This window comes from Rhodococcus zopfii NBRC 100606 = JCM 9919 (assembly GCF_001895025.1).
Lineage (GTDB): Bacteria > Actinomycetota > Actinomycetes > Mycobacteriales > Mycobacteriaceae > Rhodococcus > Rhodococcus zopfii.
This window is the reverse complement of the sequence record NZ_BCXI01000023.1, coordinates 1-57,671: the sequence shown is the minus strand read 5'-3', so window position 1 is coordinate 57,671 and position 57,671 is coordinate 1. Positions and strand designations below refer to the sequence as shown.

General features: G+C 68.7%; 49 protein-coding genes, 4 tRNA genes and 1 pseudogene (1 of these 54 running past the window's edge). 26 read left to right on the top strand and 28 right to left on the bottom strand.

Annotated elements, in window-relative coordinates:
* Positions 1-722 carry the start of a bifunctional copper resistance protein CopD/cytochrome c oxidase assembly protein gene (locus RZ1_RS15905; protein WP_072813353.1) on the bottom strand. 1,309 nt of this gene lie to the left of the window's left edge, so only the first 722 of its 2,031 coding nucleotides appear in the window; it begins with the start codon at positions 720-722; its stop codon lies beyond the left edge, outside the window.
* Positions 723-786: 64 nt separating this feature from the next.
* Positions 787-1,428 (bottom strand): TetR/AcrR family transcriptional regulator, encoded by a 642-nt coding sequence (locus RZ1_RS15900; protein WP_072813351.1) that lies wholly within the window; start codon positions 1,426-1,428, stop codon positions 787-789.
* A gap of 141 nt (positions 1,429-1,569) precedes the next feature.
* Here RZ1_RS15900 and RZ1_RS15895 point away from each other — a divergent pair, with 141 nt between their 5' ends.
* From RZ1_RS15895 to RZ1_RS15885, 3 genes are all read left to right on the top strand, one after another.
* Positions 1,570-1,776 (top strand): ferredoxin, encoded by a 207-nt coding sequence (locus RZ1_RS15895; protein ID WP_280522828.1) that lies wholly within the window; start codon positions 1,570-1,572, stop codon positions 1,774-1,776.
* Positions 1,777-1,804: 28 nt separating this feature from the next.
* A complete protein-coding gene (locus RZ1_RS15890; RefSeq protein WP_072813349.1) occupies positions 1,805-3,085 on the top strand; it encodes a cytochrome P450 in 1,281 nt (426 codons plus the stop codon).
* Between the two features lie 108 nt (positions 3,086-3,193).
* Positions 3,194-4,033 (top strand): mycofactocin-coupled SDR family oxidoreductase, encoded by an 840-nt coding sequence (locus tag RZ1_RS15885; protein WP_072813348.1) that lies wholly within the window; start codon positions 3,194-3,196, stop codon positions 4,031-4,033.
* An 82-nt stretch (positions 4,034-4,115) separates the two neighbouring features.
* On the opposite strand, the gene RZ1_RS15880 is transcribed toward RZ1_RS15885, so the two are convergent.
* The 7 genes from RZ1_RS15880 to RZ1_RS15850 all read right to left on the bottom strand — a co-directional run bounded on the left by RZ1_RS15880 (position 4,116) and on the right by RZ1_RS15850 (position 12,346).
* Complete coding sequence (locus tag RZ1_RS15880) at positions 4,116-5,456, bottom strand: wax ester/triacylglycerol synthase domain-containing protein (RefSeq protein WP_072813437.1); 1,341 nt, start codon at positions 5,454-5,456, stop codon at positions 4,116-4,118.
* A gap of 109 nt (positions 5,457-5,565) precedes the next feature.
* Positions 5,566-6,771 (bottom strand): vWA domain-containing protein, encoded by a 1,206-nt coding sequence (locus RZ1_RS15875; protein WP_072813346.1) that lies wholly within the window; start codon positions 6,769-6,771, stop codon positions 5,566-5,568.
* Positions 6,771-7,655, bottom strand: coding sequence for an AAA family ATPase (locus RZ1_RS15870; protein WP_072813435.1), 885 nt, complete (start codon positions 7,653-7,655; stop codon positions 6,771-6,773). Before RZ1_RS15870 ends, RZ1_RS15875 begins: the two co-directional genes overlap by 1 nt.
* Positions 7,656-7,657: 2 nt before the next feature.
* On the bottom strand, positions 7,658-8,533 hold the full coding sequence (locus RZ1_RS15865) for an XdhC family protein (protein WP_072813344.1): 876 nt from the start codon (positions 8,531-8,533) through the stop codon (positions 7,658-7,660).
* Between the two features lie 21 nt (positions 8,534-8,554).
* Positions 8,555-10,966: an aerobic carbon-monoxide dehydrogenase large subunit gene (locus RZ1_RS15860; protein WP_072813342.1), complete on the bottom strand. Its 2,412-nt coding sequence runs from the start codon at positions 10,964-10,966 to the stop codon at positions 8,555-8,557.
* Entirely contained in the window at positions 10,963-11,460 is a 498-nt protein-coding gene (locus RZ1_RS15855) for a (2Fe-2S)-binding protein (protein ID WP_072813340.1), read from the bottom strand. The genes RZ1_RS15860 and RZ1_RS15855 overlap by 4 nt, the downstream gene beginning before the upstream one ends.
* Positions 11,461-11,464: 4 nt before the next feature.
* Positions 11,465-12,346: an FAD binding domain-containing protein gene (locus RZ1_RS15850; protein ID WP_072813338.1), complete on the bottom strand. Its 882-nt coding sequence runs from the start codon at positions 12,344-12,346 to the stop codon at positions 11,465-11,467.
* A 167-nt stretch (positions 12,347-12,513) separates the two neighbouring features.
* Here RZ1_RS15850 and RZ1_RS15845 point away from each other — a divergent pair.
* A tRNA-Arg gene (locus RZ1_RS15845) sits at positions 12,514-12,590 on the top strand.
* A 252-nt stretch (positions 12,591-12,842) separates the two neighbouring features.
* A complete protein-coding gene (locus RZ1_RS15840) occupies positions 12,843-13,442 on the top strand; it encodes a DUF2510 domain-containing protein (protein ID WP_083583730.1) in 600 nt (199 codons plus the stop codon).
* Between the two features lie 96 nt (positions 13,443-13,538).
* On the opposite strand, the gene RZ1_RS15835 is transcribed toward RZ1_RS15840, so the two are convergent.
* Positions 13,539-14,408, bottom strand: coding sequence for an SDR family NAD(P)-dependent oxidoreductase (locus RZ1_RS15835; RefSeq protein ID WP_072813334.1), 870 nt, complete (start codon positions 14,406-14,408; stop codon positions 13,539-13,541).
* 91 nt (positions 14,409-14,499) lie between these two features.
* On the opposite strand from RZ1_RS15835, the gene RZ1_RS30560 reads away from it, so the two are divergent.
* A complete protein-coding gene (locus RZ1_RS30560; protein WP_169917976.1) occupies positions 14,500-14,667 on the top strand; it encodes a hypothetical protein in 168 nt (55 codons plus the stop codon).
* A 63-nt stretch (positions 14,668-14,730) separates the two neighbouring features.
* Here RZ1_RS30560 and RZ1_RS15830 read toward each other — a convergent pair whose 3' ends face one another.
* The gene (locus tag RZ1_RS15830) at positions 14,731-15,393 is read right to left on the bottom strand and encodes a PaaI family thioesterase (RefSeq protein WP_072813333.1); all 663 of its coding nucleotides are present in this window, start codon (positions 15,391-15,393) and stop codon (positions 14,731-14,733) included.
* A 250-nt stretch (positions 15,394-15,643) separates the two neighbouring features.
* Here RZ1_RS15830 and RZ1_RS15825 point away from each other — a divergent pair, with 250 nt between their 5' ends.
* Complete coding sequence (locus RZ1_RS15825) at positions 15,644-16,402, top strand: Mut7-C RNAse domain-containing protein (RefSeq protein WP_072813331.1); 759 nt, start codon at positions 15,644-15,646, stop codon at positions 16,400-16,402.
* Here RZ1_RS15825 and RZ1_RS15820 read toward each other — a convergent pair.
* Together RZ1_RS15820 and RZ1_RS15815 are read right to left on the bottom strand one after the other, a co-directional pair.
* Positions 16,399-16,803, bottom strand: a complete 405-nt coding sequence (locus RZ1_RS15820; RefSeq protein WP_072813329.1) for a DUF1304 domain-containing protein — start codon at positions 16,801-16,803, stop codon at positions 16,399-16,401. The two genes, RZ1_RS15825 and RZ1_RS15820, sit on opposite strands and share 4 nt — an antisense overlap.
* The gene (locus tag RZ1_RS15815; protein WP_072813327.1) at positions 16,800-17,261 is read right to left on the bottom strand and encodes a cupin domain-containing protein; all 462 of its coding nucleotides are present in this window, start codon (positions 17,259-17,261) and stop codon (positions 16,800-16,802) included. The genes RZ1_RS15820 and RZ1_RS15815 overlap by 4 nt, the downstream gene beginning before the upstream one ends.
* 88 nt (positions 17,262-17,349) lie before the next feature.
* On the opposite strand from RZ1_RS15815, the gene RZ1_RS15810 reads away from it, so the two are divergent.
* Positions 17,350-18,387 carry a helix-turn-helix transcriptional regulator gene (locus tag RZ1_RS15810; RefSeq protein WP_072813325.1) on the top strand — a complete coding sequence of 346 codons (1,038 nt, stop codon included), beginning with the start codon at positions 17,350-17,352 and terminating at the stop codon, positions 18,385-18,387.
* 301 nt (positions 18,388-18,688) lie between these two features.
* Positions 18,689-20,032: an NADP-specific glutamate dehydrogenase gene (gene gdhA / locus RZ1_RS15805; protein WP_072813433.1), complete on the top strand. Its 1,344-nt coding sequence runs from the start codon at positions 18,689-18,691 to the stop codon at positions 20,030-20,032.
* A gap of 60 nt (positions 20,033-20,092) precedes the next feature.
* Here the strand turns inward: gdhA and RZ1_RS15800 are convergent, their stop codons facing one another.
* From RZ1_RS15800 to RZ1_RS15790, 3 genes are read right to left on the bottom strand one after another with little or no spacing between them, the layout of a single operon-like run.
* Positions 20,093-20,296, bottom strand: a complete 204-nt coding sequence (locus RZ1_RS15800; RefSeq protein ID WP_072813324.1) for a hypothetical protein — start codon at positions 20,294-20,296, stop codon at positions 20,093-20,095.
* A gap of 10 nt (positions 20,297-20,306) precedes the next feature.
* Positions 20,307-21,563 carry a fatty acid desaturase family protein gene (locus RZ1_RS15795; RefSeq protein ID WP_072813432.1) on the bottom strand — a complete coding sequence of 419 codons (1,257 nt, stop codon included), beginning with the start codon at positions 21,561-21,563 and terminating at the stop codon, positions 20,307-20,309.
* 27 nt (positions 21,564-21,590) lie between these two features.
* Positions 21,591-22,691, bottom strand: coding sequence for a ferredoxin reductase (locus RZ1_RS15790; protein ID WP_072813322.1), 1,101 nt, complete (start codon positions 22,689-22,691; stop codon positions 21,591-21,593).
* A 148-nt stretch (positions 22,692-22,839) separates the two neighbouring features.
* Between RZ1_RS15790 and RZ1_RS15785 the strand changes: the two genes are divergently transcribed.
* Both RZ1_RS15785 and RZ1_RS15780 read left to right on the top strand, forming a co-directional pair.
* The gene (locus RZ1_RS15785; protein WP_238071771.1) at positions 22,840-23,490 is read left to right on the top strand and encodes a TetR family transcriptional regulator; all 651 of its coding nucleotides are present in this window, start codon (positions 22,840-22,842) and stop codon (positions 23,488-23,490) included.
* Positions 23,491-23,513: 23 nt separating this feature from the next.
* Complete coding sequence (locus RZ1_RS15780; RefSeq protein WP_072813428.1) at positions 23,514-24,347, top strand: alpha/beta fold hydrolase; 834 nt, start codon at positions 23,514-23,516, stop codon at positions 24,345-24,347.
* Positions 24,348-24,360: 13 nt separating this feature from the next.
* Here RZ1_RS15780 and RZ1_RS15775 read toward each other — a convergent pair whose 3' ends face one another.
* Positions 24,361-24,954, bottom strand: a complete 594-nt coding sequence (locus tag RZ1_RS15775; protein ID WP_072813320.1) for a TetR/AcrR family transcriptional regulator — start codon at positions 24,952-24,954, stop codon at positions 24,361-24,363.
* Between the two features lie 92 nt (positions 24,955-25,046).
* Between RZ1_RS15775 and RZ1_RS15770 the strand changes: the two are divergent.
* Positions 25,047-25,895, top strand: a pseudogene (locus RZ1_RS15770) (acyl-CoA thioesterase).
* Here the strand turns inward: RZ1_RS15770 and RZ1_RS15765 are convergent.
* A complete protein-coding gene (locus tag RZ1_RS15765; RefSeq protein WP_072813318.1) occupies positions 25,885-27,219 on the bottom strand; it encodes an MFS transporter in 1,335 nt (444 codons plus the stop codon). The pseudogene RZ1_RS15770 and the gene RZ1_RS15765 sit on opposite strands and share 11 nt — an antisense overlap.
* 231 nt (positions 27,220-27,450) lie before the next feature.
* Here RZ1_RS15765 and RZ1_RS15755 point away from each other — a divergent pair, with 231 nt between their 5' ends.
* Positions 27,451-28,005: a PadR family transcriptional regulator gene (locus tag RZ1_RS15755; protein WP_072813316.1), complete on the top strand. Its 555-nt coding sequence runs from the start codon at positions 27,451-27,453 to the stop codon at positions 28,003-28,005.
* Positions 28,002-30,026, top strand: coding sequence for an NADPH-dependent 2,4-dienoyl-CoA reductase (locus tag RZ1_RS15750; protein WP_072813315.1), 2,025 nt, complete (start codon positions 28,002-28,004; stop codon positions 30,024-30,026). Before RZ1_RS15755 ends, RZ1_RS15750 begins: the two co-directional genes overlap by 4 nt.
* Before the next feature lie 7 nt (positions 30,027-30,033).
* Here RZ1_RS15750 and RZ1_RS15745 read toward each other — a convergent pair whose 3' ends face one another.
* Complete coding sequence (locus RZ1_RS15745) at positions 30,034-30,633, bottom strand: TetR family transcriptional regulator (RefSeq protein WP_072813313.1); 600 nt, start codon at positions 30,631-30,633, stop codon at positions 30,034-30,036.
* A 154-nt stretch (positions 30,634-30,787) separates the two neighbouring features.
* On the opposite strand from RZ1_RS15745, the gene cmrA reads away from it, so the two are divergent.
* Positions 30,788-31,591, top strand: coding sequence for a mycolate reductase (gene cmrA, locus RZ1_RS15740; protein ID WP_072813310.1), 804 nt, complete (start codon positions 30,788-30,790; stop codon positions 31,589-31,591).
* On the opposite strand, the gene RZ1_RS15735 is transcribed toward cmrA, so the two are convergent.
* Complete coding sequence (locus tag RZ1_RS15735) at positions 31,588-33,336, bottom strand: helicase HerA-like domain-containing protein (RefSeq protein WP_072813309.1); 1,749 nt, start codon at positions 33,334-33,336, stop codon at positions 31,588-31,590. The two genes, cmrA and RZ1_RS15735, sit on opposite strands and share 4 nt — an antisense overlap.
* Positions 33,337-33,423: 87 nt before the next feature.
* Here RZ1_RS15735 and orn point away from each other — a divergent pair, with 87 nt between their 5' ends.
* The 3 genes from orn (at position 33,424) to RZ1_RS15720 (ending at position 36,005) form a co-directional block, all read left to right on the top strand.
* Positions 33,424-34,023, top strand: a complete 600-nt coding sequence (gene orn, locus RZ1_RS15730) for an oligoribonuclease (protein ID WP_072813307.1) — start codon at positions 33,424-33,426, stop codon at positions 34,021-34,023.
* 82 nt (positions 34,024-34,105) lie between these two features.
* A tRNA-His gene (locus RZ1_RS15725) sits at positions 34,106-34,183 on the top strand.
* A gap of 301 nt (positions 34,184-34,484) precedes the next feature.
* Positions 34,485-36,005 (top strand): MFS transporter, encoded by a 1,521-nt coding sequence (locus tag RZ1_RS15720; RefSeq protein WP_072813305.1) that lies wholly within the window; start codon positions 34,485-34,487, stop codon positions 36,003-36,005.
* Here the strand turns inward: RZ1_RS15720 and RZ1_RS15715 are convergent.
* Both RZ1_RS15715 and RZ1_RS15710 read right to left on the bottom strand, forming a co-directional pair.
* On the bottom strand, positions 35,974-36,738 hold the full coding sequence (locus tag RZ1_RS15715; protein WP_072813304.1) for a 2OG-Fe dioxygenase family protein: 765 nt from the start codon (positions 36,736-36,738) through the stop codon (positions 35,974-35,976). The two genes, RZ1_RS15720 and RZ1_RS15715, sit on opposite strands and share 32 nt — an antisense overlap.
* Before the next feature lie 302 nt (positions 36,739-37,040).
* On the bottom strand, positions 37,041-38,483 hold the full coding sequence (locus RZ1_RS15710; RefSeq protein WP_072813302.1) for an MFS transporter: 1,443 nt from the start codon (positions 38,481-38,483) through the stop codon (positions 37,041-37,043).
* Positions 38,484-38,625: 142 nt separating this feature from the next.
* On the opposite strand from RZ1_RS15710, the gene RZ1_RS15705 reads away from it, so the two are divergent.
* Positions 38,626-39,081 carry a MarR family winged helix-turn-helix transcriptional regulator gene (locus RZ1_RS15705; RefSeq protein ID WP_072813300.1) on the top strand — a complete coding sequence of 152 codons (456 nt, stop codon included), beginning with the start codon at positions 38,626-38,628 and terminating at the stop codon, positions 39,079-39,081.
* A gap of 76 nt (positions 39,082-39,157) precedes the next feature.
* Here RZ1_RS15705 and RZ1_RS15700 read toward each other — a convergent pair whose 3' ends face one another.
* Positions 39,158-40,297 carry a L,D-transpeptidase gene (locus RZ1_RS15700; protein ID WP_072813426.1) on the bottom strand — a complete coding sequence of 380 codons (1,140 nt, stop codon included), beginning with the start codon at positions 40,295-40,297 and terminating at the stop codon, positions 39,158-39,160.
* A gap of 351 nt (positions 40,298-40,648) precedes the next feature.
* On the opposite strand from RZ1_RS15700, the gene RZ1_RS15695 reads away from it, so the two are divergent.
* Positions 40,649-40,721, top strand: a tRNA-Lys gene (locus RZ1_RS15695).
* Positions 40,722-40,821: 100 nt separating this feature from the next.
* Here RZ1_RS15695 and RZ1_RS15690 read toward each other — a convergent pair.
* Together RZ1_RS15690 and RZ1_RS15685 are read right to left on the bottom strand one after the other, a co-directional pair.
* Positions 40,822-41,589, bottom strand: a complete 768-nt coding sequence (locus tag RZ1_RS15690; RefSeq protein ID WP_072813299.1) for a L,D-transpeptidase — start codon at positions 41,587-41,589, stop codon at positions 40,822-40,824.
* Positions 41,590-41,749: 160 nt separating this feature from the next.
* On the bottom strand, positions 41,750-41,971 hold the full coding sequence (locus RZ1_RS15685; RefSeq protein WP_072813297.1) for a DUF3618 domain-containing protein: 222 nt from the start codon (positions 41,969-41,971) through the stop codon (positions 41,750-41,752).
* 72 nt (positions 41,972-42,043) lie between these two features.
* Here RZ1_RS15685 and bcp point away from each other — a divergent pair, with 72 nt between their 5' ends.
* Positions 42,044-42,517 (top strand): thioredoxin-dependent thiol peroxidase, encoded by a 474-nt coding sequence (gene bcp / locus RZ1_RS15680; RefSeq protein WP_072813425.1) that lies wholly within the window; start codon positions 42,044-42,046, stop codon positions 42,515-42,517.
* Here bcp and RZ1_RS15675 read toward each other — a convergent pair.
* Positions 42,514-43,887 carry a dipeptidase gene (locus RZ1_RS15675; protein WP_072813295.1) on the bottom strand — a complete coding sequence of 458 codons (1,374 nt, stop codon included), beginning with the start codon at positions 43,885-43,887 and terminating at the stop codon, positions 42,514-42,516. The genes bcp and RZ1_RS15675 overlap by 4 nt on opposite strands.
* Positions 43,888-44,133: 246 nt before the next feature.
* On the opposite strand from RZ1_RS15675, the gene RZ1_RS15670 reads away from it, so the two are divergent.
* Together RZ1_RS15670 and RZ1_RS15665 are read left to right on the top strand one after the other, a co-directional pair.
* Complete coding sequence (locus RZ1_RS15670) at positions 44,134-44,997, top strand: cyclopropane mycolic acid synthase family methyltransferase (RefSeq protein WP_072813293.1); 864 nt, start codon at positions 44,134-44,136, stop codon at positions 44,995-44,997.
* A gap of 116 nt (positions 44,998-45,113) precedes the next feature.
* Positions 45,114-45,902: a TetR/AcrR family transcriptional regulator gene (locus RZ1_RS15665; protein WP_371306524.1), complete on the top strand. Its 789-nt coding sequence runs from the start codon at positions 45,114-45,116 to the stop codon at positions 45,900-45,902.
* Positions 45,903-45,917: 15 nt separating this feature from the next.
* Here the strand turns inward: RZ1_RS15665 and acpS are convergent, their stop codons facing one another.
* Together acpS and RZ1_RS15655 are read right to left on the bottom strand one after the other, a co-directional pair.
* Positions 45,918-46,319, bottom strand: a complete 402-nt coding sequence (gene acpS, locus RZ1_RS15660) for a holo-ACP synthase AcpS (protein WP_072813261.1) — start codon at positions 46,317-46,319, stop codon at positions 45,918-45,920.
* Between the two features lie 43 nt (positions 46,320-46,362).
* Entirely contained in the window at positions 46,363-55,644 is a 9,282-nt protein-coding gene (locus RZ1_RS15655) for a type I polyketide synthase (protein WP_072813259.1), read from the bottom strand.
* A gap of 925 nt (positions 55,645-56,569) precedes the next feature.
* Between RZ1_RS15655 and RZ1_RS15645 the strand changes: the two genes are divergently transcribed.
* The 3 genes from RZ1_RS15645 to RZ1_RS15635 form a co-directional block, all read left to right on the top strand.
* A tRNA-Leu gene (locus tag RZ1_RS15645) sits at positions 56,570-56,652 on the top strand.
* A gap of 327 nt (positions 56,653-56,979) precedes the next feature.
* Positions 56,980-57,402, top strand: a complete 423-nt coding sequence (locus RZ1_RS15640; RefSeq protein WP_072813256.1) for a transcriptional regulator — start codon at positions 56,980-56,982, stop codon at positions 57,400-57,402.
* Positions 57,399-57,671, top strand: a 273-nt coding sequence (locus tag RZ1_RS15635) for a DUF3817 domain-containing protein (RefSeq protein WP_072813423.1), incomplete at its 3' end; no start/stop codon positions are given. The genes RZ1_RS15640 and RZ1_RS15635, both read left to right, overlap by 4 nt.

Sequence of the window (57,671 nt, the reverse complement as noted above, 5' to 3'; positions counted from 1 at the left end):
ATGTGGTCACCGCCGCGGCGTGCGTGCACGAACAACGCGAACAGGCCGCCGGCCCACACCGACGCCGCCACCAGGTGCAGCACGAGACTGTTGGTGGCCATGTCGTGCGAGCCACCCGAGGAGGAGTGCCCGGTCAGGGCGATCGGCATGAGCGCGATCACCGACAGCAGCAGCAGGTAGGGCACCCACGACCATCGCACCGCGAACCTGATCAGCATCGCCAGCACGAGCGCGAGGAACAGCGTCCACGCCCACGCCGACGCGACCTCGACCTGGCCGACGGCACGCCACAGATTCGCCGGTTTGACCGCCTCACCGAACGGCTGCCCGGAGGTGTCCGACAGGGTCAGCGGTACCAGCAGCGCCGAGCACACGGCCCACACGGTCGCGGCGGCCCCGGCGGTGCGCACCGCCCGGTAGCCGTCGAGGTCGAGGACGCCGCTGCGCTGCGGGGGCACGAGGAACGTCGCGAAGAACAACGAGCCGACGGTCACGACCGCGGCGATCTCCGCGACTCCCCGGACCGCGGGCAGCCCGTAGGTGGTGAGCGGACCGGGATCGGGGATACCGAGCAGCACGAGTGCCTGCGACGCGGACAGTCCGACGACGAACGCCGCGACGATCGCCGAGACGATGCCGAACACGAGGTACAGGACGGACGTACCCGCCCTCGCGGCGGGTGCGGGTCTGGATTCGGGCTGCGCGAGCTCGGGTGCTGCCATGGCTACCAGGGTAGGACGTGCCCCGAGTCCGCTACGACACGACGTCGGAGTGCAGTGTCCGTGGTCACGGCGTGGCGCTGCCGCAGCCCTGGTGGTTGCCGGCGGTCGTCGCGCCGGCGCTTCGACGCGAAGCCTCGTAGCCGGTCGTCAGCCAGAAGACGGTGCGGTCGATCGTGGGGATGATGTCGGTGATCGCGATGTGACCCTCGCGGTATCGCCCCACCAACCCGTAGACGAGGCTCGACAGGATCGATTCCAGCTCCGCGACGAAGCCGGGGTTCACGTCCGACAGGACCGCCATGCCGACGGGCACGACCACGTCGAAACCCCGCACGGGCAGGCTCTCGCCGCCGGGCGCGGTCCGCACCCGGAAGTAGGCGAGGAGCATCGCCGGGTGCTGCACCCAAGGTTCGAAAATCGCTCGCATCACCCGCATCATCGCCGGGTGCAACGGCTCGTCCGGATCGCGGCTCTGCTTCACGATCCCTGAGTGATTCTCCGCCATCCAGCCCTCGATCGCGGCGAGGATCAGCTCGTCCCGCGTCGGGTACCGCTTGTAGATGGTCGACAGCGAGGTGCGGGCACGCCGGGCGACCTCACGGAGTTGGACCTCGTCGTAGCCCCCGCTTTCGAGGAGTTCGACGACGGTGTCGAGAAGTCGGTCCCGGGTCCGGTCGAACCCGCCCGCCACCTCAGCATTCTCCATTTTGCGAATATCCTTGCCGTGTAGGGATAACCTAGTTATCGTATCGCCTGTAACACAGTTACTCTGCTCCGACTCGGCGGCGGTCGCACGGAGAACGTCCCGCCGCCCGTTCTTGCCCGAACTCACCCTGGGGAGCACCCGATGACGGGATCACCGATACGCGTGCGGGTCGATCGCGACCTCTGCGAGGCACATGCACTCTGCATCGAGATCGCACCCGAGGTCTTCGACCTCGGAGACGACGCTGTCGCGAGCTGCGAGGAGACGCCACCAGAAGCACTGTGGCCCAAGGTGAAATCCGCAGCCAGCGCCTGTCCGCGCCAGGCGATCAGCATCGTCGAGGGATAACCGAGCCAACCCGAAAGGCCAGAATCCGATGACCGATCTCGCGTCAGTCGACTACTTCTCCGACGGAGAGGTCGCGCAGAATCCGTTCCGGTACTTCGATCACCTGCGGGACCGGAACCCGGTCTTCCGCGAACCGCACCACGGCGTGGTGGTCGTCACCGGCTACCAGGAGGTCGTGGAGGCCTTCAAGAACACCGACGCGCTCTCTGCGGTCAACTCGATCGGCGGCCCGTTCCCTCCCCTGCCGTTCGTCCCCGAAGGTGACGACATCACCGCACAGATCGAAGCGCACCGTCACGAGTTCCCGATCTTCGAGCACATCGTCACGATGGATCCGCCCGACCACACGAAGGCCCGCGCCCTGCTCGGCCGGCTCCTCACTCCCAAACGCCTGAAGGAGAACGAGGAGTATCTGTGGACCCTCGCGGACCAGCAACTCGACGAATTCATCGGCAACGGTCGCTGCGAGTTTCTCGGAGAGTACGCCAAACCCTTTGCGACGCTGGCCATCGCAGATCTGCTCGGCGTCCCGGAGGAGGACCGCGACGAGTTCCGTCAGGCGCTGGGCGCGGACGCACGGCCCGGTACCCGCGTCGGAGCCCTCGACCACGAGCCGGTCGGGATCAATCCGCTGGACTACCTCGACGAACGCTTCAGCGGCTACCTCACCGAGCGACGACGCGAGCCCCGAGGCGACATCCTCAGCGGCCTCGCCTCCGCCACCTACCCGGACGGATCGACACCCTCGCTCCTCGAGGTCGTGCGTCCCGCGACCTTCCTGTTCGCCGCCGGTCAGGAGACCGTGACGAAGCTGCTCAGCTCGGCGCTGCGGGTGCTCGGCGAACGGCCGGAGTACCAGCAGATCCTGCGCGAGGATCGGACTCTCATCCGGTCCTTCACGGAGGAATCCCTCCGCTTCGACAGCCCCACGAAGGTGGACTTCCGTCTCGCCCGCAAGACCACCACGATCGGGGATCTCGACGTTCCCGCCGGGACCGTGGTGATGCTGAGCCTCGCGGCCGCGAATCGCGATCCCCGCAAGTTCGACGATCCGAACGAGTTCCGTTTCGACCGGCGGAACGCACACGACCACATCGCGTTCGGCCGGGGACTGCACACGTGCGCGGGCGCACCCCTGGCCCGCATCGAAGGCCACATCACCCTGAACCGCCTGCTCGATCGGATGAGCGATATCCGGATCTGCGAGACCGAACACGGGCCGACGACCGACCGCCGCTACTCCTACGAGCCGACGTTCCTGCTGCGGGGCCTCACCGAACTCCACATCGAGTTCACCCCGACTCGCTAGCGCAAATCCCGCCCACCGCATCGACACAGCCACCGCATCGACACGGATACCTCACGACCCGGACACCGCATCGAGCGATCACTCGACGCGCAACACGAAAGGCAGCACATGGCAGGGAGAGTAGAAGGCAAGGTCGCGTTCGTCACGGGAGCGGCTCGCGGCCAGGGGCGCAGCCATGCGGTGCGACTGGCGCAGGAAGGCGCCGACATCATCGCGATCGACATCTGCGGACCGATCCGGGAGGGCGCCCTGATCGCCCCGTCCACGCCGGAGGACATGGCCGAAACCGTTGATCTGATCAAGGGTCTCGATCGTCGCATCGTGACCGCGCAGGTGGACGTGCGTGATTTCGACGCGCTGAAGGGTGCTGTGGACGAGGGCGTGGCGCAACTGGGCCGGCTCGACATCGTCGTCGCCAACGCCGGGATCGGAACCGGCGGGTTCACCCTCGACCAGACCGACGAGACGGACTGGCAGGAGATGCTCGACATCAATCTCTCCGGCGTGTGGAAGTCGGCGAAAGCTGCTGTACCGCACATGATTGCGGCCGGAAATGGCGGCTCGATCATCCTCACCAGTTCGGTGGGTGGGTTGAAGGCCTACCCGACCATGGGTCCGTACATCGCCGCGAAGCACGGCGTGGTCGGGCTGATGCGCACGTTCGCCGTCGAGCTGGGCCAGCACTTCATCCGTGTCAACACAGTTCACCCCACGAACGTGAACACCCCGATGTTCATGAACGAGGAGACGATGAAGATGTTCCGCCCCGACCTCGAGAACCCGGGGCCGGAGGACATGAAGGTCGTCACTCAGCTCATGCACGTCCTGCCGATCGGCTGGGTGGAGCCGGAGGACATCAGCAACGCGGTGTTGTTCCTGGCTTCCGACGAATCCCGCTACGTCACAGGGCTTCCCCTCACCGTCGATGCGGGCAGCAATCTGAAGTGACCGGTGTTCCCTTCGGGCGGCTCCGGCCGCCCGAAGGCCTCCGCCCCACCCGGCGAGGCTAACGGGTCGACGGGGTGCAGCGCTACAGCCGAGCCACTGTGTCGGCCACATTCTGGGCCATCTCATCCTGGTCGGGGACGATCGCGGGATCTGCGACCAGGGTGATTCCCAAATCGCCCGCGTACGACAGCACCGCGAACGTCACGCCCACGTTGCCGGGGGTGACCACCAGCGGCACCAGCGACCGCACCCGGAACCCGGCCAGTTCCACGGGCTCGGCCGGGCCGCGCAGATTGGTCACGAAGGTGTGCACCATCCGCTGATGATCGATGAACAGCCGGAACATGCCGAGCCGGCCCAACGCCCGAAACGCCAGTCCGAGAGGCCCGCCGGACGACGCACGTGCCGGTTGTCCGTGGGCAGCACTCGTCGCCGCGACGATCCGGGTGAGACGGTCTTCGTCGTCCACGATCGCCGGTACCGAGACAGGGCGGACACCGGTGACGTTGCCGAGACGGTCCGCGGTCGCAGTGCGGCGTCCCGAAATCGGCACCGAGACCACCAACCGGCCGGGACGCTCCCCGCGGGCCCGGAGGCCGGCCAGCATGGCACCGGTGACCGCCGCCACCACGATGTCGTTGACGGTGCCGTGGTGGCTGTGCGCCAGGGAGGTGACCTCGGCCAGCGGAACGACGATGCGTGTCACGCGCCGCCGGCTCGACGTCGGCCGGTTCAGCGATGTCGGCTCCACGAGGTGGGGCCTGCTTCGGCCGAGGCCGAGTTCACGCAACCCCGCGAATCCCCGGCGCATCGCGACCGGGAGCGTTCGCACAGCGGTGACCCGCCTTCGCGCGGCATCGGCGGCCAGCGCCTTTCGGCTCGGCGGTGGTTGCGGAAAGACCGGACCGGCGGGGCGCGGTCCGCTGTCGGTCAGCGCGGCAAGCACCGCCAGGCCACCGAGACCGTCGGCGAGCACGTGGTGCAGCACGACGATCAATGCGGTTCGCCCGCTCGATCGGTCCGCCACCAGTCGCGCCTGCCACAACGGCCGATCGCGAGACAGGGGGGTGCAGACGAATTCGGCCGCGAGGTCGAAGAGTTGGCGCTCGCCTGCCGGTGCGGGCCAATCCTGTTCGGTCAGATGGTGTTCGAGGGTGAAGCCCGGGTCGTCGACCCACACCGGATGCCCGCAGCCGATCGGCACCCGCTGCAACCGCTGTCGCAGCCGCGGAATGTGGGGAATCCGCTCTGCGAGATGAGCACTCACCGTGGACAGATCGGGGCCCGGCGATGCGTCGAACCCGAGGATCGCACCGATGTTCATCGGTACCGGTCCCCGGTCGGTCGCGAGCACGGTGAGGTCCGCCGGCCCGGCACGCTCGATCCGGGCCCGACTCGATGTCTCAGCGTTCGTCTTCGGCACGGATTTCACCTCCAGCACCACGCCCGCGGCATGCCCTCAGTACAGAACACCCGGCGCGGACCCGGTAGGGCACAACGGCCCGATGACAGCCGGGGAGGGGAAACGCCGGTCATCGCGCAGCGACGACGTTGTCGAGCACGTCGTGCAGCGCGGCGAAGGTGTCCGCGGGCAGCAGTGCGTCGCAGTACGGCAGTGCCGCGGCCATCGCTCCGGCGCTCGGGGAGAACCCCGGGCTGCCGGCGCGGGGGTTGAGCCAGACGACGCGGTGCGCGCGGCGGCGGATCCGCGCCATGGTGCGCGCCAGGTCGGCCGGGTCGTCGCTGTCCCATCCGTCGGAGGCGATCACGACGATCGCGCCGCGCAGCAGGTGCCCGCGATGCGAACCGAGGATCTCGGCGAGGCTGTGGGCGATGCGGGTGCCGCCGTACCGGTCGGCGACCTTCGCGTTCGCTTCGTCGACGGCGCGCTCCACGGAGCGGTGCGCGAGGGTCGCGGTCAGGCGGGTCGGTGTGGTCCCGAACGCGAACACCTCCGCGTCACCGGCCCGGACCGCGGCCCGCATCAGGTGCAGGTAGATCTCGGCGTGGCCGCGCATCGATCGGCTCACGTCGCACAGCACGACGATCCGGCGCCGGCGACGGCGCGGGCGCGAATGCACCAGGCGCACCAGTTCGAATCCGGTGTGACGGGACCGCGCGATGCTCGCGCGCAGGTCGATGCGTCCGTTGCTGCGCTGTTCGCGGCGGCGGGACGGGCGGGTCGGCCACCGCACCGCGAGTTGTTCCAGCCGAGCGCCGAGTTCCCGCAGGGCGGCCGGGTCCATGTCCGCGAACCGTTGATCGGCGGAACCGGCGCGCGCGGTGGCCCGCGTCTCCCCCGGCCTGGTGTCGTCAGGGGTGTGGGCACCGGCGGAACGGGTGATCCACGGCACGGGGGCTGTCACGCGGGAGGGATCGGCACGGGTGTCCGCGACGTTCCGCTTCCCGGTCACATCGGTGCCGGGGCGGGCGGTGTCGTCGGGTCCGGTGCGGCGCGCGTGCGGATCCAGCGGCAGCGCCGCGTGGTCGAACACGGCGCTGAAGGCGGCGTCGAACCCGGCGAGGTTGTCGTGGCGGTCGACGAGGGTCAGGCGCGTCACCCAGTACAGGCGGCTGCGGGTACGTGGGGGCTGCAGGTGCAGCGCACGGCTGAGGGTCGCGGCGGCACCAGCGGGCACGGTGACACCGCCGGTGCGCAGCCGATCGACGAGCGCGACGGCGAACGCGGCCCGGTCGACGCCACGCAGCACACCTCCGCCTCCGGATTCGTGCGGCATCACGGGGCTTCCACGAACTCCCGGTAGGCACCGCGGATCGCGTCGAGGTCGTCGGGGGTCTTGGCGAGGGCCGCGAGCCCGGTCACGTCGGACCGCACGAGATCGGCAACGCCGAGCGCGGCGAGCGCGGACACCCAGTCGATGGTTTCGGCGATCCCCGGCGCCTTGTCCAGGTCGAGGGCGCGGACGGTCGCGACGAAGTCCGCGGCGCGCGCGATCAGCGCCGCATTGGCGACCGGCACGGTGCGGCGCAGGATAGCGACGGCCCGCTCCCGGTCCGGGTAGTCGATCCAGTGGTACAGGCAGCGGCGGCGCAGCGCGTCGTGCAGGTCGCGGCTGCGGTTGGAGGTGAGCACCACCACCGGCCGCCGGGTCGCGGTGAGGGTGCCCAGCTCCGGCACGGTGACGGCGAACTCGCCGAGGAACTCGAGCAACAGCGCCTCGAATTCGTCGTCGGCACGGTCGATTTCGTCGACGAGCAGTACCGGAGCGGTGGGGCCGCTGTGCCGCACGCACTGCAGGACGGGCCGTTCGAGGAGGAAGTCCTCGGAATACAGGTCGGCTTCGTGCAGGGTGTCGCCGCGGGACTCGGCGAGGCGGATGGCGAGGAGTTGCCGCTGATGGTTCCAGTCGTAGAGGGCTTCGCTCGCGGTCAGTCCCTCGTAGCACTGCAGCCGGATCAGCGGGGCGTCCAGCGCCAGGGCGAGTGCCTTGGCGGCGGTGGTCTTCCCGACACCCGGCTCCCCCTCGAGCAGCAACGGCCGGCCGAGTTCGACCGCGAGGTACAACGCCGTGGCGGTCCCCTCGTCGAGAAGGTAGTCGTGCGCGTCGAACCGCCGGATCACGTCGTCGACGCCGGTGAACGTGGGGACCGGGCCGGGCACCGTCACGCCGCGTGCTCCTTTTCGTAGGCGCGGCGGCAACCGGGACAGCAGAACCACACGTCGCGGCCGTCGACGCGCAGGTGCGGGGTGGTGTCGGTGACGGTCACGGTCATGCCGCAGACCGGGTCTGCGGCGGTGACCGGCTGCGGTGCGGGTGCGGTCGGTGCGAGGCTGCCGCTGCGGATCGTGCGCACGACGTCCGCGACGATGGACAGGGCGATCTCCGCGGCGGTGCGTGCCCCGATGTCGAGTCCGGCCGGGGTGTGGATACGGGCGAGTTCGGCGGCGGTGACGTCGAGCTGTTCGAGGACCGCGGGGCCGCGGGCGCGGCTCGCGACCAGGCCGATGTATCCGGCACCGGCGTCGAGGCCGGCGCGGATGACCGCGGCCTCCTCCCCACCGAGGCTCGCGACGACCACGGCGGCCGCCCCGTCGGGCACGTCGGTGCCGGGCAGGCGGACGACGTCGAGGTCGAGGATCCGCCCGAACGCCACGACGGCGTCGGCGATCGGGGACGTCCCGGAGATCACCAGGATCGGCGCCGGCAACTGCGGCTCGAGGAAGATCTCCATGGCCCCTCCGGATTGGCAGGGATTGACGGCGACGGTCGCGCCGGGGGCATCGGGGAAGACGAGCGCGTCACCGGGCAGCACCCGCAGCAGCACACTCTCGCCGGTGTCGAGTGCCTCCCGGGCCGCGACCCGCACCGAATTCTCGGTGCACTGCCCGCCCACGAAACCCTCGATGGTGCCGTCACCGAGCACGAGCGCGCAGTCCCCCGATCTCGCGGACGTCGGCTTCTGCGCCCGCACCACGGTGGCGCGGACGAACGGCCGGCGTTCGGCGGAAAGCTGCGCGGCCCGCGCGGTCAGGTCCATGGTTCTCCTCCACGCTCCCCGTCAGATCGGTGGTGTCGCCCGGCCCTGCATCGCCTCCCACACCCGCGACGGCGTCAGCGGCATGTCCGCATGGCGGACACCGAACGGTTTCAGGGCGTCGACGACGGCGTTGACGACGGCGGGCGGGGACCCGACGGTCGCGGATTCACCGATGCCCTTGGCGCCGATCGGGTGGTGCGGCGACTGGGTGACGGTGAACCCGGTCTCCAGGCGCGGCACCTCCAGCGCGGTGGGAATCAGATAGTCCATGAACGAACCGCTGAGACAGGTTCCGTTCTCGTCGAATTCGATCATCTCCATCAGCGCCATCCCGATGCCGTCGACGATGCCGCCGTGCACCTGGCCCTCGATGATCATCGGGTTGATGCGGGTGCCGCAGTCGTCGACGGCGAGGAACCGCCGCACGGTGACCTGTGCGGTGCCCGGGTCGATGTCCACGACGCAGAAATACGCGCCGTATGGGTACGTGAGATTCTCCGGGTTGTAACAGATCTGGGCCTCGAGCCCGCCCTCGACACCCTCCGGTAGGTCGCCGGCGCCGTACGAGCGCATCGCGATGTCCTGGATCGTGACGGCGGCGTCGGGGTCGCCGGCCACGTGGAAGCGTCCCTTCTCCCATTCCAGGTCGGCGACGGACACCTCGAGCATCCCGGACGCGATGATCTTCGCCTTGTCGCGGACCTTGCGGGCGACCAGCGCGGCCGCCGCGCCCGAGACCGGCGTCGAGCGGCTCCCGTAGGTGCCGAGCCCGAACGGGGTGTTGTCGGTGTCGCCGTGCACGACGTCGATGTCCTGCGGCGGGATGCCGAGTTCCTCGGCGACGATCTGCGCGAACGTTGTCTCGTGCCCCTGGCCCTGTGACTGCACCGACAGCCGCACCACGGCCTTGCCGGTGGGATGCACACGCAGTTCGCAGCCGTCGGCCATGCCCAGCCCGAGGATGTCCATGTCCTTGCGGGGCCCGGCTCCTACGGCCTCGGTGAAGAACGCCATGCCGATACCCATCACCTCGCCGCGTTCGCGGCGCTCCGCCTGCTCGCGGCGCAGATCGTCGTAGCCGAACAGGTCCATGGCCTTGTGCATCGTCGTCGCGTAGTCCCCGGAGTCGTACTTCCAGCCGGTCTTGCTGGTGTACGGGAACTGCTCGGGGCGCAGCAGATTCTTCAGCCGCAGCTGCGCCGGGTCCATGTCGAGGTCGTACGCGAGGCAGTCGACGAGCCGCTCGACGAGGTACACCGCCTCGGTGATGCGGAACGAGCACGCGTAGGCGACACCGCCGGGTGCCTTGTTGGTGTACACGGCGGTCATGTGGCAGTAGGCGGCCTCGATGTCGTAGCTGCCGGTGAACACCCCGAAGAATCCGGCCGGGTACTTCACCGGTGCCGCGGTGCCGTTGAAGGCGCCGTGGTCGGCGAGGACCTGCGTGCGGACCGCCAGGATCCGGCCGTCGTTCGTGGCGGCGATTTCCCCGACCATCACGTAGTCACGGGCGAACCCGGTGCTGATCAGGTTTTCGCTGCGATCCTCCATCCACTTGACGGGTTTGCCGGTCAGCAGCGACGCGACGATCGCGCACACGTATCCCGGGTAGATCGGCACCTTGTTGCCGAAACCGCCGCCGATATCCGGGGAGATCACCCGGATCTTGTGTTCGGGCAGCCCGGCGACCAGCGCATACAGGGTGCGGTGCGCGTGCGGGGCCTGGCTGGTCGACCACAGGGTCAGCTTGCCGCTGACGCGGTCCAGGTCGGCGACGGCCCCGCAGGTCTCCATCGGCGCCGGGTGCACGCGCGGGTAGACGATCTCCTGCCGGGACACCACGTCGGCCTTCGCGAACGCGGCGTCGGTGGCGGCGGCGTCGCCGGTCTCCCAGTCGAAGCAGTGATTGTCGGTCTTGCCGTCGAGGTCGGTGCGGATCACCGGCGCGTCCTGTGCGAGTGCACGGCGGACATCGATCACCGGGTCGAGCTGCTCGTATTCGACGTCGATGAGTTCGAGCGCGTCCCGGGCCGAGTAGCGGTCCTCGGCGACGACGAACGCGACCTCCTGCCCGAAGAACCGGACCTTGTCGGTGACCAGCACGGCCTGCACGTCGTTGGACAGCGTCGGCATCCAGGCCAGGCCCTTGCCTGCGAGGTCGGCGCCGGTGATCACGGCCTTGACCTTCGGGTGCGCCTGCGCGGCGGTGGTGTCGATGCTCACGAGCGTCGCGTGCGCGACGGGGGCCCGCAGGATCGCCAGATGCAACATGCCGGGCAGTTGGACGTCGTCGACGTAGTTGCCGCGACCGCGGATGAAGCGGGGGTCCTCCTTGCGGAGCATCCGGCCGTGCCCGCACGGCGTCCGGTCGTTGTCGACGGTCTCGTTGTCGACGGTCTCCGGATTCTTCCGGTCCGGTTCGACGGCGGTCATGACACTGCCCCCTCGGAGTCGGTGAGCTGTTCGGCAGCGGCGTGCTCGGCGGCCCAGCGCACCGAGCGCACGATGGTGGTGTAGCCGGTGCAGCGGCAGATCTGGCCGGAGATCGCCTCGCGGATGGTGGACTCGTCGGGATCGGGGTTGCGGTCGAGCAGGGCGCGCGCGGTGATCATCATGCCCGGCGTGCAGAAACCGCATTGCAGCCCGTGACACCGCATGAACCCCTCTTGGACCGGGTCCAGCACGCCGTCCTTCTCGAGCCCTTCGACGGTGCGGACGTCGTGCCCACCCGCCATCGCGGCGAGCATCGTGCACGACTTGACGGGTTCACCGTCGACCGCGACGACGCAGGTGCCACAGTTACTGGTGTCGCATCCCCAGTGGGTTCCGGTGAGCCCCAATTGGTCTCGTAGGAAGTGCACGAGCAGCATTCGAGGTTCGATCTCCGCGGTCACCGGCTGTCCGTTCACCGTCATCGAAACCTGCATGAGCTCAGCCCCTTTCGGCAGCGACGATCCGTTCGATGGCACGGCGCAGCGTGCGTACGGTCAGTTCCGACGCGAGATGACGCTTGTATTCGGCGGTTCCGCGCTGGTCGGCGTCGGGGTTGCATGCGGCGGCGGCTCTCGTCCCGGCCTCACGGAACAGATCTTCGGAAGGCTCGGCGCCACGCAGGAACTCGCCGAGTTCGGCGAGCGCGTCGGGGTCGGGCCGCACCGCGGTGAGCGCGACCCGCGCCTGCTCGATCGTCCCGCCGTTCATCCACACCGCCGCCCCGACGGCCGCGATGGCCCAGTCCCCCGCGCGCCGTTCGACTTTCGCGTACGCACTGGATCCGGTGCCGTGGCGCGGCAGACGAATCTCGACGAGAAGCTCGTTGCTCGCGGCGGCGGTTTCGTAGGGGCCGAGCTGGAAGGCGGCCAGCGGCAGTTCCCGGGTTCCGGACGGTCCGCGCAGCACGCACGTGGCGTCGAGCGCGGTGCACACCGTCGACAGGTCCTCGGCAGGGTCGGCCTGGCACAGTGACCCGCCGAGCGTGCCGCGGTTGCGGACGATCGGATCGGCGATCACCTTCTCCGCGTCGCGGAAGATCGGAAAGACCGCGGCGAGTTCATCGGACTCGAGCAGCTGCCGGTGGCGGACCATCGCGCCGATCCGCACAGCGTCGTCATCGACGTCGATATAGCCGAGCTCGCCCGCGAGGTCGTTGATGTCGATCAAGAATTCGGGGTTTGCCAGCCGCAACTTCATCATCGGCAGCAGGCTGTGCCCGCCGGCGACAACCCGCGCCTCGTCGCCCAATTTGTCCAGCAGCGCGATCGCGTGGTCGATTCCCGTGGCGCGTTCGTACTCGAATGACCCAGGCACCTGCATGTGAAACACCTCACATCCACTTACCTGCGAAGTGTATCCTCGCGCCCGGATCCCGCAGGAGAATCGGGCGATCCCGGCTCGATCGGCCGCGCCGGCCCGGGCCCGTCCCCGCAGCCGGGCTGCCCGAAATTCCCGATGAGGAGCCCAGCGGATACGATGCTCCTCGCGCCTCCGTAGCTCAGGTGGATAGAGCAAGAGCCTTCTAATCTCTAGGTCGCAGGTTCGAATCCTGCCGGGGGCACCACCGAATCGGTCTCGACCTGTCTTTCGACAGCGACGATCCGGCCGAGTTCAGCCGAGTGACCCACCCCGGTGCTGCGGTTCTCGCGCCGACCGGACGACGGTGATTCAGACAGGGTCGGATGCCCTTCGTCCCTTGTCCCGCCCGAGACCGAACCTCATACAATCCGGCGTATCCGGCCGATCACCGCGCTACGCTCTGCCGGAAAGAAAGCCCACGCGTTGACGCGCCCAGCACGTGCGGGAGGGTATCGCGATGTCCCAGAATCCGGGTGCTCGGCAGCCCGCGCCGGGATTTTATCCTGACCCGTCCGGTGTTGTGCGCTGGTGGGACGGAACGTCATGGACCGACAGGGTTCAAACCGGCCCACCGCATCCGGTGCCGGCCCCCAACAAATCCCACACAGTTCGGAACATTCTCCTCGCAATACTCGCGATGGTGGTGTTGGTGATCGGTGGATGCGTGGCGTTCCTCGGATTCGCTGCCAACGAAGTGAACGAGGCAATCGAAACCGCGGAAGCCGAGGATGCCGCACCGGGCGGGTCCGACAATCCGCTGACCATCGTCGAGGGCCAAGGTTTCGACGTGTCGGGGTTCCGATACGCATCGGGATGGCAAGTCTCCCAGGACTCGTTCGGTGATGTTCGGATCGAAGGCTTGAAAGTCACCAACAATCGGACCGAGCGTGATGGAGCACTCGTCGAAGTCAAGTTCATGCGCGGGAACGAGGTGGTCGCGCTGGTGGACTGCAGTACCGAACAGATCCCCGTCGGTCAGACGACGACGCTGAACTGCATCAGTGCCGACAATTTTCCCACCGCCTACGATCGAATTACCATCAACGACACCTTCTGACACGGCGACGACGGATTCCGTCGTGTCGAACCGACAACTTGCCAACGATGAGTTCCGGTTCGGTGAGATCCGCGTGTGGAAAACCGGGAAGGCCGGCTACGCGAGGCCCGTGAGACGCTCGGCCATCGACCAGAACCGGCGGGCCTGCGCGACGTCGTGGGACTGCGGGCTCGACTCGAGTTCGTGGCGCTCACCGAAGAACTTGCCGCCGACTCCGTCGAGCGCCGGGTCGACCGCCATGAACACCAGCGAATCGGTGGCCGCGTCGACCGAGGTGGCGAAAGACATGTGCGGCAGCACGTACGCCATGAACAACCGCTCGAGACCGCGGGTGCTTGCGGCCGCGGTGCTGGGCACGAAGCCGGGGCACACGGCATTCGCCGTGATCGCACGACCCGCCAGGCGGCGCTGCAGTTCGTAGGTGAACCACAGGACCGCCAGCTTGGAGTTCTTGTAGGCCCTGTCGGGGTGGTAGCCGTGTTCGAGCTGCGGGTCGGCGAAGTCGAAGTCGACCGGTGCGCCACGGGATCCGGGCAGGTGAAGCCGCGAACTCACGGTGACGACACGCGCGGACGCGGAGCACTCGAGAGCAGGCATGAGCAATGCGGTGAGCAGGAACGGAGCCAGGGCATTGACTGCCAGCGTTTCCTCGTAACCGTCGACGGTGAGCCGGCGTTCCTTGCTGGTCTGCAGGATTCCGGCGATGTGGAACAGCACGTCGATCGGTTCGCCGCGGGCAACTTCCGCCGCGGCCAAGGAGCGCACCTCGTCGAGGGAGGAAAGGTCCGCCCAGCGGGGCTCGAGTCGAGCGCCCGGATTCTGTCGCCGTATCGTTGCGACGGCGTCTTCGGCGGCGGCCCGCGTCCGCGCGGTGAGCAGAACACGATGTCCTCGCGCGGCGAGCCTGTCGGCGGTGGCGCGCCCGAGTCCGCGTCCTCCCCCGGTGAGCAGCACGGTCTTGTTCATCTCGCGACTCTTTCGTCTCGGCTCCCCACGGTAGTTCGTCACGGCACACTGGAACCGGAAACCGCGCTCCGCCTGACGAGAGGATCCGCACGTGACCGACAAGACCGGCGACCACCCCGTCACTGCACGCGCGAACGGACCCACCGTCGTGCTCGATCTTCTCGACGGCATCGGTGTCGCGCTCGACCTCTCGCAGGCCCGGGCACTGCTCGAGCAGTTGCAGGCGGCGATCCTGACAGCCGAGCGGCTCGACGATTGACCCCGACAGATGGACTCCGACAAGGGAACCGATCGGCGCGACGGCAGGCCGCACCCTCCGGATTCAGTCCTGCGCTTCGAACTTGGCCCGTGCGTCCGCGATCCACTGCGGGGCGATGAAGATGCCCTCCGCTTCCACACAGATTCCGTCGGGCCCGGCGATGTAGCCGGTGACGAACGCCTTGCGACCCTCGATGCGGTCGAGTTTCGCCTCGGCGTGCAGGTCGCCGAGCGGGGTCGGCTTGCGGTAGCGCAGGGTGAGGGTGCCGGTCATGCCGGGTGAGCCGCCGACCCGGGCCGCGTCGCCGAGAACCTGATCGAGGACGAGCGCGGAGACACCGCCGTGGGTGTGGCCGGCCGGCCCCTCGTAGCCGATGTGCAGGTGGAAGTCCGTCCACACCCGCCCGTCCGGGTCGGTGTGGACCTCGAGCGGCGGGGCCACCGCGTTGCGGAGCCCCGCCGCAGCGTTACCCCAGGTACGGAAATGACCCGCATCGTTGAACCGGGTCCCGAACGGCCCCGAATCGCGTCGTCGCTCGAGGATCTCCGTGGCCGCCGCGAGGTGTTCGCGAGCCCGGCGAATCTCGTCGTCGTCGGCTCGGCTGGAGATGCCGAGCGGGATCAGCGCACGGATGTCCTCGGCCAGCGGCCCGTACAGCGCCGCCTGCCGCGCGATCTCCTCTTCGGGCAGGCCGTCGTTGACGTAGAGGCTGACGACGTCGGTCATGTGGGCTCCTGCGGTTCTACGCGGACTGGGTCGCCGGATTCGACGTCGCGGACTGCCTACTGTCAATCTCGCATTCCGGTGACCGGGACGCATCGGCATCTCGGGGCGGGTCGCGGTGGTATCCGCGGCGTGGTCAGTCATTTCCCTGGTGATCGTCACAGCGGATGGCCGACGCCCGAGCGGGTCCACGGGGTCGACGCCGTGCGGGGCAGGTTGCATGAGTACGCACCACGGCCGGACCATGACTCCTGTGACCGGTTTCGTGGAGGTCCGTGCGTACGCCGAGCTCAATGCGTTCGTCGACGCCGAATCCCGGGGCGTCGCCTCGCGCCGGCCGTTCCGCCCGCACCAGACCGTCAAGGACATCGCCGAGGCGATGGGCATCCCGCACACGGAGATCGACCTGATCGTCGTCGACGGTGAACCGGTCGACTTCGCGTACCGGCCACGCACCGGCGCCCGCATCGCGGTGTATCCGGTCTTCGAGGCACTGGGCATCGAACCGATCGAACGGTTGCGGCCGGCGCCGCTGCGCGACCCGCGGTTCGTCGCCGACGTGAACGTCGGCAAACTGGCCCGCTATCTGCGCCTGCTCGGGTTCGACGTGAGCTGGTCGCCGACTGCGGACGACTCGACGCTGGCACGGATCAGTGCGGACGACCAGCGCATCCTGCTGACCCGCGATCGCGGACTGCTCGCCCGCAAGGTGATCAGCCACGGTTTCTACGTCCACGCGGCCGATCCGATCGAACAGGTCGTCGAGGTCGTGCGGCGGCTCGATCTGGCGGGCCGGCTCGCGCCCTTCACCCGCTGCTTGCGCTGCAACGAGCCGCTCGTGGAAGTACCCAAGACGGAGGTTCTCGATCAGCTCGAGCCCCTGACCCGCCGGTACTACGACGATTTCCGGCGCTGCACCGGCTGTGGCCGGATCTTCTGGGCGGGGTCACACCACGATCGGCTCGTCGCGCTCGTGGAGACCATTCGTGCCCGGCTCCGACCTTCCTGCTAGGCAACCAGCAGTGCCGCGAGCGCCACCAGGGGCGGCGTGGACTGGGACACCGCGCCGACCACACCCGACCCGCGCGGTCTGCTCATCGCCATCCGGTCCGAGACGAACAGCACGATTCCGGCCAGGAACATGAACGTGCACGTGTAGATGACGAGGGTGCGGCCCGGCGTGTCGCGGCCCGCCCACCACAGGACCACCCCGGCGATCGCGCCCGAGCCGAGGAACAGGTTGTAGAAACCCACGTTGAAGGCCCACATCCGGACCGCCGGGACGTCCTGCGTGGGGACGCGGAACAGGTCCCGGTGGATGCCGGGCCGGAGAAACAGAACCGATTCCCACACGAAGGCCAGCAGGTGTACTCCGCCGGCGACCAGGGCCGCTACCTGGGCGAGGACGATCATGACGATCCACCGGCTTCCGAGAAGCGGATGTTGTGCCGGTCGGCCAGGGGAGCCAGCAGCGCAGGCAACTCCGCCGGGGAGTGCTGTTCGCGCAGCACACCGTCGAGGTCGGCGAAGAAGCCGCCCATCGCCGTCCCTGCGCTGACGAGGAGGAATACCGCGTCGGCGGTGAGCACCGAGAAGGTGTTCATCGTCTCCGGCGCGAAGGTGCAGGAATCGCCCGGCGCGAGATCGCGGCTCACGTCGCCGGCCCGGACCCGGATGCGGCCGTGCAGCAGGTGGTAGGTCTTGGCCCAGGATTCCGCGTGCATCGGCGGCGGTTCTCCTCGGGGCGCCTCCACCAGCATGAGTTCGTAGGCTCCGCCGGTGTGGTCGGCGGACGACAGGACCGTGACGACGGCGTCCGGCAGCGACAGCCGCACGCCCGCACCGGACCGTTCGAGATGAAACCCTGACATACCGCGACGCTAGGCCCGGCCGGGACCGGCGGGACATCCCAGGATTCGGGGATGTCCGGACCGCGCGGGACCAGCGCATACTGAGCCCATGCTCGAAGTGCGGGCAGAGCGGCTGCGCCGGGACATCCTCGCGTTGGCGGGCACGGGCGCCGGCGTCACCGAACTGCACGAACGGGCCATCGAACTGGTCGATCGCACCGTGCGCAGCGACCTGACGTGCTGGGCGCTGATCGATCCGCAGACATTGACGTTCGGTTCGATGACCAGCGGACGCAACCGCATCCCCGGCGAGTACGAACCGCTGCTCGCCGAATCCGAATGCGGCGGTCACGATCCGGCGACCTTTGCCGAGGTCGCCCGCAGCGGTCGGACGGTCGTCCGGGCGTCCGATCTGCCGGCCACCGACGTCGCGCACAGTCTGCGGCACGGTGCCGTGTGGCACCCGCTCGGACTCGACCGGGAGTTGCGGGTGGCCTTCACCGTCGACGGCTACTGCTGGGGTGCAGCAGGATTCGTGCGTTCCGGATCCGACTTCAGCGATCGGGACCTCGAGTTCCTGACGATGGTGGCCCCGGCGCTGGCCGCGGCGACGCGCGCCGCCGCCGTGCACACGCTGCGGCAGCGACCCGGGAACGATCCGGGGCCGGCGGTGGTGCTGACCGATCCCTCGGGCGAACCTGTCGCGCTCACCGCGGCCGCCCGCTACTGGCAGGACCGGCTGGCCGGTCCGGTGCGCCTGGCGGTGCTGTTGCGCGCCGCCACGTTCGGGGCACGATCGAGTCCTTCCGGTGTCTTCCGGGCCCGTATCAGCGACGGGCGCGGATTCTGGGTCCTGGTGCGCGCCACCGCGCTGGTCACCGACGGCGACGAAAGCCGGACGGTGGTCACCGTCGAACCGGCCCCGGCCGACGAGTTCACCGATCTTCTGTTCGCGGCGTACGCGCTCACCGCGCGCGAACGGGACGTGTGCACCGACGTACTGGCCGGTTTGTCGACGGCGGAGATTGCCCGTCGCCGGCACATCAGCTCGAACACCGTGCAGGACCACCTCAAGTCGGTGTACGCGAAGACGGGCGCGGGCAGCCGGGCGGAACTCGCCGCGAGGCTGGCCGGGCGGCAGCCGTGACCGCGTTCGCCCAGTTGATCGAGGTCGCCGGCGAGCGGCGCCCCCGGCAGCGCGACGTCACGGCGTATCCGGTCCGGGGTGGCCGTCACCGCCCCTCACCGACGCCGGTGAGGAGAAGCGAGGGCGGGAGAATGCGCGGAAAATCCGATTCGGCGCCGTCACCTGCGGTGATTCTTCGGCGCGGTTCGCACTGTGTCTTTTCTCCCACCTGGGCACCTCATGGGTGAATGAGCGTTATTACGGCCTATAGTGCACTGGGTAAACGTCATGTAACAGTGTTCTCACAGTCAGGTAGGTGGGCGTGTCGACCTCGGACCGCATCGAAGTAATCTACGAGCAGGTCAAGGCTCGCAACGCAGGTGAACCCGAATTTCACCAGGCCGCGGCGGAGGTGTTCGAGTCCCTGCACGTGGTGCTCGATCGGCACCCCGTGTACTTCGAATCCGGGCTGATCGAGCGGCTCTGCGAGCCCGAGCGGCAGATCATCTTCCGGGTCCCGTGGATCGACGATCAGGGTCAGGTTCACGTCAACCGCGGCTTCCGCGTGCAGTACAACAGCGTGCTCGGCCCTTACAAGGGCGGCCTGCGTTTCCATCCGAGTGTCAACCTCGGCATCGTGAAGTTTCTCGGCTTCGAGCAGATCTTCAAGAACGCGCTCACCGGTCTGCCCATCGGCGGCGGCAAGGGCGGCTCGGACTTCGACCCGAAGGGTCGCTCCGAGCAGGAAATCATGCGCTTCTGCCAGTCCTTCATGACCGAGCTGCACCGCCACATCGGTGAGTACACCGACGTGCCCGCCGGCGACATCGGGGTCGGCGGCCGCGAGATCGGCTACCTGTTCGGCCAGTACAAGCGCCTCACCAACTCCTACGAGTCCGGCGTCCTCACCGGCAAGGGCCTCACCTGGGGTGGTTCGCAGGTGCGTAAGGAAGCCACCGGCTACGGCGCGGCGTACTTCGTCGCCGAGATGGCCAAGGCCGCCGGCAGTACCCTCGAGGGCCGCACCGCCGTGGTCTCCGGATCGGGCAATGTCGCGATCTACGCCATCGAGAAGATCCACCAGCTCGGCGGCACGGTGGTCGCGTGCTCGGACTCGTCGGGTTACATCGTCGACAAGGCCGGCATCGACCTGGACCTGCTCAAGGAGATCAAGGAGGTCCGCCGAGGCCGCATCTCCGAGTACGTCGAGGAGCGCGGCGACGCCGAGTTCTACTCCGGCGGCAACATCTGGAACGTGCCGTGCGACATCGCGCTGCCGTGTGCCACCCAGAACGAGCTCGACGAGGATTCCGCGAAGGTGCTCGTCAACAACGGTGTCAAGGTCGTCGCCGAGGGCGCGAACATGCCGACCACGCCGGGCGGGATCGCCGTCTTCCGTGACGCCGGTGTCGCGTTCGCACCGGGCAAGGCCGCAAACGCCGGTGGTGTGGCGACCTCTGCGCTGGAGATGCAGCAGAACGCGTCGCGCGACTCGTGGCACTTCGACTACACCGACGAGCGCCTGGCCCGCATCATGCGCGACATTCACAGCACGTGTGTCGAGACGGCCGCCGAGTACGGCAAGCCGGGTGACTACATCCACGGCGCCAACATCGCCGGCTTCGTGAAGGTCGCCGACGCGATGTTCGCCCTGGGTGTCATCTGATCCACCGCTGTCGACGCGAAAGGCCCGCTCGTTCGAGCGGGCCTTTCGCGTCGGTGCAGGTCAATCGTTGGGTTCGTCGTGGTCGAGCCGGGCCTTGCGGGCGGCCTCCCGCATCTCGATGCCGTCGGAGATCCAGTTGCCGATCTCGCGGGTGACGTCGCGCACGGCACCGGTGATGATGCCGGCGATGTTCCCGACGTGGGTGGCGGCGGATTCGGTCATCTCCTGCACCGTGTCCTTGTTCCGCTCGAAGCGTCCTACCATGCGTTCCCCCTCAGACGGTGTTGTGGGCGAGACTACGCGGAGTGTCGGCGCGGTGCTCTTCGTCGTCGGTCTCGGCGTCGAGGATCCGAGGTTCGGGACGGGGCAGGCGCTCGATCACGACCGCGGTCTCGCGCGGCTCGGACACCCAGGTGGGCGGCAGGGCCAGCTTGAAGATCTTGCGCCACACCGACGCGACCTGCCGGAGCAGTCCCCCGGTGTTGTAGGGCAGGCCGTGCTTCCGGCACAGCGCCTTCACCTGCGGCGCGATCTCCGGGTAACGGCGGGCCGGCAGATCCGGGAACAGGTGGTGTTCGATCTGGTGGGACAGGTTGCCGGTCATCAGATGCATGAGCGGCGATCCGGTGATGTTCGCGCTGCCGAGCAACTGGCGCACGTACCACTCGCCGCGGGTTTCGTCGGCGGTCTCCTCCTGCGTGAACGACTGCACGCCGGACGGGAAGTGCCCGCAGAAGATGACCGAGAACGCCCACACGTTGCGCACCAGGTTCGCGGTGGCGTTGCCGAGCAGGGTAGGGACGAACAGCGGGCCCGTGAGCAGCGGGAACACGCCGTAGTCCTTGAGCACCTGCCGGCCGGCCTTGTGCCACCAGCCACGCGCGAGTGGGCCGAGATCGCGGATGTCGCGTTTGCCGGACAGCAGACGGTCGGCTTCGGCGTCGTGCAACATCACGCCCCACTCGAACAGCACCATCAGGGCCGTGGCGTAGAGCGGGTTGCCCAGGTAGTACGGCTTCCATGGCTGGGCGGGGTCCATGCGCAGGATGCCGTATCCGATGTCGCGATCCAGGTCGAGGATGTTGGTGTAGGTGTGGTGCACGTAGTTGTGCGAGTGTCGCCACTGATCCGACGGGCACACCGTATCCCATTCGAAGACACTCGAATTCAGTTCGGGTTCGCGCATCCAGTCGTACTGGCCGTGCATGACGTTGTGCCCGATCTCCATGTTGTCGAGGATCTTCGACACGCTCAGTGCAGCGACCCCGGCGATCCACGCCGGAGGCAGAAATCCGAGGAACAGCAGGCCGCGCCCGGCCACCTCGAATCCCCTCTGCGCCTTGATGACCCGGTAGATGTACTCGCGGTCCTCGGAGCCGAGCGAGGCGACGGTGCGGTCGCGCAGGGCGTCGAGTTCGCGGCCGATCTCCTCGACCTGATCGCGGCGCAGGATCACCGGTTCCGGATCGGGTTCGCAACCTCCGGACAGGAACGGCAGGAATGGAATCGACGGTAGGGACAATCCGAACATGATGTCCTCCAAAGGTTTCGGAACGTTCTAGAGATCGACCGCGACGTCACCGACCGGCGCATTCACACAGATCTGGATGCGGGTGTCGGGTGCGGCGTCGAGTTCGCCGGTGCGGATGTCGCGGGTGCACCCGGATCGGCGGATCGCGGTGCAGGTGCGGCAGATGCCCATGCGGCATCCGTGATCGGGCGCCAGGCCGGCGGCCTCGGCCTGATTCAGCAGGGTGGCCCCGCTGTTGTCCGCGACCACGCCGGATGCGGTGAAGCTGACCTCGCCGGTGGCGTCGCCCGCGTCGGCAACGACCGGAAGGGTGAATTCCTCGGTACGCAAAAGGTGTTCGGCGCCGATATCGCGGTAGACCTCGCGGATGTGCGCGGTCAGCCCCGCCGGTCCGCAGGCGTAGGTGGTGGTGTCGGCGAACCACGGGACGACGGCGTCGAGGTGTTCGCGGCCGAACCGGCCGCGCAGGTGGCCGCCGTCCCCGCGGGTGTAGGCGAGGACGACCTCGACGTTGGCATGGCAGGCGAGTTCGTCGAGCCGCGCGCGTTGCGGCACGTCGGCGGCGGTGTGCGCGTAGTACAGGAAGGTGATTGCGCCCGTGTGCCGTTCGTCGACGAGAGTGCGCAGCATCGACAGCACCGGAGTGATACCGCTGCCGCCGCTGACGAGCAACAGCCGGTCCGGGCGGACCGGCGGGAGGACGAAGTCGCCGGCGGCGGGGCCGATGTCGACGACGTCACCCGGCGCGGCGGATTCGTGCAGGTAGCGGGACACCACACCGTCCGGGTGGGCCCGCACGGTGAGAACGAGCCGGTCGTCGTGCTGCGAATTCGACGGCGAGTAGCAGCGGGCGTGCCGGACGCCGTCGACGACGACGCCGAGTCGGATGTGCTGACCGGATTCGAAACGACGGCGGCGCGCCGGACGCAACTCGAGCGTGACCATCTCCGGGACGGTGCGGTCGACGTCGACGATCCGGGCCCGCGTGCTCTGCGTCGTGAGCAGCGGATCCAGCAGTTCGAGGTAGCGATCCGGGTGGTGCGGCCAGGACATCAGCCGCAGGGCGCCGGTGAGCGCGCTCGCGGTGCGACGCGACGCGGTGGGGCGGGTGTGTGGTGAGACGACCATGGAGGGACCTCCCGACCGATCCAATTTAAGTGCACACTTGTACACTCAATTAGTGTTGCAGCACCCACCCGCCGCCTGTCAACACGTATGTGATCGCCGTTACACCGATATTCGATTCCTGGAGGCCGCGCTGCCTAGACTCGAGTCCGTGTCCGTAGCCCCCGTCCCCGTCCCCGAACCCACCACTCGGGCAGCCCGCAAGGAACGCACCCGCCGCGCACTGCTCGACGCCGCACTCGAATTGTCGGCCGATCGGAACTTCTCCGCGGTGAGCCTGCGCGAGGTCGCCCGCGAGGCCGGGATCGTCCCCACCGCGTTCTACCGCCACTTCGCGTCGATGGACGAACTCGGCGTCACCCTGGCCGCCGACACGATGGGCGTGCTGCGGCAGGTATTGCGCGACGCCCGCCGTGCCCGCAGCGCCGGCGACAACGCTCGCGCGTCCCTGGCCGTACTGGTCGAGCAGATCCGCACCCACAAGTCCTCCTTCCGCTTCCTCGCCCGCGAGCGGTACGGTGGACTGTCCGAGGTGTCCCGCGCCGTCAACGACGAATTGCGTTTGCTCACCGGGGAACTCGCGCACGATCTGAGCGGCATGCCGGGCCTCGGCGACTGGGCCGACGACGATCTGGAAATGGCCGCCTCGCTGCTCGTCGTCGCACTGCTCGAGGTCGCCGTCGAACTGGTCACCGTCGAAACGCCGGGCGGGCCGGACGAGGCCGCGGTGATCACCCGCGGCGAGAAGCAGATGCGCCTCATCATTCTCGGCATGGGCGTGTGGAAATCGGCCCACGGATGAACCGCACACCGTACGGTGGCGCCATGTTCGAGATCAGCCGGGTCGCGCTCGGCGACCTCACCTTCGACGTCCGCGTCGCCGGCCCCGAGGACGGGACCCCGCTCGTCCTGCTGCACGGCTTTCCCGAGACGGGGCGCAGCTGGGAACCGGCGGGCTTGTTGCTGGCCGACGCGGGCCTGCACGTCATTGCCCCCGATCAGCGCGGATACTCCCCCGGCGCCCGCCCCACCGAGGTGTCCGCGTACGCGGTCGGTGAGCTGGTCGGCGACGTCCTCGGCCTGCTCGACGGGTTCGGTATCGAGGCGGCACACGTCGCCGGGCACGACTGGGGCGCCGTCGTCGGCTGGCATCTCGCGGCCCATCATCCCGACCGCGTCCGCACGCTCACCGCAGTGTCGGTGCCGCACCCCGGCGCCTACAGCTGGGCGCTGCAGCACGATGCCGACCAGCAGGCGCGCTCCGCGTACATCAATCTGTTCCGGATGGAGGGCAAGGCGGAATCGGCGCTGCTCGGGGACAACGCCCGGCGGCTGCGCGCGATGTACCACCCGGGACCCGACCGGGACGCCGTGGACGAATACGTCCGGGTCCTCGCCGAGCCCGGCGCGATGACCGCGGCGCTGAACTGGTATCGCGCGATGCGCCGGGACTTCCGCGACCTTCCGTCGGTGAAGGTGCCCACCACCTACGTATGGGGTACCGCCGACGTCGCGGTCGGCCGGGCCGGCGCCGAACGGTGCGGTGACTTCGCCGAAGCCGACTATGAATTCGTCGTCCTGGACGATGTGAGCCACTGGGTCCCCGAGGAGGAACCCGCGGTGCTGGCGGAGACGATCCGAGCGCGCGTCGGGCGGTGACCGACCGCCTCCATCACTCGGCCGGTGTCACGGCCCCCGCGGTACGGCACAGCAACTCGAGTTCGTCGACGACCGCGTCGAGCGGCGCCGCGCTGCGCTGCGCCTGCGCCAGAATCAGTCCGCCTTCGAGCGCGCCGACGAACATCGTCGCGAGGGTCGCCGCGCGCACCGGGGCGACTCCGTCCCGGACGAGCCGCGCAGCGATCATCTCGCTCCAGCGCGCGAACGACTGCCCTGCGAGGTCGCGGGCGGACGCCTCGGTGCCCAACGCCGCCGCGACGATCGGGCAGCCCGCGACGTAGCCGGTGGCCTCGAGCTCGTGACGCCACAGATCCACGAACGACCGGATCGCGGTGACGGTGTCGGCGGAGTCCAGGATCCGCTGAATCCTGCCGGTCAACTGGTCGGCGGCCGAGCGGGTGGCTTCGTCGATCAACTGGGTCTTGCCGCCGGGAAAATGGTGGTAGATCGATCCTCGGGGTGCCCCGCTGTGCGCAAGCACGTCGGCGAACGACGTCGCGGCCACCCCGCGCTGCCGGATCAGGGCCACGGCGCTGGCAGTCATCGCCGCGCGCGGCCCCGCCGTCGCATCCTGCCGCCGTGCCATTGCACCCTCCCTCGATCCGAGCGGGATTGCCCTCGCGAATTATGTATGTTGTCATACTTAGAAGCCCAGCGCCAGGACGTCAGGAGTGCACCGTGACCGAACTCGATACCTCCGGGGACACCCACGTCTTCGACGACGGTACCCACGTCTTCGACGACGCCGTCTCCCTCCTCGCCGTCGACGCGCACCGCTACACGGGCCGCACGCATCCGGCATACGCGAACATGGTCGGACCGTTCGGCGGCATCACGGCGGCGACCCTGCTGCGCGCGGTCCAGCAGCACCCCGAGGTACTCGGGGAGCCGCTCTCGTTCACGATCAACTACTGCGGCCCGGTGTCCTACGGCGAGTTCGAGATCGTCGCGCGCCCGGTACGCACCAACCGATCCACCCAGCACTGGTCGATCGAACTGTCGCAGGACGGGACGGTCTCGACCACCGCGACCGCGGTCTTCGGCACGCGCCGCGAGACCTGGTCCTCGACCGAAGCCGTCGCGCCGGACGCACCCCCGGCGCAAGATGTTGCCCCGCATACGCTGCCGGACTTCATCACCTGGTAGCGCAACTACGAGATGCGGTTCGTCCAGGGGGCGGTGCCCGGCCCGGAGACCGGCGAGAGCCCGGATTCGACGACCACCCTGTGGGTGCGGGACACACCGCCGCGGCCGCTGGACTTTGCCGCGCTGACCTCGCTGTGCGATGTGTTCTTCCCACGGGTGTTCCTGCGCCGCGGGCAGTACATGCCGGCCGGCACAGTGTCGCTGACGGTGTACTTCCATGCCGATGCCGACGCCCTCGGCCGGCAATCCGACGCCGCCGTGCTCGGGACCGCGCGCTCGCAGCGCTTCGGCAAGGGCTACTTCGACCAAACCGCCGAACTGTGGGGCAGCGACGGCGAACTGCTCGCGACCACCCATCAGCTCGTCTACTTCAAGGGCTGACCTGCGGTTCCGGTGCCCGGACGGCCAGCAGCGCCGCCAGTCCGACGGCGAGCACCACGAGGAGCCCGGCGATACCTGCGCGGTCCGCGCCGAACCCCCAGGCGAAGAATCCGAACAACGTCGGCGCCAGGAACGACACGGCCCGGCCGGTGGTGGCGTAGAGCCCGAACATCTGCCCTTCCCGGCCCGGCGGGGTGATCCGCGCCAGAAACGTCCGCGCCGACGCCTGCGCGGGTCCGACGAACAGGCACAACAGCAACCCGAAGATCCAGAACATCACCGGCCCGGACACGACGAGGAGCACACCGCCGACGGCGATCATCGCGGCGAGCGAGACGACGATGACCGCCTTCGGGCCGACCCGATCGTCGATACGCCCGGCGACGAGCGCGCCCAGCGCGGCCACGACATTGGCCGCGACGCCGAACAGCAACACGTCGCCCGTCCCGATGCCGTAGACCGTCACGGCAAGCACCGCACCGAACGTGAAGACCCCGGCGAGGCCGTCACGGAACAACGCCGACGCGGCCAGGTACCAGATGGTGCGACGGTCCGCGACCCACAGTTCTCGCAGGTCGCGCCCCAGCACCCGGTACGCGTCGGCGATGCCGCCCTTCTCGGCGCCCGGATCGGCGCCGGTCGGCGGCAGTTCGGGCACCGCGATCAGCACCGGGATCGCGAAGACCGCGAACCACACCGCCGCGAGCAGCGCGACCAACCGGATGTTGGTGCCGTTGTCGGTGCTCAGCGCCAGGAACCCGCGGGTGTCGCCGTCCCCGGCGATGAAACCGGTGTAGCACAACAGCAGCAGCACGATGCCGCCGAAATAGCCCATGGACCAACCGAATCCGGAGACACGCCCGATGTTGTCCTCGGTGGAGATCTGGCGCAGCATCGCGTTGTACGGGACCTGCGCGAGCTCGGCGATCACCGAGGCGACACCGAGCAGCACCAGCCCGAGCCACAGGTAGTGGTAGTCGTCGCGCACGAAATACATCCCGGCCATCGCCGCCACGGTGACGAAGGTGAGCACCGCGAGGGACCGTTTGCGACGGCCGGTGGCGTCGTAACGTTGCCCTGAGATCGGCGCGGTGACCGCGATGACGAACCCCGCGATGCCCAGAGCCCAGCCCAACCACGTACTCGCCGAGACGGTTCCGGGCAGGTCGTCGCCGACCGCGTCGGTGAGGTACACCGAGAAGACGAACGTGAGGATCACCGCGTTGAACGCGGCCGACCCCCAGTCCCACAGGCCCCACGCGAAGACCTGCCGTCGCGTCGTCGCCGTTCCGATCCCCGCCGGCGCGGCCGTGTGTGCGCTCATGCCCGCAGCCTAAACCGGCTCTCTCGGAACTGTCCGCATGACGGTTGGCGCACCGATATTCCGGTGTGCCGACCGTCGGGCTCGTCGTCTACGTGCGCACGCACGCTCGAACCGCTGCACGACGACGGCGTGGTGGTCGAGCTCCGCCCAGTTCCAGCGGATCACCTCGAATCCGAGATCACGGATCGCACTGCACTTGATTGCATATGCACCTAGTTGCATACTGTCCTCATGGCACTCGAACACGCGCTGCTCGTCGCTCTCGACGAGCGCAGCGGATCCGGCTACGAGCTGGCCCGCCGCTTCGACAAGTCCATCGGGTTCTTCCACAGCGCCAGCCACCAGCAGATCTACCGGGTGCTGCGGCGTATGGAGGAGCACGGCTGGGTGACCTGCGAGACCGTGGCGCAGGACGGCCGCCCCGACAAGAAGGTCTACCGCGTCGCCGCCGCAGGCCACGCCGAACTGGACCGCTGGATCTCCACCCCGTCCGAACCCGACCACCTGCGCAGCGAACTCGCCGTGAAGGTCCGCGCCGCGCGCCCCGACACGCTGCCCGATCTGCTCGCCGAGATCACCCGCCACCGCGACGCCCACGCCGCCCGACTCGACGTCTACCGGCTGATCGAAAAACGCGACTTCCCGGAGTCCCCACCGCCCGGCGGCCCGGCATTGCACCAATATCTGGTGCTGCGCGGCGGCATCCGCGTCGAGGAGGGCTTCCGCGACTGGTGCCAGGACATGATCGACACCCTCACTCCCCCTTCGGAACAGGACCTGCCGTGACCGACCGCTACCCCACCCTGCTGTCCCCGCTCGACCTCGGACCGATCACGCTGCCCAATCGGGTGATCATGGGCTCGATGCACACCGGGCTCGAGGACCGCGCCGCGAACACCGGCAAGCTGGCCGCGTACTTCGCCGAACGCGCCCGCGGCGGCGTCGCACTCATCGTGACGGGCGGCTACGCCCCCACCCGGACCGGATGGCTGGTGCCCTTCGGCGCCAAACTCACCAATCGCATCGAGGCCCGCCGGCACCGCAGGATCACCGACGCCGTGCATGCCGAGGGCGGACGGATCCTGCTGCAGATCCTGCACGCCGGCCGCTACAGCTACTGGCCGCTGAGCGTGTCGGCGTCGTCGATCAAGGCACCCATCAACCCGTTCCGGCCGCGCAAGCTCACCTCGTGGGGTGTCCGCCGACAGATCCGCGCGTTCGTGCGGTGCGCCCGGCTCGCCCAGGAAGCCGGATACGACGGCGTCGAAATCATGGGTGGCGAAGGGTATTTCATCAACCAATTCCTCGCCGAACGGACCAATCGGCGCACCGACGAGTGGGGCGGCACCCCGGCCAAGCGCCGCCGCCTCGCCGTCGACATCGTCCGCGGCGTCCGCGAGAACACCGGCCCGGATTTCGTGATCTCGTTCCGGCTGTCGATGGCCGACCTCGTCGAACGCGGCCAGCGATGGGACGAGATCGTCATGCTCGCACAGGAAGTCGAGGACGCCGGGGCGAGCATGCTCAACACCGACATCGGTTGGCACGAATCCCGGGTGCCGACCATCGTCACCTCCGTTCCCCGTGCCGCATTCGTGGATGTCACCGCGAAACTCGCCAAGCAGGTGAGCATTCCGGTCGCCGCATCGAACCGCATCAACATGCCCGAGACCGCCGAGGCAATCCTGGCCGACGGCCGCGCCGACCTCGTCTCGCTCGCGCGGCCGATGCTCGCCGATCCCGACTGGGTGCGCAAGGCCGCTGCCGGCGCCGCCGACGAGATCAACACGTGCATCGCCTGCAACCAAGCGTGCCTCGACCACGCGTTCGTCAACAAGCACGTCTCGTGCCTGCTCAACCCGCGCGCCGGCCGCGAGACCGAACTGCTGCTCTCCCCCACCCGCCGGAGCAGGACCGTCGCGGTCGTCGGGGCCGGACCGGCCGGGCTGGCCGCGGCGGTGAACCTCGCCCGACGCGGGCATCGCGTCACCCTGTTCGAAGCGGACGACCGTATCGGCGGCCAGTTCGGTATCGCTCGGCTCATCCCCGGTAAGGAGGAGTTCGCCGAGACCCTCCGATACTTCACGCGGCAGCTCGAGCTGACCGGCGTCGACGTGCGACTCGGGATCCGCGCGAGCGTCGCCGACCTGACCGGATTCGACGACGTGGTCGTCGCGACCGGCGTACGGCCGCGCGTCCCGGACATTGCGGGGATCGACCGGCCCAATGTGCTGTCGTACCCGCAGGCGGTGCGCGGCGAAGCGTCGATCGGCACGCGGGTCGCGGTGATCGGCGCCGGCGGCATCGGCGTCGACGTCGCCGAGTTCCTCACCCACACCACCTCCCCCGCAATGGAGCTCGCGGCGTGGAAGCGAGAATGGGGTGTCTGCGACGACGAGGACACGGCGGGCGGCATGACCGCTCCGCAGCCGTCGCCGTCACCGCGCGAGGTGTATCTGCTGCAGCGATCGCCCGGCCGGATCGGCGCCAGGCTCGGTAAGACGAGCGGCTGGGTGCACCGGGCGTCGCTGAAGCACAAGGGGGTGCACGAGCTGTCGGGGGTGAACTACGAACGCATCGACGCTGACGGCCTGCACATCAGCTTCGGGACCGACCGGCGCGACCCCCGGGTACTGGCCGTCGACACGGTCGTCGTGTGCGCGGGTCAGGAATCGGTGCGGGACCTGGCCGACGAACTGGTCGCCGCGGGCGTGACGACGCACGTGATCGGCGGTGCCGATGTGGCCGCCGAGCTCGACGCGAAGCGCGCGATCGAGCAGGGCACCCGGCTCGCCGATCGGATCTGAACGTTCCTCAGACAGCGACGCAGGCCAGCAGGCAGGTCACCGACTGCCGCAGCACCGCGGTGGCCTCGTCGACCCCGAGCTGCAGTTCATCGCGCAGAACAGCCCACGATCCCCACGTCGCGGCGGCACCGAGTGCGTAGACCAGGCGCACGCGCCGACGCTCGTCGAGGGCCGACAACTCGCGGGCGAACAGGATCCTCACCTCGTCGGTGACCCGCGCGATGTGGCGCAGCCGGTGACGCCTGAGCTCCTCGGAGAACTGCTGGCGCAGGATTGCCGCCCGCGCGTACGGGGCGGCGAACTCGAGCAGCCGCGCGCGCTGTCGGCAGAACCCGTCGATCCGTTCGGCCAGCGGCAGGTGCGGCGGCACCGGCACGAACAGCTCGTCCTGACGTCGCAGCATCTCCGCGCCGGTGAATGCCATCAGCGTGTCGAGGTCGCTGAAGTTGACCCACAGCGCTCGTAGCGAAACACCGGCCTGCTCCGCGACCTGCGCACCGGTGGGCTTGAGCATGCCCGCCCGCAGCAGCTCGATGTGTGCCTCGACCACCGCCCGGCGGGTGCGTTCCGCCCGGGCTGTTCGACCGTCCGTGACAGCTGTGACCACGATCCCTCACTTCGTTCTACCGCACCGGGCCTTGTGGGCGTCGGCGCCGCTTCGCAACCTGCCCTGCAAATAATACCGACCAACCTCCCTGTTTAGGGAAACTGGTTCGGACGACACGGCGAACGGTTCCGGTCGGCGGCTAGGCTGATCCACCGTGACTCTGCCGAACCCCACCCCAGACGCCCGCGCGGTCGTGACCGGCGCCTCCTCCGGCATCGGTGAGGCGCTCGCCACCGAACTCGCGGCGCGCGGCCACTCGCTGATCCTCGTCGCACGGCGCGGCGAGGTGATGGAAGAGCTCGCCACCACACTCCGCCAGGCTCACGGCGTCACCGTCGAGGTCCGTGCCTGCGACTTGTCCGACCGCGACGCCCGCACGAAGCTGGTCGAGGAGCTGGCCGACCGCCACATCAGCATCTTGTGCAACAACGCCGGCATCGCCACGTTCGGACCGGTGTCCGAGCTGGACCCCGCGTACGAGCGCGCGCAGGTCGAACTCAACGCGGTGGCCGTGCACGACCTCACCCTCGCGGTCCTGCCGCAGATGGTCGCGCGACGGTCCGGCGCGATCCTCAACGTCGGCTCGGCCGCGGGCAACATGCCGATCCCGAACAACGCGACCTACGCCGCGACGAAGGCGTTCGTCAACACCTTCTCGGAGTCGCTGCGCGGCGAACTCAAGGGCACCGGCGTCAACGTCACCCTGCTCGCACCCGGCCCCGTCCGCACCGAGACCCCCGATCCTGCCGATGCGTCGATCGTCGACAAGCTCGTCCCGGACTTCCTGTGGATCTCGAGCGAACACACCGCGAAGGTGTCGCTCGACGGACTCGCCGAGAACCGGATGCGCATCGTGCCCGGCCTGATCAGCAAGGCCATGTCCGTCGCGGGAAACTACACCCCGCGCGCCGTCGTCGCGCCGATCGTCGGCACCTTCTACAAGAAGCTCGGCGGCTAACGCCGCCTGCGGCCGGTCCCGAAGATGCTGCGGGAGATCTCCCGGCCCGCAGCGGACGCCGCCGACCGCAGGAAGCTCTTCATCGCGGAGCTGCCGAGCACCTGTTCGACGATCGTCGGCCCCTCGTCCCGGGGGGCCGGCGTCGTTTCGGGCAGGTCCGGCAGCGGCGGCACATCCAGCGGCGGATCGACGTTCGGCGCGCCGGCAACCTTCGCGGTGAGCATCTCGTACGCGGATTCGCGGTCGACGGTCTGCCCGTACTTCGCGAACAGCGGATGGCCCTGGGCGGCAACGCGGATCGCGTCGTCGCCGATGGTGTCCATCAGCGAGCGCGGCGGACGGATCCGGGTCCATGCCACCGGTGTCGGGGCACCCTTCTCCGACAGCACCGTCACGATCGCTTCACCGATCCCGAGCGAGGTCAGCGACTTCTCGAGGTCGTAGAGCTTCGTCTTCGGGTAGGTACGGACCGTCTTGGTGAGCGCCTTCTGATCGTCGGGTGTGAACGCACGCAACGCGTGCTGCACCCGTGCACCCAACTGGGACAGCACCGCATTGGGAATGTCGGTGGGAAGCTGGGTGCAGAAGAACACACCGACCCCCTTCGACCGAATGAGCTTGACGGTCTGCTCGACCTGCTGCAGGAACGCCTTCGACGCGTCCGCGAAGAGCAGGTGCGCCTCGTCGAAGATGAACACGAGCTTCGGCTGGTCCAGATCGCCTTCCTCGGGCAACGTCTGGAACAGATCGGCGAGCACCCACATCAGGAACGTGGAGAACAACACCGGGCGTGCGGCCTGCGAACCCAGCTCGAACAGACTGATCACGCCGTTGCCGCCCACGACCCGCAGCAGATCCTCGGTGTCGATCTCCGGCTCACCGAAGAACGTGTCACCGCCGCCGGCCTCGAGGTTGACGATCGCGCGCAAGATGACGCCGGCCGTCGCAGCCGAGACACCACCGATAACCTTGAGGTCGGGTTTGCCCTCGTCGCTGGTCAGATACGCGATGACCTGCCGCAGATCCTTCAGATCGAGCAGCGCCATGCCCCGCTGATCGGCCCAGTGGAAGATCAGCCCGAGCGTCGACTCCTGGGTGGCGTTCAGGCCGAGCACCTTGCTCAGCAGGATCGGACCGAACGCGGTCACGGTCGCGCGCACCGGGATGCCGATGCCCCCGGTGCCGAGTGAGAAGAACTGCGTCGGGAAACCGGCAGGCGACCAGGCTGCATCGCCGGTCTCGGCGGCGCGGCCGACGATCGCGTCGCTGCTCTCCCCGCGCGCGGAGAGACCGGACAGGTCGCCCTTGACGTCGGCCATCACCACGGGCACGCCGGCGGCGGACAGCTGCTCGGCGATGCCTTGCAGGGTCTTGGTCTTGCCCGTACCGGTCGCGCCGGCGATCAGGCCGTGCCGATTCATCATGGCCAGGGGAATCCGGACCCGGGCGGTCGGATCGACGACGCCCTCGTGCACGACGGTGCCCAGTTCGAGGGCGGCGCCGGAGAAGGCGTAACCCGCGGCGATCTCCGCGGCCGGGCCTTCGGATTCGGCCCGCTCGGCCGGTCCGCTCTCCGACGTGGCCTCGGCAACCGCGGCAGCCGCATCCGCCTCACGTTGGGCGCGTTCGGCCGCAGCCGCGGCTTCGGCGGCGACGCGAGCGGCTTCCTCGGCGGCGGCCTTCGCAGCCTTCGCCTTGTCGGCAGCGGACAGCGCCTCGCCGGACGGGGTCGGATCCACGGTCATGTTCAGCTCTCCTCGAACCAGCACTTCCGGCGTCGGTTTCCCCCGCAGACCTTAACCCGCTCACGCGCCTGACTACTCTGTACTCTCGTGCAGGACAAACTTGTATGGATCGATTGCGAAATGACCGGTCTGCGGATCGGTAACGACAAACTCATCGAAATCGCCGCGCTGGTGACCGACAGCGACCTCAACGTGCTCGGCGAGGGTGTGGACATCGTGATCCACGCCGACGACGACGCGCTGGCCGCGATGCCCGAGGTCGTGCAGCAGATGCACGAGCGGTCGGGGCTGACGGAGGAGGTGCGGCGCTCGACGGTCACGCTGGCCGAAGCCGAGAAGCTGGTCCTCGACTACGTTCGGGCCCAGGTACCGGAGGCGGGCACCGCCCCGCTGGCCGGCAACTCCATCGGCACCGACCGGCAGTTCATCGCCCGGGACATGCCGGAGCTCGACAGCTACCTGCATTACCGCATGGTCGACGTCAGCTCGATCAAGGAACTGTGCCGGCGCTGGTACCCGCGGATCTATTTCGGTCAGCCGGCGAAGGGACTGTCCCACCGCGCACTCGCCGACATCAAGGAGTCCATCCGGGAGCTGCGCTACTACCGGCGTACCGCGTTCGTCGCGCCCCCCGGACCGTCGTCTGCGGACATCACCGCCGTCGTGAAGGATCTAGGACCGGCCTGACCAGGCGATTCGTCGATTCCGGGAAAGCAGGCTACTATTTCAATCGCAGTCGCAACCGGCCCCGGCCGATCGCGGATGCGATGGTGAGTGTAGTTCAGTTGGTAGAGCACCAGGTTGTGATCCTGGCTGTCGCGGGTTCGAGTCCCGTCACTCACCCCCAGGGAAAACGCCCCTGACCAGTGGAAACATCGGTCAGGGGCGTTCTTCGTCCCGGGCCATGCAACAGATCATGCAACAGCGGCCTACCCGAGCAGGCTCGCGAATCTCTCCGCAGCACGCCGTTGGACCCGAAGGGCCGCAACCCCGAAACGGGCAACGGCCTTCAAGCTGCGACTCAGCCGAATCGCTGGGTCAGGCAGCCGGTTCGGCCCTCCAACCTCGGACGGGATGCGGAACTCGGGCACTAGAGTCGATCACGTCCGACCTGGGAGCAGGGGAGGTGAGCGGTGCCTACGTCTCGGTTGCAGGCCAACCTGAGGACCCTGCCCATCATCCTGGCCCTGTCCCTCGCCTTCACGATCACGGTCGTCGACCCGCTGGTGCTGAGCCTGAATCTGCCGCAGGTCAGCCGGGCCCTCGATCTGCCACCGCAGTTCGTCGGATTGCTGGGCGGTATGGCGACGCTGGTGATGGCCGCCGCCGTCCTCGCCGCCGGCAACCTCGGCGACGCGTTCGGGCTTCGACGCTTGCTGATGTCGGGACTGGTCGTCGTGACGGTCGCCAACCTGCTCTCCATGCTCTCGCCCAGCTACGCCTTTCTGCTTGCGATGCGGGTCTTGGCCGGATTGGGAATGACGGCGCTGCTCGGCGTGCCGCTGGCCCTGCTCAAGATGTCCGTGACGGACAAGCAGCGGCCGACGGCCATCGGCATTTTCGTGGCCGTCGAGATGGTTCTCTGTGGTGTGCTCCCGGCGTTGACGGGCTGGGCGGTGGCGGCCGTCGGCTGGCGAGTCGTGTTCCTGATCGCACCGCTGCTCGCCGTGATCTCGCTTCTGCTGACGGCGAGGTACGTCCCGGTGACGCCCGTTCGGCATCGCGGTCGGCTGGACGTGGCCGGCGTCGCCCTGGTCGGTACGGCACTCCTGGCACTCGTCATCGGACTGGCAGCCGCGCAGAACGGCATGTTCCGGCCCCAGACATGGCTGCCGCTGGCTGTCAGCGTGGTCGCCGCCGTGCTTTTCGTTCGCCACGAACGCCGCACCCCCGAACCGGCACTGGATCTGGCTCTGTTCGGAAGCCGGCCCTTCGACGTGGCTCTGGCCGCGACCTTCACGCTGAATTTCCTCATGGCCGGGCTCGGCATCGTCCTGGGGCAGTTCGGCAGTGTGGTGCTCGCGATGTCGCCGGAGACCATCGGCCTGTTGTTCCTCCCCGGCACGCTGCTGATCGCCGGTCTCGTGGTCTTGTCCGGGAGCCTGGTAGGGAAGTTCTCGCCGAGACCGGTGATGGTCGTCGGCCTCCTGTTCATGGCAGCCGCCGGATTGCTGATGGCGGGCACGGTCGACCCGACGATGGCGCTGTGGCTGCTCGTCTCGGCCGTGTGGCTGTACAACCTGGGCTCGATGGTGACCTCCACCTCGGTGTCCGAGACGGTGCTCTCCCAGGCGCCGAGCGGGCAATCCGGAACGGTGGCTTCCGTGCAGTTGGCCTTCGGGATGGCCGGCTATGCGTTCGGGCCCACCGTGTACCTGCTGCTTCTCAACGTGTTCTTCCAGCGCGAATGGCTGGCCGACACCGAGGCACGCGGGCTGACGGCGACCCAGGGCGAGCAGGCCGTGGATGCCGCGCGTAGCGCGGTGGCGCAGAGCCTCGGTGGCGCTGGGTACGATCCGAACCTGCTTCGGCAGGTGGGCGGTCTCGATCTCGGAGCGGACCTGGCCGACGCAGTGGGACTCACCATGCTGACCGTCAGCGTCCTGCCCGTCGCTGTGGCGGGGGCCGCCTTCGTGCTCATGTCCCGCCGCAGGGAGCCGACGGTGTGAAGGTGACTACCAGCACGTCCCTCCGTGCCGGCTTACCGCGGTCGGCGGGTCGGATCGGCGAGACACCGTGCCAGGTGCAACGGTCGTCGCCCAGGAGGAAGGTGCCGGGTTCGCGCAGGGTCGTCGTCACGAGTCGATCGCCCTCCGGGCCGAACACCGAGCTTTCGCCCCCGACGGCATTGTCGACGCTGATCAACAGGGAACTGACCAGCGTGACACCGTCGCGGTGCAAGCCCTCGGGCGTCGGCCGGCCCTCGTTGTCTGCCGATGCGACCACGCGGAACGGATGCACCCAGACCGTCCATTCGGGAGCTTCGTCGAGGACCGGCGCGATCCGGCCCACCAGCTGCATCGTGCGCTCGAACAGCGGATCTTCGAGGAACGCGGCCGTCATCGGTTCGAAATGGCGGTCTCGTCCGAGGTAGAGAACGTTGGAGTCGTCAGGCTGTACGAACTCACGGTGCGCCGTCGGCTCCAGCGCACCGTCGGCCACCCGGTACCGGAACTGGCCGTAGCGCCGCAGCCGGTGCACGCCCTGTTCTTCCGCGTACGGGTCGGGCACAAGCTCCTCCCAATGCGCGGAGAACCGACCCCAGGTATCGGTGTCGGCACCGATGGATCGCCACAGGTCTGCCGCCGGCATCAGGAACGTACACACGGAAGCGAGCGCTCGCCGTGCCGCGTCGATCGGGTCCGTGCCGGCCTCCGTACCCCCCGCAGCGCCCTCCCTCATCTCCTCAGAGTCAGCGAGGACGGTCCCCTGGCGCAACCTTCGTCGGTGCAGACGGATGAACGCAGCTGCCCACCGACGAGACGCCGAACGAGTTCCACGAAGTCGAAGAACGTCCTGGGCGATCGACAGGCGGGTGCCCACACCGAAGCCGTCGACGGGGCAACCGGCGTCGAGCAGTCCCGTCGCTCGCCCCCGAGAACGGCCCCGACCGCAAGGTCGGGACCCTATCTCTTTCTGCATCGGCGTCCTTACCCCGGGTGATGGGAACCGTCACCCGGGGTAAGGGAAGCGGGAGAGACGACTCAGACCTTCACGGCATCGCGCTTCTGGTCGATGCGCTGCAAGGTCGCACCGGCGGGCGCGCCGGGGATTGCCAGGATGATCAGCGCGGCGACAACCGCGACACCACAGCCGATGAGCAAGCCGGTCCGGAAGCCGGCTTCGGTGGGCAGCGTGTGCTCACCGAAGGGCATGCTCATCTGCGCCAGTACGACCCCGACGACGGCGGCGGACACCGAGGTACCGACGGACCGCATCAGGGAATTGAAGCTGTTCGCGGCGGCGGTCGCGGTTTGCGGCACCGAGCCCATGATCAGCGCCGGCATCGCGCCGTAGGCGAGACCCACGCCGGCCCCGCAGATGCTGGTGACGACCAGCAGGCCCCACGTCGACCCCATGAGCAACACCGACGAGCCGTAGCCGAAGGCGATGACCAGGGACCCGACGAGCAGCGTCACCTTGGGTCCGCGACCTGCCGACAGGCGCGCGCCGAGCGGTGAGACGAGCATCATCATCACGCCGGACGGAGCCATCCACAGACCCATCGCGAACATCGACTGGCCGAGCCCGAAGCCGGTTTCAGCGGGCAACTGCAGCAGCTGGGGCACGATCAGCGACTGCGCGTACATCGAGAAGCCGACGACGACCGACGCCAGGTTGGTCAACAAAACGGGACGGCGGGCGGTGACGCGCAGATCGACGAGCGGGTCGTCGACGCGCAGTTCCCACCACGCAAAGACACCGAACGCGACGACCGCGACCGAGAACATCGCGATGGTGATGCCGCTCGACCACGCCCAGTCGGCGCCCTTCGAGACCGCGAGCAGCAGGCACACCAGGCCCATACCAAGAGTGATCGCCCCGACCGGGTCGAACTTTCCGCGGGGACCCTCGACCGGCGTGGCGGGCACGACGATCCAGATCAGGACGGCGACGACGGCGGTGAGCACCGCAGCGGCCCAGAAGAGCGCTCGCCAGCTGAAGTTCTCCGCGACGGCGGCCGCGATCGGCAGACCGAGCGCGCCGCCGATACCCATCGACGAGCTCATCAGCGCAATGGAGGAATGCAGCTTCTCCGGCGGCAGGAGATCGCGCAGCGCGCTGATACCCAGCGGGATCAGGCCCATGCCGAGACCCTGGAGACCCCGGCCGAGAATCATGGGGAACAAGGACGATGCAAGTGCACAGACCGCCGAACCGGCAATGACCGGAACGGTGCACGCAAGCAACATGGGCCGCTTGCCGTACAGGTCTCCGAGGCGCCCGGTCACCGGCATCGCGACCGCCGCGGCGAGCAGCGTGACGGTGATGACCCACGAGGCGTTCGACGCGGTGGTGTCGAGGATGACAGGGAGCTGCGCGATCAACGGCACGACGAGCGTCTGCATGAGCGCAGCGACGATGCCGGTGAATGCGAGCACGCCCACCAGCGCGCCCGGACGAACTGCGGGTGTCGGGTTTTTCACCCCGATCTCCTCAACTAGAGCGACAGAATTCTGTGCACTTTACATATTGAGTGCATTATGCACAAACTATGCAGTGTGCATGTCAGGTGGTATATCTGACGCCAGCACTCACCGGGCGAACGCCCAGCGGCAGAAGGACGAGATGGACAAGCCCACCCACCTGATCGAGTTCGAGACGATGCTGCTGGGACGGCACCTCAGCGCGCAGACCGCCCGCCCCCGGCGCAAGGCCGGCCGTCTGGACCGCAGCGCCTACACCCTGCTGGGCCGGATCGAGATGCAGGGGCCGATGTCGATCGGTGAACTGAGCGACGCATTCGGCCTGGACACCTCGACCCTCAACCGTCAGACCGGCGCGATGCTGCGCGACGGCCTGGTCGAGCGGATCCCCGACCCCGCCGGGGGGATGGCCCGCAAGTTCCGGATCACCGACGACGGCCTTCGCCGACTCACCGAGGAACGCGCCCACAGTATCCGGATACTCGACGAGATCCTGTCCGAATGGACCCCGGAGGACGTCGCGACCTTCGCCGGCTGGCTCGAGCGCTTCAACACCGACGTCGAGCGATACATCGGCCGCCCCTGGCCCCGGCCCTGAACCACCTCGACGACGACGGAGGGTGACCGAAGTCCGGTCGCCCTCCGTCGTTCGAATCCACGGTCCACGAGCCCGGTCAGGTATTGGCGTTGCCGGCCTTCCACGTCGCCCAGGGAATGTTCCAGTCGCCGAGACCCTCGGTCCCCTCGAGGATTCCACCTACCGTGTTGCGCACGACGACGATGTCGCCGCGCTTGGTGTTGTCGAAGATCCACTTCGCGTTCGCCGGGCTGAGGTTCAGGCAACCGTGACTGACATTGCGCACCCCCTGATCACCCAGCGACCACGGCGCGGAATGGAAGAAGATGCCGCTGTAGGACATGCGCGTCGCCCAGTCGACCGGGGTGCGGTAACCCTGGGGCGAGTCGGCCGCGACCCCGTACGTGGAGGAATCCATGATCATGTGATCGAAGCGGTCACCGATCGTGTACACGCCGTTGGGGGTGGGTGTGCTGTCCTTGCCCATCGACGTCGGCATCGACATGATCGCGCTGCCGTTGCGGTTGACGACGACGGTCTTCGTGTTGTCGTCGACATCGATGATCACCGCGTCGCCGATGGTGAACGACGAGTGCACATCCGACTGGCCGAACAGTCCGTCACCGAGGTCCTTGCCGTAGGCCTTCACGTCGACGGTCACCGTCGTGCCCGGCACCCAGTAGCTCTCCGGACGCCACCGCACCTCTCGGTTGCTGAGCCAATAGAACGCTCCCTCGACGGGCGGATTCGTCACGATGGTGATGGCCGCCTCGGCCGCGCGTCGGTCCGGGATGTTCTCGTCGAACTGGACCGCGACGGGCTGGCCGATACCGACGACCGAGCCCTCCCCGGGCAGCACGTAGGGCTGGGTGAGGTTGCCGGGAGCGCTCGTGGTGAACGTCGCTACGGACGTGGTCGCGCCTCCGAGCCCGTATGCGACCGTTTCGAGCGTGTATTCGCGGTTGTAGCCGAGCGGTTCGGAGTTCACCCATGTGGTTCCGTCCGGCGCGAGCACACCGTCGACCGGGACTCCGTCGGGATTGCGGAGCGTGACGGAATCGAGCTTGCCGTTGACCACAGACACGGTCACCGGATCGATCGGCGAGAATCCGACACCACCGTCGGCGACACTCGACGTGACCGTGGGTTTGATGAGGGCGGCCAGGGGATTCGAATCGATGGGAACCTCGTTGGCACCGCCGGCCGATCCGCCGGCACATGCAGTGACGAAGGTCATGACTCCGACCAGTACCGCACCCAACACCGCCACGGCCGTTCGCCGTGAGCGACGACGCGGCGGTCGCACACTCTTCTCGATCACTCTCAACCCTCCGATTCCCGGACCTCCCCCAGGCCGCAAAACTGCACGTCAATGCGCGTCTCCACGATGATGCCAGTCGGTGAAGACCGGAACCAAACCCGACAGCGCGACGATGAATAACGTTCGAATACCAATCGGCGTCCGGCCCCGATGTGTTACCGGACGGCACCCGGAAAATTATCGATGACCAGGCGATTTGGCGCGGTACAGCGGAGTGTGTAATCTTCTTTTCGTCGCCGGGACAACGGCCCGGAGACAAACCGCCAAGCGCCATTAGCTCAATTGGCAGAGCAGCTGACTCTTAATCAGCGGGTTCGGGGTTCGAGTCCCTGATGGCGCACAGCAGAAGGCCTGCACCGAGAACATTCGGTGCAGGCCTTCTTCGTTCTGCGGCGCCGTGCCACTTCACGCCGGGCGCGGCTCGAATGCCACGCGCCGCCTCACCACTCGATGACGACCGGATCGCCGATCTTCACGTTCTCGAAGTACCACCGGGCGTTGTCGGTGCTCAGATTGATGCACCCGTGGCTGACATTCGCGTATCCCTGCGAATCCACCGACCACGGCGCCGCGTGCACGAAGATTCCGCTCCACGTCAGCCGGACCGCGTATTCGGTGTCGATCCGATAACCCTCGGGGTCATCGATCGGAACCCCGTACGTGGACGAATCCATCACCAGGTCGCGGAACTTCTCGAGCACCGGGAACGTCCCGGTCGGCGTCTCGTATCCGGGCTTGCCCATCGATGCCGGCATCGTCCGCACGACCTGCCCGTTGAGGGACACGATGAACTGATGGGTGGACAGGTTCGCCACCGCGACGAGCTCGTCCCCGGTCTGGAACCGCGTCCGCGTGCCGCCCGCCAGGACGGTGACGGCGGTGTGGCCGGGCCAGAACCCGTCGGGAACCCACTCGAGGCGGCGGTCGTCGAGCCACCGGAACGTCCCCGCGACGGGCACGGACGGGGTGATCGTCACGGACCGCTCGGCGGCGGCCCGATCCGTCACCGGCGTCTCGAAGCGGACGGTCACCGGCTGCGCGATGCCGACCACGGCTCCGTCGGCGGGTGTCAGCACATCCGCGGGCGGCCCTCCCGGCGGGGCGATGCCGATGCTGCCGGCGGATGCGGCGGCCCCGGTTCCCAGCGCGACGGTCGCGGCGAGTATCGCGACCAGGACAAGGCGTGCAAGATGCTGCGCGTTCCGCATGACCGCCAACCCCTTCGAAGACGAGACGATCGACGTCCTCTCAGTGAACCACGCCAAGATCGAAGCCGAAAGACAGTGTCCTGTCACAGTTGTCGGTACAAAAACGAGGGGCACCGCCGCCCGCGAACGGACGCCGGTGCCCCTCGGATCGACAGGGTCGTCAGCGCAACAGTCTGCGCAGAACCAAGGCTCCGACGACGACGCCGACCGCGATGACGGCGTACTTGACGTTCGGCTGGTTCACCTTGGCGACGAGCGTCTGCTTGGTGCTGGCCATCAGGTTTTTCGGATTGGTCCGCACACTCAGTTCGTCGAGCGTGCTCGCGAGCTGGTTGCGGGCGTTCTCGATGTCCCGCTCGATGGCCTCGGTGTCCCTACCCACGTGATCCTCCAGGAGTCGCTGCTGTGTGCTGCGACCACGGTAGTGGACGCGCGGTCCACTACCGTGGCGGACGTGACGGAAAACAGCAGACTCGCCCCCGGCGACACCGCGCCCGAGTTCACTCTCCCCGACGCCGACGGCAACGAAGTGTCATTGTCCGACTACCGCGGCCGCAAGGTGATCGTGTACTTCTATCCCGCCGCGAGCACGCCCGGCTGCACGAAGCAGGCGTGCGACTTCCGCGACAACCTCGCCGAACTGAACGACGCCGGGCTCGACGTCGTGGGGATCTCCCCCGACAAGCCCGCCAAGCTCGCGAAGTTCCGCGACAAGGAGGAGCTGACCTTCCCGCTACTCTCCGACCCGGAGAAGGCCACGCTCACCGCGTGGGGCGCCTTCGGCGAGAAGAAGATGTACGGCAAGACGGTGACCGGCGTCATCCGCTCCACGTTCCTCGTCGACGAGGACGGAAAGATCGAGGTCGCGCAGTACAACGTGCGTGCCACCGGGCACGTCGCCAAACTGCGCCGCGACCTCTCGGTCTAGATCGCGGCCCGGTCGGCCAGGGACCGCAGGAGCAACGCCTCCGCGACCGCGAGGTTCTCGATCTCCGTCGGGTCGACGCTCTCGTTCGGGGCGTGGATGACGCAGCGCGGCTCCTCGACACCGATCATCGCGATCTCCGCGTCGGGCACGGCGCGCTGTAGCGCCGTGCACAGCGGAATGGATCCACCCTGGCCGGCGGTGCCGACCTCGCGCCCGTACGCGGCCGCGAGCGCGGCGCGCAAGGCGGCGTATCCGGGACCATCGGTGGCCGCGCGGAACGGTTCGCCGACGGCTTCGCGTTCGATCCGCAGGTGCGCACCCCACGGCACGTGTGCTTCGAGGTGCGCGACGAGGGCGTCCTGCGCGACTTGCGGGTCCAGACCCGCAGGCACCCGCAGGTTCAGCCGCGCCGAGGCCCGCGGCACGATCGCGGCCACCGAGCCGACGACGGGCGGGGCGTCGATGCCCAGCACGGTCAGTGCCGGCCTGGCCCACACGGCATCGGCGACCGTGCCGGACGACAGCAGCGACACCCCGTCCAGCACGCCGGCGTCGGCGCGGAACCGGTCCTCGGGATAGGGCACCCCGTCCCACCGTCCGGAGGTGTCGAGTCCGTCGACGACGGTGTTGCCGTGTTCGTCGCGCAGGCTGTTCAGCAACCGGACGAGCGCGGCGATCGCGTCCGGCGCCGCCCCGCCGTACGTCCCGGAATGCACTTCCCCGGCGAGGGTTTCGACGTGGACGACGACGTTCGCGATGCCACGCAGCGACGTGGTGACGGTGGGCCGGCCTGCTTCCGCGTTGCCGCAGTCGCCGATCACGATCAGATCCGCGGCGAACAGGTCGGGGCGCTGCGCGACAAGGTGTTCGAGCCCGGCGCCGCCCATCTCCTCGGACCCTTCGACGACGATCCGCACCCCGATCGGCAGGGGCCCGTCGGCGAGTACGGCCCGCAGCGCGAGCAGGTGCATCATGATGTTGCCCTTGCAGTCCGCCGTGCCCCGGCCGTACCAGCGGCCGTCCCGTTCGGTGAGGGTGAACGGCGGCGTGTGCCACAGATTTTCGTCGCCGGGGGGCTGGATGTCGTAGTGGCTGTAGAGCAGAACCGTGGGCGCTCCGGCCGGTGCGGGGCTGGAACCGACCACGGCCGGGGAGCCGTCGGACGTCTCGACGAGTTCGATGTGCGCGATCCCGGCGGCGGCGAACGCGTCACGCACCCACAGGGCGGCGTCGACGCATTCCTGCGCGGGGAACTGCCGCGGGTCCGCGACGGACCGGAAGGCGACCAGGGCCGCGAGTTCGGTTCGGGCGCTGGGCATCGCTCCCCGGATCCGGTCGCGGATCCGCTGCAGGGTTTCGGTGTCGGCCACGCTCGTGTCCTCCTGTGTCGGACGGAGATCTCGCAGCGCTCCGGGTCGCGCCGCATGCCGCGCGGCGGTTCGTTCCGGGCACCGGTGCTCGTCCTGCTCGATTCGGTGTCGCCATCGTAGGACCGCGCACCCCCGCTGCCGGCATCGCCGTTCCGGCGGCGCACCCCACACCGACCGCGTACCGTTGTCTTTCGACATGCGGGCCACCGTCGAACCAGTTCCGGCCCGTGGACGGAAAGGCACCCGATGCCCACCGAACTGTCGCCCTTCTACAAGCAGGTCCAATCCCATTACGACCTGTCCGACGAGTTCTTCGCCCTCTTCCTCGACCCGTCGCTGACCTACAGCTGCGCGTACTTCGAGCGGGACGACATGACGCTCGAGCAGGCCCAGACCGCCAAGATCGACCTGGCCCTCGGCAAGTGCGACCTGCAGCCCGGCGCGACCCTGCTCGACATCGGCTGCGGCTGGGGCTCGACGATGTTCCGCGCGGTCACCCACTACGACGTGAACGCCGTCGGCCTGACCCTCAGCCGCAACCAGTACGAGCACGTCGCCGCGGAGGCGGCCCGGCTGCCCGGGCCCCGCACCGCGCGGGTCCTGATGGAGGGCTGGGAGGAATACACCGGCACCGCCGACCGCATCGTGAGCATCGGGGCGTTCGAGCATTTCCGCCGCGAACGCTACGACGAGTTCTTCGAGCGGTGTCACCGGATGCTGCCTCCGGACGGCCGGATGCTGCTGCACACCATCGTCGGGCACACCCTCGCGACGTTGAGGTCCCGGGGTATCCCCGTGACCCGCGAGGATGCGCTGTTCCACCTGTTCATCAAGCGCGAGATCTTCCCCGGCGGTCAGCTCCCACAACCCGAGGTGGTCATGGAGGGCGCCGAGCGCGCGGGGTTCCGCGTCGAACGCGTCCATGCGCTCGGTCCGCACTACGTCCGCACGCTCGAGCACTGGGCCGCGGCGCTGTCGGAGAAGCGTGCCGAAGCGGTCGCGTTGTCCTCCGAGGAAACCTACGAGCGGTTCATGAAGTATCTGCGCGGATCGGCCGATCACTTCCGCACCGGGCACATCGACGTCATGCAATTCACACTCGTCGCGTGAACGCCGGCCGGGTTTGCTGCGACTCGCCCTCACGGCAATCTCTCGGCATTCCCACGCACTGCGGCTAGCCTGGGCGCGTGGAGTCTGCAACGAACGTGCGCAAAGCACCGCGCCGGATCGATCCGGCGTTGGAAGTACAAACAGCGCCACAGGAACTCGTGCCGCGGCGGCGGCCGACGCAGGAACGCAGCCGGCGCAAGTTCGACGCACTGCTCGCCGCGTCCCGGGAACTGCTCACCGAGGTCGGATTCGAATCGTTCACCTGCGAAGAGGTCGCATCCCGCGCGGACGTGCCGATCGGCACGCTCTACCAGTTCTTCGCGAACAAGTACGTCATCGTCTGTGAACTGAACCGCCAGGATCTGGTCGGTGTGCAGGACGAACTGGCCCAGTTCAACGGCAAGATCCCGTCGGTCGACTGGCTGCGCTTCCTCAACAGCTTCGTCGACCACATGGCCGGGCTGTGGACCACCGATCCGTCCCGGCGCGAGGTGTGGCTGGCGATGCAGTCCACCCCGTCGACCCGCGCGACCGGCGCCATCCACGAGCGCAAGTTCGCCGAGCAGGTCGAGCGGATGCTCGCGCCGCTGACGCCCGACACCCCGAGACCCCGCCGCAAACTGATGGCCGAGGTCCTCGTCCACGTCGTCTACTCGATGCTGAACTTCTCCGTTCAGGACGATCAGTCCCACGCCGACGCGGTCGTCGAACTGAAACGGCTGATGGTCGCGTACCTACAGGTCGCCGAGCAGGACTCGCAGGCGAGGGCCAAGAAGCGCAAGCGTCTGCAGGCTCGTTCCGCGGCGGCCCCGCCGGCAGCCGAGGACGGCGGGGCCGCCGTCGCCGAAACAGGCGAGGGTCTGGAAACGGACGCGGCCGAGGAGGCTGCGACCTCCCCGGCCTGAGCCGTCCGATCCGATCTACTCGTCCGGCGTGTTCTCGAGAACGACGAACGCACCGGCCATGTCACCGTCGTGGGTGAGCGACACGTGGATGCTCATGTCCGCCAGGTGTTCGGCCACGGCACCGTACAAGCGGATGCCGGGCCTGCCCCACGCATCCGAGATCACCTCGATGTCGCGGTGAATACCCTCCGGCAGCACCGGCGGCCGGCCGAACATCGACGCCGACCATGCCTTGATCAACGCTTCCTTGGCGGCCCATCGGGCTGCGAAGTGGCGTCCCGGACGGAAGCTGCGGGTGTTCGCGTCACGACGCTCCCCCGGCGTGAAGCTCGTGAGCATGGTGGTGCCGGGGCGACCCAGCTGCTCCTCGAACTCCGTCACCGAGACCAGGTCGAACCCGACACCCGCAACACCCATCCGCTTCTACTACCTATCCTGTCGCTTCGCTCACCCTGGTTACCTACTTGCAGCCGGGCAGGCCCGAGCGGTACACGTCGTCGTCGCCGAGACGCGCCTGCGCACTGAGCAGCACGTCCGCCTCGAGCTGACGCGACGCCTTCGCCGGAACCCCGTCGCCGCCGAGGCGACGATCCGCCGGCCGCTGGTACAGCGCGGCTCCACCGGTCATCGCGTCGGCCAGGCGGCGCTTGCCGGCGACCGTACGCTGCTGCGACTGCGCAAGGTACGCCTCACGCCGCTCGGCGGGGATCGCCTCGACGAACGCCTGCGGATGCACCACCGCGATCAGACCGGACACGTGCCCGAACCCAAGGCTGGTCAGCAGACCGGCCTTGAGCGCGTACTGCCCGCCGAACCGGATCGGGGTGCGTGCCCACACCAGGTGCTCGAACTCGGCCATCTTCTCGTCGACGCAGTCCAGGCTGCGGTTCGGCGGGACGACACCCTGGCTGAGGACCTGGCACAGGCCGATCAGCTGGAACGCTGCCGCGCCACCCTTGGCGTGACCGGTGAGGGACTTCTGCGACACCACGAACAGCGGGTTGCCCTCGCTGCGGCCCAGCGCACCGGCCAGGCGTTCGTGCAGCTCGGCCTCGTTCGGGTCGTTCGCCGCGGTCGACGTGTCGTGCTTGGAGATCACGGCGATGTCGTCGGCGGTGACACCGAGCTTGCGCAGCTCCCGGGCCAGGCCGGACTCGAGCCCACCGCGACCGGCGCCGAGGGCACCGATGCCCGGAGCCGGGATCGACGTGTGCACGCCGTCGGCGTAGGAACCGGCCCAGGCGACCACACCGAGAACCGGCAGGCCCATCTCCAACGCCAGGTCGCCGCGCGCCAGCAGCACCGTGCCACCACCGGCCGACTCGACGAACCCGCCGCGACGGCGATCGTTGGCCCGCGAGAACCGGTTGTCGCTGATGCCCTTGGCCGTCATGTCCTCCGACTTGGCGGTCGCGGACATGTCACCGAAGCCGACGATGCCCTCGATGCCCAGGTCGTCGAAGCCACCGGCCACGACCAGCTCCGCCTTGCCCAGCTTGATCTTGTCGACGCCCTCCTCGACCGACACCGCGGCCGTGGCGCACGCCGCGACGGGGTGCACCATCGCGCCGTAGCCGCCGACGTAGGACTGCACGACGTGCGCGGCGATGACGTTCGCCAGGGCTTCCTGCAGGATGTCGTTCGCGCGGGACTCGCCGAGCAGCGTGTCGATGTACAGCGACCGCATCGACGTCATGCCACCCATGCCGGTGCCCTGTGTGTTCGCCACCAGCGACGGGTGCACCCAGCGCAGCAGCTCCGACGGGGTGAAGCCACCGGTGAGGAACGCGTCGACCGTGGTCACGATGTTCCACAGGCCGACCCGGTCCACCGAATCCGCCATGTCCGCGGGGATGCCCCACTTGGTGACGTCGAACCCGGTCGGGATCTGGCCGCCGACCGTGCGGGTCAGCTTCGCCTTGCGCGGCACGCGGATCTCGGTGCCGGCCTTGCGGGTGACCGTCCAGTCGCCGGACTCGGCGTCGACGGACGCGACCGTGTTCTCCGGGTCGGAGTCGACGAACGCGTTCGCCTCGGCCTCGGAACCGACAACGAAGGACAGGTCCTTGTCGAGGAACACCGAAGTCAGCAGCGGCGTGGTGTTGTCGATCATGGCGCCGTCGTCGGCGTAGCGGCGGATGCCGCAGCGCTCGACCACCGCATCGTGGTAGCGGTCGGCGATCTCCGCCTCCGGCACCAGCTCACCGGACTCGACGTCGTAGAAGCCGGGCTTCGGATCGTTTTCCCACTCCACCAGGCCGGTCACCCAGGCCAGCTCGAGCACACCGGCGGCCGACAGTTCCTCGTCGACCTCCATCTCGAAGCGGGTGCGGGCGGAACCGTACGGGCCGAGCTCACCGGCGCCGACGATCACGACCAGGTCGGCCGGGTCCACGTCGAGCTTCTGCCATGCCGGGACGGGCAGGGCGGCGTCGAGTCGCGGTGCGGACGGCAGCGCCGCGATGGTGCCCGACTCGTCCTCGACCTCGGTCTCGGCGGCGTCGGTCGCGTCCTGCGCCTGCTTCGCGAGCGCCGACAGGTCGACATCCGCCTCCGACAGTCCACCGGTCAGGTCCGCGACCAGCGGCTTGTCGGCGGCCAGACGCTGCGCCTCCGGGCCGACCAGCTTCAGCAGCTCGGTGGCCATCTCCTGCGTCGACCAGGTGCGCACACCGGCTGCCTCGACGGCCTCGACGAGCGGGTCGTTGCCGCCCATCAGGCCCGTGCCGCGCACCCAGCCGATGAGGGCGTGCGCGAGGGTGACGCGCTCGGCCCACGTGCGCTCGGCGTTCCAGCGGTTGACGACCGCGTCGAGCGCCGCCTTGGCCTCACCGTAGGCACCGTCGCCACCGAACTTGCCGCGGTTCGGCGAACCGGGCAGCACCACATGCAGGTGGGTGTCGACGTCGCGGTCGTTGCCGATCGCGGCGAGACCGGCGATGAGCCGCTCCACCGACCACAGCAGCACCCGCATCTCCATCTCCGCGCGGGCACCCGCGTCGGCGAGAGAACCGGCCACTCGGGGAGCGGCGAACGGGAACAGCAGCGTCGGGGTCAGCGCGTCCTTGATCAGCTTCTTGGCGCCGCCCGCGTTCTCCACGGTCTCGGTGCCGATCCACTCGATCAGGGCGTCGATGTCCGAGTAGGACGCCATGTTCGCCGGAATCACCCACAGGGACGCGCCGGCCCGTGCGTTCTGCGCGTACAGCTTCTTGTAGAAGCCGAGGCGGGTGTCGTTCAGGCTCGACGTGGTCACGACGACGGTAGCGCCACCTCCGAGCAGCTTCGCGGCCACGGCTGCGCCGATGCCGCCCTTGCTGGCGCCGGTGACGACCGCGACCTCGGTCGCGTACTCGGCGTCGGCGACGTCCGCGGCGGCGGTCGCGATGCGGCCGAAGGTCTCGGCGAGCACGGTGCGGCCGGCCTCGGCGGCCTTACGCTGCCAGAACGCGGCGTGCGCCGCGACGGTCGCGCCGGCACCGGCGAACCGGTCGACCTCGATCTCCTCTCCCAGCCACACACGGGCCAGGTCCTCGCGGGCCGAGGCCCAGCGGTCGTCGATCAGCACGGCCTTGCGGACGTCGAACGCCGGTGCGACCTGACGCGGCCAGTCGGAGCCGAGCTCCGCCGAGACCAGGTCGACCAGTTCGCTGTCCGCCTTCTCCGCCAGGCCCGAGGGCTGCTCGGCCAGGCCGAGCTGCTCGAGCACGAGGCGCGCGGCGTTGGCGAGCACACCGTCACGGCCGGTGATCTGCTCGGCGAACTCGCCGAGAGCAGCGGCGTCGACGGTCGCTCCCCCGCCGCCACCGGCGGACGGCATGGACACCGCGACACCGCGGCGGCCGGCGACGGACTGCACGGCGGCGTCGATCAGGGTGTCGACGGCGGCGGCGTCGGACAGAGCGCCCTGCGACAGGCCGCCCAGGTCGCCACCACGGATGGAGGCGCCGTCACGGCTGCCGAGCGCGACCTCGGCGGTCACGTGCTGGGTCCAGCCTTCGCCCAGGCCCCACACCTTGGTGACGCGGTCGGCGACGTACGCCGGGCGCTTGCCGGACGGTCCGAACACCTTGCGCAGGTGGTCGTTGATCGAGTCGGTCAGCACCGGGCCGAACGGGCGGTAGGTGCGGGCCAGACGGTCGACCGTGCCTGCCAGTGCGCCCATGTCGGCGTCCGCGGCACCGTCGATCGCGCCGAGCGACAGCTCGGAACCGAGGTCGACGAGCAGCTGATTGCGGCGCGAGGACACGCCGTCGCACAGGGCCTCGATCGTGTCGGCGGGTCCGATCTGGTCGGGGCGCAGCTTCGTCCACAGGGCGATGAGCACCTTCGTGGCGTCCGCGGCCTTGAACGCGATGTCGTCGGGTCGCGGGCCACCGGCGGGGGCAGCGGCCGGAGCGGCAGCGGCAGCCGGAGCCGCCGCGGCCTCGGCAGCGGGCGCCGCCGGCTCGTCGTCCTCGACCGGAGCGGGATCGACATCCGTGGAGTACACGACCGACGCCTCACGCTCGATGTTGAGGACCTCGACGGGCTCACCGAAACGGCCCGGCAGCTTCAGGGTCTGCGACGCCAGGTTCGCGACGGTCGGGGCGGCACCGAGGCCGACCTCGACGAAGCGCTCGACACCGAGACCGCCGTCGGCCTCGTCGGCGAAGAGCAGGTCCTGCGTCTCGATCCAGCGGACCGGCGACGCGAACTGCCACGCGAGGAGCTCGGCGAGCACGACGCGGGTCAATGCGACCGGCTTCGCCGCCCAGGTGTCGAAGTCCGCGAGGACCTCGGCGAGGGGCTGCGACGGCACCAGATCCGCGATCTCCTGGATGAACTCGCGGCCCAGATTGAACGGCTTGGGAACGAGGTTCGGGATGTAGCGGCCGATGAGGATGTTCGGGTCGATCTGCTCGGGCAGCAGGTGCAGCAGACGCTCGCGGAAGTCGTCCACACCGCCGCGCAGGACGGTCGAGTGGAACGGCACGTCGATGCCCGGGACCAGGATGAACGCGCGCTTGCCGCCGAACTCGGCGACCTTGCGCTCGATCACCGTTTCGAGGGCCTCGAGACCCGCGACCGTGCCGGCGATGGCGTACTGCGAGCCGCGCAGGTTCAGGTTCACGATCTCCAGGAATTCACCGGCCTCGGCGGCGACGCCTGCGACGAAGTCCTGCAGGTCGTCGTCGGCGACACCGAACTGCGACGGCCGGATCGCGGCCATGCGGTAGTTCGAGCGTCCGTGCTCGTCGCGCGGAACGAGGGCGTGCATCGCCGAGCCGCGCTGGAACACGACCTCGAGCACCGCCTCGAGCGGCAGCACCCCGGCGACCGCGGCGAGCGCGTTGTACTCACCGACCGAATGGCCCGCGAGGTACGAGCCTTCGACGAACGCGCCGGCCTCGCGGAGTTCGGCGATCTGCGCGACACCGAGGGTCGCCATGGCGACCTGGGTGAACTGCGTCAGGTGCAGGACGCCGTCCGGGTGCTTGTGGGTGACACCGCGCGCCTTGAGGACGGTCGGGTTGTCGCGCACGACGGCGAGGATCGAGAAGCCCAGCGCCTTGCGGGTGTGCTTGTCGGCACGGTCCCAGATCTCGCGGGCGGCCTTGCTGCGGGCGCGGGCGTCGAGGCCCATGCCGGGACGCTGGATGCCCTGGCCGGGGAACGCGTAGACGGTCTTCGGGGCGGCGGTGCGGCCGGTCGCGACCATCACCAGGTCACCGTCGACGCGGCAGCCGACCTCGATGATCTCGGCGCCCCTGTCGGTGCCGATGCGGTCGACGCGCACGTCGATCTGCGCGCCCGGACGGACCATGCCGAGGAACCGGGCGGTCCACGCGGTCAGGCGGCGGACCGGCAGCTTCGCGTCGGCCTCGATCGCGGTGACGACCTGCTGCGCGGCGGCCGACAGCCACATGCCGTGCACGATCGGGGTGCCCAGGCCGGCGAGCAGCGCAGCGTTGTCCGAGGTGTGGATCGGGTTGTGGTCGCCCGAGACGCGAGCGAACGCGCTCATGTCGGTGGGCGCGACGATCACGGCGTCGCGGCGGCGGCGACGCGGGGTGTCCGCGGCATCGTCCGACAGCGAACCACCGGCACGGACCGGGTCGGCGAGGTCGACGGTGCCGGTGCGGCCGCGGATCGCGAACCGCTCGACCAGCTGCGCGACGACGTTGTCGCCGGAGCCGTCACCGTTGTCCGCAGCGATGTCGACACGCACCTCGACGACACGACCGAGGTCGGTGTCGGCGACGCCGGCGACCTGCGCCTTGACGCCGAGGATCGCCGGATCGGTCGGCAGACCGTCCTTGACGTCGATGGCGTGGTCGAGGTGGACCAGATCGAGCATGCCCTCGATGACCGACAGGTCGTCGTCGGTCCTGGACGCGCCGAGTGCCGCGAACACCGCGGGCCAGCATGCGCCGACGAGCACGTCCGGCACACCGGCGGTGCCCGCCGTCAGGTGCGCGGGCAGGCCGGCGCCGGTGACACCGGCGTGGTCGGCGACCTTCTCCGGCAGCCAGCCGAGGGTGATGCGAGCGGCGCCCCTCTTCACGGCCGGCAGTTCCTGGCCGGCGGCGACACCGAGCAGCGCGGACATCGACGCGGCCGCGTCGGCCTCGGTGACGACCGGCGCACCGCCGGTGCGGACGGAGGCCGGGACGGTGATGCGGATCTCGACGGCCTTGTCACGCAGCAGCGGCACGCGCAAGCCGACGTGCTCGTCGTCGAGGACGCTCAGGGTCGCACCGGTCGGGGCGTGCACGGCAGCGCCGTCGGCCTCCACGGTCCACTCGGCGACGTCGCCGAGTCGGTGGACCGGGTTGAGGGTCTGGCGACCTGCCCACGCGACGTCGGGCGCGGACAGCACGGCGTCGAGCAGTCCGGCGGCACGGTCCTGATGGCGACGGGCGACGACCTGCACGGGCTCGGCACCGGCGGCGAGCAACTCGTCGACGGCGGCCTTCTCGAAGCGGTCGAGCAGATCACCGACGGGCTCGTCGACGCGGGTGATGCCCGCGACGGCGACGGTGCCCGGGATGACGCACACCTGGTCGGCGGTGTAGCGCGGGTCGTGGGCCTGCCACAGTGAATCGGACCGCCACCAGCGGCGCACGTCCTGGTCGACGACCGGCACGAAGTTCACGGGCTTACCGGGGGTGCGGCACAGGGAAACGAAGAACGGCACATCCGCCGGGTGCAGCGCGACGTCGCCGGCGTCCGGGTACTGGCCGGTCAGCGCCTTGATCGCCGCGTAGGGACGCTCGAGGACAGCGTCGTCGTCGAACAGGGTCGGGATGGGTCCACGGTCGACCGGATGCAGACGGGCCTCGGCACGCTGCAGCATCTCGCGGAAACGCTCACGCCACGACACGTCCAGCCACGGGCTGGTGTGCGCCTCGGCGACCGCGTCGCCCAGGTCGGTGCCGCAGTCGAACTCGCACGCGGAATCGGTGCCGATCGCGAGCTCGAGGTAGCGGGTGAGCCACTGCAGGTAGGTCATCTCGGCGACGTCGCCGAAGTACGGCTTCGCAGTGATGTCCAGCGCGGCGATGATCTCGTCGCGGCGGGCGGCGACGGCGTCGGCGTCACCGGCGACCTCGTCGAGCAGGCGGCCGGTACGGGACGCGGCGTTGTCGATCTCGTGGATGTCGGCGCCGAGCTGGCTGCGGCCCGACGCCATGCCACCGGTCGCGGTACCCGCACCGACCCAGTCGGGGGTGCCGGGGGTGTCGACGAGCAGCTGCTTGACCTCGGGAGCGGTGGTCGCCTCGAGGGTCGCCATCGCGGCGGTGCCGACGAGGATGCCGTCGAGCGGCATCGCCGGGAAGCCGTACTCGGTGGACCAGCGGCCGGTCAGGTAGTCGGCGGCCCGCTCCGGGGTGCCGATGCCGCCACCGACGCACAGCACCAGGTTCGGGCGGGTGCGCAGCTCGGCGTAGGTGTCGAGCAGCAGGTCGTCGAGGTCCTCCCACGAGTGGTGACCGCCGGCGCGGCCGCCCTCGATGTGGACGATGACCGGGTAGTCGGGGACCTCGTTCGCGATGCGGATGACCGAGCGGATCTGCGCGACGGTGCCCGGCTTGAACGCGATGTGGCTGATACCGGCCTCGGTGAGCTCCTCGATGATCGAGACGGCTTCCTCGAGTTCCGGAATGCCCGCGGTGACGACGACACCGTCGAACGGTGCGCCCGCCGCGCGGGCCTTCGGCACGAGACGCTTGCCGCCCACGTGCAGCTTCCACAGGTACGGGTCCAGGAACATCGAGTTGAACTGCACGGCGCGACCCGGTTCGAGCAGGTCCTTCAGCTCCGCGACGTGGTCGGCGAAGATCTGCTCGGTGACCTGGCCACCGCCGGCGAGCTCGGCCCAGTGGCCGGCGTTCGCGGCGGCCGCGACGATCTTCGGATCCACGGTCGTCGGGGTCATGCCGGCGAGCAGGATCGGCGACCGGCCCGTCAGGCGCGTGAACGAGGTCTCGACACCGAGACGGCCGTCGGGCAGGGCGACGGGCTTGGGCGCGAACTCGGTCCACGCGCGCGGCACCTCGGGCTCGGCGCCCGGGGTGAGCAGGTTGCGCTGGCCGCCGCGGGTGGCGGCGGCGATGATGCCCACGCCCTGGCCGCGCAGGCCGGAGGCGGTCATGCGGGTGAGCAGCTCACCGGGACCGAGATCGAGGATCCACGAGGCACCCGAGGCGACGGCACCGTCGACGAGGTCGACCCAGTCGACCGGGTCGACGAGGATCGCCTGCGCGAGCGAACGCGCCAGCTCGACATCCAGGTCGCAGCGCGACGCCCAGTCGGCGACCTGCTCGACCGCGTCGGCGAGAGCGGGGTGGTGGAAACCGACCTCGGCGGAAACGGGCTCGAAGGTCGGGGTGAACACGGCACCGCCGCGCTTCTTGGACTCACGCTCGCGGGTCTCCGCGGCGGAAATCTCCTCGCAGCGCTGCTGGACGCGCGCGAGCGCGGCCGGCGGGCCGGACAGCACGACGCGACGACGGCCGTTGCGGATCGCGACGACGGCGCTGCGCTCGGCGTCCTGACCGGCGAAAACGTCGGCGACGATCGCGTGCAGACGTTCGGGGTCGACACCTGCGACGGCGAGCATCGGGAAACGCTCGGCTCCGGAGATCAGACCGCGGCGGCGACCGACGAGGGTCGCGGCAGCACCGATGAGCTGCGCGATCGCGAGGATCTCGGCGTCCTTGCGGCCACCGGCGGCAACGGCCTCGACCGACAGCACACCCTGGGAGTGGCCGATCGCGGCGGCCGGCGCGTGCGCGGACACGTCGAGACCCTGGTTGGCCAGGGCGCGCAGGGCGGCGACCTGGGTGAGGAACACGCCGGGCAGGGACACCGCGGCGGAAGTCAGTGTGGTGGCGGACGGGCCCGCGGCCGGCTGCTCGTCCTCGTCCGCGACGTCCTGCTCGAGGATCCACGCGACGGGGTCGAAGCCGGCGGGGCGCACGACCACCAGGTCGTGGGCGACGGGGGCGAGGGCGGCCGCGGCGGCGTTGACCAGGTCCGTCAGGACCGGCTCGAGGCCGTTGTCGCGGCTGAGTTCGTCGAGTGAGCTGAGCCAGGGAGCGCCCTGGCCGCCGAACGCGAGAGCGTAGGGCTCACCGGCGAGGATCTTGTCGACCAATGCGCCGGGCCGCGAGGTGGTGCCCCCCTGTTCGTTCGTGCGTCGTGATGCCTTCGAGTTCCGTCCGTTGTCGGCTGGTGTGGTCTCGTCGATCGTCACGCGTGTTGTTCCTCTCCTGAACACCCCTGCGGTCGAGGCGTGAATCCTGAAGCACTCGCCGTCGTTGGCGTGTTGCATGGGCTCTGATCTGCTCTTACGTGCGTGGCCAAGATTGACACAGAATCATGAGGATTTCCTCATGTTTTGTTTCGCGCACCGTCGCACCCGGAGCCCTGACCAGTGATTCGTCTCACAATCACGCCGAATGTAACCGGCGAGTAGATCTCGTCCGCCCTGGCTGCGCCGGTGCGTGGACGTCCATGAACCCGAGGAAACCCTCACGTTTATTGTTATCTAATCGTTACCATCTTGACGGGCGGGCGGCGGCGTGCTCGAGCGTCGAAACATGTCGGACCCAGGCGATACTCTCATTTCGGTCGAACACACATTCGATACGAGGGGGATCGATGACCAGACCGGTCAAGTACACGAAAGAGATGCTCCAGGAGGCAGTCCGGGTGTCATCCAATCTTTCCGCTGCCATACGACTGATGGGCGGGAGACCCGACGGCGGCACGCACGCGCACCTCTCCAGAAGGGTCAAGCGACTCGGAATCGACACCTCGCACTTCACGGGAGAGAACCCTCAGAAAGGTCGTCCCCCGAGCAATCGCCTCCGCTGGGACCAGATTTTGACGCTCAAACCCGTCGGTTCGAACCGCCAGGCTCCGAAGCGGTTGCGCAGGGCTCTTATCGAGTCGGGCCGACCCCACAAGTGCGAGGGATGCGGAATCGGACCGGTCTGGTGCGACGAGCCGTTGATCTTCCACGTCGATCACATCGATGGGAACCCTTGCGACTCCCGACCGCACAACGTTCGCTTCCTATGCCCCAACTGCCACAGCCAGACACCGACCTGGGCAGGCCGCCGCAGATTCGGCTTCGCGTCGGAGGCGCCGACTACGTGACGTATTGTGTGCGTGACGCGCGAGTGGCGGAATGGTAGACGCCCCAGGTTTAGGTCCTGGTGTCCTTACGGGCGTGGGGGTTCGACTCCCCCCTCGCGCACACGTAGCAGTCCCGGTGCACTGTGGAAACGGGGTCACGAACCCACCCAGTTCGTGGCCTCGTTTCGTTCACCGCTTACGACTGCCGGAGAACGGTGCACGACGAGTCGCGACGACGTACTCCCACACATCCAAGTCCGTCGCCTTCACACCGCGCGGCATCTTCAGGTGAGGCGCCTTCCGCCGCCACGCGGCCTTCCCGACTCTTTCGAATACCGCTCGGCGCGGGTTTCCGACTCATCGTCACCCCGGAGATCCAGCGTGACCTGGCGCACGGCATTCGACCGGTCTTGGCAGGTAGGCGAGGCATTCGGGTACCGTCGATGTCGTGTCCGAAATTCGTCGTCCGCCCCGCCGCGCCGCTCTGATCATCCTGGTCGTCGTCGCGGCGACCGGATGCCTGGCACTCGGGTACTGGCAGTGGACCCGCTTCGAGGCGGTCGGTGGTACCGGTCAGAACCTGGGGTACGCCTTCCAGTGGCCCGCGTTCGCGTTCTTCTGCGTGTACGCCTACCGCCGGTTCGTGCGGCTCGAAGCCGAGGAGACCGAGGCCCAGGAAACCGGGGCACCGCGGCCGTCCGCGTCGTCCGAGCCCACCGAGATCCCGGAGGAGCTCCTGCCCCCGCGGCCCGGCCGGAAGCTCGAACCGGACACCGACACCGACCTCGACGACCCCGAAAACCGGCAGATGCTGGAGTACAACGACTACCTCGCGCAGCTCGCGCGCAGGTCCGGAAGGAGCGGTCAGTGAGCACCACCCCCGAGAAGACCGGCACAGCGCCGCGGATCCTCAGCGACGCCGACCGGAAGAAGATCTCCTCGGCGCTCCTGCGGTACCGCGTGCTCGCCTATGCCACCGGCATCTGGCTGCTGGTGCTGGTCGGCGAGATGATCGCCAAGTACATCATCGGCATCGAGAACGTCCCGTCGTGGATCGCGATCGTGCACGGCTGGGTGTACGCGGTGTATCTCGTGCTCACGTTCGACCTGTCGATCAAGGTCCGCTGGCCGCTGTCCCGC

Excerpts from the sequence above, each read along its gene's own strand:
- RZ1_RS15900 (WP_072813351.1), bottom strand. The coding sequence starts at position 1,428 with ATGGAGAATGCTGAGGTGGCGGGCGGGTTCGACCGGACCCGGGACCGA.
- RZ1_RS15895 (WP_280522828.1), top strand. The coding sequence starts at position 1,570 with ATGACGGGATCACCGATACGCGTGCGGGTCGATCGCGACCTCTGCGAG.
- RZ1_RS15890 (WP_072813349.1), top strand. The coding sequence starts at position 1,805 with ATGACCGATCTCGCGTCAGTCGACTACTTCTCCGACGGAGAGGTCGCG.
- RZ1_RS15885 (WP_072813348.1), top strand. The coding sequence starts at position 3,194 with ATGGCAGGGAGAGTAGAAGGCAAGGTCGCGTTCGTCACGGGAGCGGCT.
- RZ1_RS15875 (WP_072813346.1), bottom strand. The coding sequence starts at position 6,771 with ATGCCGCACGAATCCGGAGGCGGAGGTGTGCTGCGTGGCGTCGACCGG.
- RZ1_RS15865 (WP_072813344.1), bottom strand. The coding sequence starts at position 8,533 with ATGGACCTGACCGCGCGGGCCGCGCAGCTTTCCGCCGAACGCCGGCCG.
- RZ1_RS15860 (WP_072813342.1), bottom strand. The coding sequence starts at position 10,966 with ATGACCGCCGTCGAACCGGACCGGAAGAATCCGGAGACCGTCGACAAC.
- RZ1_RS15855 (WP_072813340.1), bottom strand. The coding sequence starts at position 11,460 with ATGCAGGTTTCGATGACGGTGAACGGACAGCCGGTGACCGCGGAGATC.
- RZ1_RS15850 (WP_072813338.1), bottom strand. The coding sequence starts at position 12,346 with ATGCAGGTGCCTGGGTCATTCGAGTACGAACGCGCCACGGGAATCGAC.
- RZ1_RS15840 (WP_083583730.1), top strand. The coding sequence starts at position 12,843 with ATGTCCCAGAATCCGGGTGCTCGGCAGCCCGCGCCGGGATTTTATCCT.
- RZ1_RS15835 (WP_072813334.1), bottom strand. The coding sequence starts at position 14,408 with ATGAACAAGACCGTGCTGCTCACCGGGGGAGGACGCGGACTCGGGCGC.
- RZ1_RS15830 (WP_072813333.1), bottom strand. The coding sequence starts at position 15,393 with ATGACCGACGTCGTCAGCCTCTACGTCAACGACGGCCTGCCCGAAGAG.
- RZ1_RS15820 (WP_072813329.1), bottom strand. The coding sequence starts at position 16,803 with ATGATCGTCCTCGCCCAGGTAGCGGCCCTGGTCGCCGGCGGAGTACAC.
- RZ1_RS15815 (WP_072813327.1), bottom strand. The coding sequence starts at position 17,261 with ATGTCAGGGTTTCATCTCGAACGGTCCGGTGCGGGCGTGCGGCTGTCG.
- RZ1_RS15810 (WP_072813325.1), top strand. The coding sequence starts at position 17,350 with ATGCTCGAAGTGCGGGCAGAGCGGCTGCGCCGGGACATCCTCGCGTTG.
- RZ1_RS15800 (WP_072813324.1), bottom strand. The coding sequence starts at position 20,296 with ATGGTAGGACGCTTCGAGCGGAACAAGGACACGGTGCAGGAGATGACC.
- RZ1_RS15795 (WP_072813432.1), bottom strand. The coding sequence starts at position 21,563 with ATGTTCGGATTGTCCCTACCGTCGATTCCATTCCTGCCGTTCCTGTCC.
- RZ1_RS15790 (WP_072813322.1), bottom strand. The coding sequence starts at position 22,691 with ATGGTCGTCTCACCACACACCCGCCCCACCGCGTCGCGTCGCACCGCG.
- RZ1_RS15780 (WP_072813428.1), top strand. The coding sequence starts at position 23,514 with ATGTTCGAGATCAGCCGGGTCGCGCTCGGCGACCTCACCTTCGACGTC.
- RZ1_RS15775 (WP_072813320.1), bottom strand. The coding sequence starts at position 24,954 with ATGGCACGGCGGCAGGATGCGACGGCGGGGCCGCGCGCGGCGATGACT.
- RZ1_RS15765 (WP_072813318.1), bottom strand. The coding sequence starts at position 27,219 with ATGAGCGCACACACGGCCGCGCCGGCGGGGATCGGAACGGCGACGACG.
- RZ1_RS15755 (WP_072813316.1), top strand. The coding sequence starts at position 27,451 with ATGGCACTCGAACACGCGCTGCTCGTCGCTCTCGACGAGCGCAGCGGA.
- RZ1_RS15735 (WP_072813309.1), bottom strand. The coding sequence starts at position 33,336 with ATGACCGTGGATCCGACCCCGTCCGGCGAGGCGCTGTCCGCTGCCGAC.
- RZ1_RS15715 (WP_072813304.1), bottom strand. The coding sequence starts at position 36,738 with ATGAGGGAGGGCGCTGCGGGGGGTACGGAGGCCGGCACGGACCCGATC.
- RZ1_RS15705 (WP_072813300.1), top strand. The coding sequence starts at position 38,626 with ATGGACAAGCCCACCCACCTGATCGAGTTCGAGACGATGCTGCTGGGA.
- RZ1_RS15700 (WP_072813426.1), bottom strand. The coding sequence starts at position 40,297 with ATGACCTTCGTCACTGCATGTGCCGGCGGATCGGCCGGCGGTGCCAAC.
- RZ1_RS15690 (WP_072813299.1), bottom strand. The coding sequence starts at position 41,589 with ATGCGGAACGCGCAGCATCTTGCACGCCTTGTCCTGGTCGCGATACTC.
- RZ1_RS15670 (WP_072813293.1), top strand. The coding sequence starts at position 44,134 with ATGCCCACCGAACTGTCGCCCTTCTACAAGCAGGTCCAATCCCATTAC.
- acpS (WP_072813261.1), bottom strand. The coding sequence starts at position 46,319 with ATGGGTGTTGCGGGTGTCGGGTTCGACCTGGTCTCGGTGACGGAGTTC.